Here is a 41,673-nt window from a genome sequence, read left to right on the forward strand (position 1 = left end):
CGACCGAAACCAGTTCCTCAACGATCAGAATCGCGAATTACTGCAGGAAAAAGCTGTCCTCCAGGGTCAGTTGAAACAACTACAAACAAGCCTGGCTAAATAGCCCGCTATTGTCTCGGCCTGATCATCCCTGAGAGTTGCGAGTGATGCCAATCGCGCAAGGAGTAGTTAGATGTCTACCGTGATCTTTGGCAGGCTGCGAGCTGCGGCAAAACGCATTCAGCATGATGCGCTGACGGTTATTTTGTGGCGCGAGACCCGAATACCCCCCATAGTCGTTCGGCTGCTCGCAATCGCAGCGTACGCCATGAGTCCAATTGATCTCATTCCGGACTTCATGCCGATCCTGGGCTATCTTGACGACATTATCTTGGTCCCGCTGGGCATCGTCCTTGTCATCAAGCTGACGCCATCGAATGTGATAGAAGCAAGTCGCTCGAAAGCAGCTAAAGTGGCAATCAAGCCGATCAGCCACGTTGCGGCCGCAGTCGTTATTGGCACATGGCTTTTATGTGCCACGGCTTTTGGCTACTGGGTGTGGGAATACAGCAGGTAACGCATCGTCTGCACGTGATGAAATAGTTAATTTAAGGCTTGTAAAACAGATGGTTAATGCGCTTTTTGGAGGATTTCGTCAGAATCGTTGCCGACCCTCAGCTACAGCAGCAGTTGGTCGAGCTCAAGCGTCAGGCGGACGACGACAAACGTAAAGCGGTCATGGAAGCACTGCGTCGTTTCCGCTACCACGTGTACACCCGCTACAACTGGGACCAGGGCAAGGGCTTTGCCGCTCAGGGGCTGGTGTCGGACGTGTATGACGATGGTCGGTTTACCTACATCCGCCTGCATCAACCCAACCGAGGTCTGATGTCGGTTGAAACCGAGGTGGGCGAGAAGACCGCCATCGTGCCCACTAAATACGACGATACCTATGGTATGTACGTGGTGTCGGGCATTTATCCGAGCTTCACGCTGCGAGTGGATGATGCCCGGATCAATATCGCGCGTGCAGACAGCACCACCCATGGCGAATTCTAGGAGGCGTCATGGCTGAAGAAGCGGCACCACGCATTGAGGAAAAACCGGCCATTTACAAAAAAAAGCTGCAGGTCTGGCTGATGGTTGCCTTTGGCTCGGTGATGGCCCTGTTACTGATCCTGACGCTGATCAACATCTTCTCAAAGCTCAATGGCAGCAAGCCTCGCCCTCCGGAGATCGCCAGAGAACAGCGCAGCGCGCCGACCATCGATCGCCAGGATCAGTTCGATCAGCTGGTCAGCAATCGTCGACCGCGGGTGACGCCGATGGAGGCGATCGAAGTTGAGGGGATGACTGCGGCGACAGCGCCCTCAGCGAACGGAAAAGGCACGAAGAGCGAGGAGGCTCCTGCGGCTCCGCAGCTTTCGCAGGAAGAAAAGGCGCTGGCTCAATGGCAAGCTCGCGAGCGGCTTCGCGCTTTGAATAGCGCCCAAGCCGGCTGGGAGCTAGAGGGTTCGTCAGGGTCTAAAAAAGAGCAACCTGCAGAAGGCCGTCCCACGGTCGCTGCCGCCAGCTCAAGCCGTCCAGCGCGCCCCGGCCCGAACGATATGATGAGTCAGCTCGATGCGTTGAATCGCCCGCTTTCAGAAACTGGCAGTCTGGAAGAGCGACGCGCCGAAGTGCGCAAGCGAATCGAAGAAGCCCAGCGGTTGCGCGGAACGTTGGCCACCCAGGGGGCCAGTGGCCTTCCCAATGCGGCAGGACGCACTGCCGCAACACCTGAGCAGCAAGAGCTCAAAACCATCAAGACCAGCTTTCATCAGGCCCCTGAGAACGTCGCAGGTTACAGCAAGGAAAACCGCTACAACGCTGACATCGCTGGCAAGATCAAGATGCCCCCTGGCACAGAAATTCCGACCACGCTGATGCGAAAGGCCATCTCCGATTATACCGGTGGTTCGCTGAAAGCCATCGTTAGTCACGATGTGTACGACGTCAGTCGCGAGTTCGTACTGATTCCAAAAGGAACCGAGGTCAATATCGGCATCGTCCGGACCCGAAACGTCAACGAGGCCATTTCCAGCCGGGTCGCGTTTATCGTCAAGGACGCCGTTCTACCGGATACTCGCGTTATCGACTTCTCTACCGCCTCGGCAGTCGATCGTGAAGGGGTGGGGGCTATTGAGGATCAGGTTGACCACCACTTCATGGCCCAATTTTTTGGGGTGGCGGCCTATGCCTTGGTCAGTAACGAGTCCAGCTACGCCGGCACCGGCCTGGAGCAGGGCAGCTATACCGGCGATGTCAGCGCCGGGCTTCGCAGTGAGCTGTCTCCGCTTGCTCAGAAATATCTCAACATCGTCCCGACCAGCACCATCCGTCCTGGCCAGAGCTTTCGCGTCATCGTGGAAGAAGAAATGTACATCGAACCCTGGAGTCACCTGTATGCGCAGTACATGGAATAGTGTGTTCTTCATCCTGTCTTGCGCCGCCTCGGGCGCCTGGGCTAGCGAACCCACTCGAATTGAGATCGATCCGCTGTCGCTATATGCGCGGACGGTATACCCGGAGAGCGTCACAACGATTGGCGGGGCTGCCCGCTATTTGCTTGAGCCCACCGGCTACACGCTAGCGATCGAGCATCCCGCGCCGGCGGATGCCCGGACCATCGGTAACCGCGCGATTCCGCCGATCGCCAAATTGCACCGGACCATGCCCATTATCGATGCGCTTCAGATTCTCATTGGCACTGAAAAATGGATCGTAGTCGACCGGCATAACAAACTCATTTCGTTCTCGGAAAAGAGGTCATGACCATGCACGCTACGCTGATTCTGCTGGCCTTAACCCTCGCCTTGAGCGGCTGTCAGTCCACCAAAGTCGTGGGTACCGGTGACTTCTTTACGCTGAGCAGCCGTAACGTGGTGTACCGCGATCTAACCCGTCCGGTGGGTGTGGACAACGAACCGGAAACCGCTCGCTATGCCGTTCTGCCTGCGCATTAACGCGGCGCTGCTGGCTCTGGCCTTTAGTGGTCCGGGCTGGTCAGTTGCGGTCACTGAAGCGCCGGATACCGAGTCGCTGTATGAGCACCTGTATCCGGATGCGTCGCTGACACCGGAGCGGACCCCTGCATCGAGCTCAAGCGGCCGTGACACCGCTCGCTGGCCAGGCTTTGCCGCAGAGCGCCGACGTACGCGTTGGTCGGACGAGCAGATCGAGGCGATGCGCCGCGCATTCAAGCCACCATCGGCGCGGCGAGACGCTGAGCCAGACGACTCGCATCTTTCCCTGGCGTCTCCAACCGTGCCGGGCCCGCCCGAGGCGGTGCCCTATGCCAGCTTGGTGGAGAAATATGCATCCCGGTACGGACTGGATCCGCTATTGATCCACCAGGTCATCCTGGCCGAGTCGCAGTATGATCCGTGGGCGATCAGTCCGAAGGGCGCGAAAGGGCTGATGCAGCTCATGGATGAGGTGTCCGAGACGTTCAACATCGACCCGTTTGATCCTGAATCGAACATTCAGGTGGGTACCCGTTACCTTGCACAGATGCTGGCTCGCTTTGAGTCGGTGGAGCTGGCACTGGCCGCCTATAACGCCGGGCCTGGAGCAGTAGAGAAATACCAGGGCATTCCCCCGTTTGCGGAGACGCAAAATTATATCAGCCGAATCCAGGGCGGTTTGGTGCAAAGGGAGGCAGGGTATCCATGAAACGTATGGCCCTGGTATCGCTGATCAGCCTTTGCTCAGCTGCGGCTGCAGACGAGTTCGATTTCGACTGGAACAACAAGAATGATATGCGCGGAGCCTGGCTGATGTGCGCAACCACAGGTTTCACCCAGGGCGAATGCCCCAAGGTGTTTGAACGTTGCTGGCAACCCCCAATGATCTACCGCAAACGCCATAAGATTCGCACCTACTGCACTGGCACGCCGCAGTTCAGCATGAATGAGGCGGACTCGGAGCGCGTACGGCAGGAAGCATTCAGACGGGCTCAAGACGAGGCAGGCGATCGGTAAACGAGCAGGCGAGGGCGGCATGCGTTTAGCATTTTTGAAACAACTATTTGAAGGTGGTCTTTTGGCGCAAGCAGAAATTAATACGGCGCCAGAGGACGGGCGCTGGCAGTTACGGGTGATCAAGCAGGGCGGAGAAGCTCTGGAGGTCACGTTGGCGGCTAAGATGGGCCAAGTGAAGAGCTATAACCGGCTCAATGCCGCCATGATGGATGCGTATCGTATTGGCTTTCGGGCAGTTACGGTGCGGCTGCCGCACGATTACCAGCGTAGCGACGGGCCGCGGGAAGGACCGGTGAGATAAACCGGTTTGGCAAAACGCTGAACATAAATTTGCTTTTTCATGTTCACATATATAGCCTGCAAAACGGTTCATTCTCAAATACGAGGGCGACATGTCCGTGGATCTTTCAGCAATGCGCAAGTTATTCGAGTTCGGAGCTCTGAAGGCGGCTATCGTCGCCCCGGCTCCGATGGAGGACGGTGCATGGATGATCATGGTGGAGCGTGCAGACGGTCAGCGCGATCCCATGACTATTGCCAGGTCCAGTCGCATCAAGGGCTACAAGTCTCTTGAAGCCGCTGCGGCTGACGCCCGTCGTGTTGGATTTGGAGAAGTGAGGGTGCAGTTAGCGTAAACGTATATGCCAGAAACTAGAAAGCCCGGCTGGTAACCGGGCTTTCTAGAAAATATAAACAGGCTTCTGATCTTGGCGGACGGGGCCTGTTCCAACACACAGTGAGTCGATTATGGCTGGCATTGCGGGTTTGTGCAACCCCAAGAAAGTCACCCAATCGTCTCGCTATTATCATGGCGCGACAGGATGGTGGCGGTTTCAATAACAAGAGCATATGTTCCGCGGGCGAATCAGGGCGGAAACTATTGCGGACACAACCCGGACTCCCCTCGGCTGGAGCTGGTTGCCCCGACGACGCTTAAAACGCGTCCGAAGATTCTGTCCCTGCTCCAAAAGCGGATTCAGCAGTACTACGGCTCACCGACGCGCCTACCGTCACTGCGCTCAGCTAACCGCAGCAAGCAAGGCCGACAGCAACGTAGCGAGCGCCGTGAAGCCTGCCTTCTACTTCTAACTGCCATTCTCGAATTCACCGATCTGTCTTCTCTACGCTGCGGCGTGCCGACCGCGGATGGTTTCGTATCGCTCACTTTGAATTACCTGGTGCAGTTCACCGGCCTGCATCCGAGGCGTGCCGAGCGCGCCCTGGCCGATCTCAAGCGGGCTAATCTGTTAACTGTTGCCCAGCCTCGGCAGTTGCTAGAGGACGGCAGTTGGCGAGGCCTCGCCGCGGTCAAGGCAGTTAATAAACTGCTGTTCACCGCGTTTGGTTTGGGTCGCCGGCTGCAGCACGAGCGAGATCGAGCGACCAAGCGCCTGGTCAGGAAGACCCGAACGCGGGGAACCCTCACCACCTGGGCGCGTAATGCCCTGGTATTGAATACCCTATTCACTCAGCCAGGCCGGAGCTATACCCGGCAGCAACGGGCCCATCCACAGATGGGAGAAGACCTGGCACGAAGGCGACTTGATATGCTCCTCGCGCTAAGACAGGAGTATCCCAGCTGGAGCGCCGAGCAAATCAACCAGGAAGTCGACCGACTCGTCACCAGCCAGGTGCAAGCCTAAGCTAGCTGCGTCTTCTTTTCTGGTTTTGTCCTTTTCTGCTGGCATCCGAAGCGGTTTCCTCGGCTATTAACCCATCAATCCGCTATTACCCTACCCAATAGCAGGCTGTGCCCAGCTTCAGACCATGAGAGAAAGGAACAGTATTAGTTAAGTGTCGGTAACCAAGAAAATAAGTGTCGGTCATTAATCAGTAGGTAAAACCATCAGAAGGGCTTTGCTGCTATGCAGCAGAAATGCCTCGCGCCGATTTCGCGCCTACGGCGCTGCGCGAGAACACACGAGTCAGCCAAACCAGTCAGCACAAAACAACCAACGCTGGCAGCCTTCCGGTCGATGCACGCCGAATAACTCATCTTTCCTCCTAAACGTTCTGCAACGGCGTTTCTCTCCCTCACGCTGCTCCCTTCGGGAACCCCTGTTAGTTAGGGAGGGGGTCGGTCCAACTCCCTGCAACCTGAACAGGATCACAAACAGGCTCACCGCGTTGCTTCTGATGTGAAGCATGCCCATAACGCTTGGGTACTGGCTGAGATAATGTATGGACCACGAGGGAAGAAATATGCACGGAATGCACTACGTGATGGTGTTAGCACCACTAATGCTGAGTTTGGCAGCAGCGCTGTATTATTTAGCGGTCAAACCTGATTAGCAGCGACTTTATAGTCGTGACCAGCCAAGCTGGGCTGTATGGTTGGGTGTCGCCGCGGCAAATTACCAGTACCTGCTTCTATTTGGCCCGAATTTCATTCGGGCGCTTAGATGGTCTGGCTGCTGGCGGTTGCAGCCCTTTTCGTATCTGTATACCTAAAAGCTCGTTTAGATCTCAACAAGTATGCAGTGTTCGCGGGTGTGATCGTCTTCAGGACTAGCTCTGGTTCAGCTTGAACATCCGCTCGTCATACCTAAAATTTTGTATATCTAGGACTTCGATACTCCCCACGGCTGGGTGAGCCGGGTTAATTACCACATTTCTCTCGAGCGGGAGCACTACTGATGGGACGATCAATCCCATTTGCTTACCATCTCGGAGCCATTGCGATCCAAAGTCTACGCTTGGCTTGTCGGAAGGCAGCGAGTCCCAACCTTCTGGAAGATCACCTGGTCTCGGTTCGAGGTATAATTCCGGATCGTCCGGCAGACTGAAGCGAGTTATCGTCATGGGAATCTGTGGGCGCCCCGCCTGGTGCACGAAGGTCTCCAGGCAGCAGATCGCTGCGCTCAGTCCCATGTACACTGCCGGCAACTCGGTCTCATTCCAGCGGCCGCCTTCCAACGCAGCTCCAATCCCAGATAAATCCTTAGCACGCCTGGCTTTGCTGATACGCCAAGCAATCAAGCCGCATTTCCCCATTCGATCGCATGCAGAACCCGGCGAACCTGCCTAGCGCCTAGATCCGTGTCGCAGAGAGCGAAAGGAGGCTCACCCCCCAGCGCATCGTTGGGGATCGCTAACCATTTGGCTGCAATTTTGTCGTCCTCAAACACATCACGCGCTAATAATGCCACCTGCAACAGTCGATCGACACGCTCTGAAGCCACCGGATCCAGCGGTTTCCCATCTTTAAACCGGCGTTCTGCAGTGGAGGGCGATAGATTCAGCATGGTGCCTATGGTGCTGCGGTTGACGGCGAGCGCCGTACCGACCAATGCGATCATCATTGCGGGAAGACCCGCTCGGATGATCTGGATCCGTTCAGCATCTTTCAAAGCTGAAATTTGCTCGGCTACGGTCCAAAAGCTGGCGTCAGATTGAGCCTCGGATTGACCTTTGAGTAGCTCGGGTAAATCTATCATGATCATTAACGTTAATCCTCAAATGAGGTTTTGCGGTACTTCAAATGATAGTCCTAATCTTGCAGCTAAACCATCTCCGTTTATCTAGACATGGACTGACGGTTTTGTACGCATTGGGACTCTGCGATCGACGCACCGAGTGGTACGCAGGTGTGGTTAACATCTGTTACCAATGCTCATTTTTCTGGGTACTCATAGAGACGTGCTCGTTCTTAACTTAATGAAGTCTTTGAATGGACTTAAGTCTCTGGCCATACATGAGATCGAAGGCATGAAGCCAGCTCAGCTGAGCGGGTATGCAAAAATGATCGGAGACGTACCTACGAACCTGGAACATGCTCAGTCATTGGTTCGTGAAGGCCAGAAATTTTTTGAGCCTAGCAATCTCAAACTGTTGGAGCACCTTGGAGTGGATCCAAGATCTTTATCTATTATGATCAAAGACTTGGAAATTACCTGATGACCTGAGTAGAGACAGGCCTATGGCTTCGTATAATGAGGCACGTCGTTATGTTAACTCGCGACTGAAAGGAGATTGCAGGGTCGGAAAATGGTTTTCGTCCCGGCCCTGCTATTTAGCATAACGTCGGATTATGCGATGCCTTTTCGCTTAATTAGTTGCTGTTTAGTGTTCAATTAGTTGTTATGATGGTCCCATCTTAACAGGAGTACAAGACATGGGCCGCATGACAAAAACCAGCAAGCAGAACCTGACCGTTGCCGACACCTGCGGTTTTTCAGCCGCTGCTCCCGGCGTGCTGGTTTGGGTTAGTCGTAATGGAAACCGTGCTTTTCTTCATGACTCTGAATCGCCGCTCGTATACCCGACAGAAGCTCTTGCTCGTCGGGCTATTCGTCGCGTTCGCCCTGACCTTCAACCATCTACTATCTAATCACAACAAAGCCTCTGACGGCCTTACAGCCACTCAGGGGCTTTTCGCGTTCTTATCCCTATCCAACACCGACTGTGAGCGGAGCGACCAACGATCCCAGCCCTGGCATCACCAACCCTTCACCGCCAGCAACCTATTAACGAAGCGCCTATGGCTTCGCATACATACATTATGTTAAATATTCTTATTCTAATAGTTTATCAAGCAGGTCAGATCATTCCTTATTTAAATAGGTGGACGTGTTAAACGATTCAACCGGTCCGACGAATCCGAAGCTAACTAGCCTTTGAAACACGCTGGGAAAGAATATCGATGATAGGGCATTCCGGCACGCTCTCTCCGCTACACTGACTTGCCATCGCCGCCAATGCTTGCTCTATGCGGCGAAGGTCGTCGATTTTGCGCTGAATATCATCAATATGACAGAGCGCGAGCTCCTGGACTTGAGCGCATGTGTAGTGCCCTCTCTCGACTAGCGACAATAGACTCTGCACTTCATCTAGCGTGAAACCTAGCCCACGGGCGCGACGAATGAAGTTGAGTCGAGTGACATGGCTTTCTTCATAGAGCCGATATCCGTTCTCGCTTCGTGGTGGGCTCGGCAAAAGGTTGATCCGCTCATAGTAACGAATGGTTTCGATATTACAGCTGGTCCGCTTGGCCAGTTCTCCTCGACGCAATGACATCGCTTAGCTCCCCCTCTTGACCCTGTAGTAAGTACAGGGACTAGTGTAACTGTTTCCTGAGCGAGAGATTCAAAATGGAAACCCACAAAGGCAAGACGGCTTATTTAGGCGAGCAAGCCAGAACAAATCGGATTTGGCACAAAGGCCTACTGGCAAGTGGCGGCCTGATTAGTGCGGTTCTCGCCTCCTCCTGTTGCATCCTACCGCTGGTGCTGCTTTCGCTGGGCATCGGCGGAGCCTGGATGAGCAATCTCACGGCGCTTGAGCCCTACCAGCCCTACTTCCTCCTCGCCGCTCTGGTGATGCTCGGTGCCAGTTTCTACAACGCTTACCGTAAACCCAACAGTGCCTGCGGCACGGATGGCTACTGCCGCACCCCCTTGGCAGAGCGGGTAATCAAGGTCGCGCTTTGGACCGCGACGGCACTCGTCGTGTTGGCGCTCGCTTGGCCGTATGCCGCCCCGCTCTTCCTGGGCTAAATCCATCTTGACTTGAGAGCCTGTTATGAAGATTTATACTTTGATCTGCATCTGTCTTTTGACCGTAGCGAGCATGGGCAAGGCTTTCGCCGCGCAGCAGACCGTGACCCTTGCCGTTGACAATATGACCTGTTCCACCTGCCCCTACACCGTTAAAAAGGCACTTAGCCAAGTGCCTGGCGTGGAGAAGGCCACGGCTTCTTTCGAGGATAAAACCGCTACGGTGACCTTCGATGACACCAAGGCCAGTGTTGCAGATTTGACTACCGCGACGAGGAATGCAGGGCACCCGTCGCGCCGGGTCTCTGAGAAGTTCGAGGAACTAGCCCAGTAAAAAGCCGTGGCGTTCTCCCCGCTGAAATCGTGGGTACGGTGATTGTTGCGTTGTGCTGTTTCACGCCCGTGCTGTGGTATTACTCGCGGTAGTAGGGCTATCGGCCTGGCTGGGATATCTCGACCCGGTGCTATTGCCAGCGTTAGCGACTTTTGTCGGGATTGTTTTCTACGCCTTGCACCGCCGTGGCGCGAGCCACAGCGATAAAAACCCCTGAGGTAAGACTATGCGAACGATTATCCATATTACTGGCATGACCTGCGAAAGCTGTGCCCGCGGAATTGAAACCGCACTCAAGACGCTGCCCGGTGTCGAGGCCGAGGTCTCCTATGAGAACGGGCGCGCGACAGTGACCCGCACGAGCGACGTAGGTACGGATCGCCTACTGGAGACTATCCGAGCCAAAGGCTTTAGCGCCGATCTTGAACAGGCTATAGAACGGGATGGCGGCGCGCAGGGCGTAGAGGAAGGTCTGCACATCGCGGTTATCGGCAGCGGTGGTGCCGCGATGGCAGCGGCGTTGAAAAGCGTCGAGCGGGGGGCGCGTGTCACCCTGGTTGAGCAGGGCACCATCGGTGGCACCTGCGTCAACATCGGCTGCGTGCCTTCAAAGATCATGATCCGCGCCGCGCACATTGCCCATCTGCGCCGGCAAAGCCCATTTGACTTGGGCATAACGGCGGCCGAACCGACGATCAACCGTCACGATCTGCTAGCCCAGCAACAGGGGCGCGTGGAGGAACTACGCCTCGGCAAATACGAAAGCATTCTGGACGGCAACCCAGCCATCACTGTCATTCACGGTAGGGCCCGTTTCCGTGATGCACACACCCTGGTCGTCAGCCAGGACGACGGCAGCGAGCGCGAAGTCGCCTTCGACCGCGCCTTTATCGGTACCGGGGCGCATCCCGCCACTGCGCCTGTGACTGGATTGGCAGACACGCCCTACTGGACTTCTACCGACGCGCTGGCCAGCGATACCATTCCCGAGCGCCTGGTGGTGATCGGGGCGTCCGTGGTCGCCGTGGAACTGGCCCAGGCTTTCGCCCGGCTGGGTAGCAAGGTGACGATATTGGCGCGCAGCCAGCTACTCTCCCGTGACGACCCGGCCATCGGTGAAGCCCTTGAAGCCGCCTTCCGAGCCGAGGGGATCGAGGTGCTACGCGGTGTCCAGGCCAGCCACGTCGCCCATAGCGGTGGTGAGTTCGTGCTCACCACGAACACGGGAGAGATCAAAGCCGACAAGCTGTTGGTGGCGATTGGCCGCACGCCTAATACTGAAACGCTTAATCTTGACACCATTGGCGTGGCAACGAACGGCGGAGCGGTTGTGGTCGACGACCGGCTCCAGACCAGCGTGCCCGGCATCTATGCGTCCGGTGATTGCACCGACCAGCCGCAGTTCGTCTATGTAGCCGCCGCTGGCGGAAGCCGGGCCGCAATCAATATGACCGGGGGTGAGGCGCGGCTGGACCTGAGCACCATGCCAGCGGTGGTTTTCACCGAGCCACAAATCGCCACCGCTGGGCTATCCGAGGCTGAAGCCCAGGCCCAGGGTTTCGCAACGGACAGCCGCACCCTGACTCTCGACAATGTACCTCGGGCGTTGGTCAACTTTGACACCAGCGGGTTCATCAAGCTCGTTGTCGAGCGTGACAGCGGGCGCTTACTTGGGGTTCAGGCTGTGACAGGTGAAGCTGGCGAGCTCATCCAGACAGCTGTTATGGCTCTGCGGGCGCGCATGACGGCACAGGACATCGCCGACGAGCTGTTTCCATACTTGACCATGGTCGAGGGACTCAAGCTCTGCGCACAGACTTTCACCAAAGATGTCTCGCAGCTTTCCTGCTGCGCCGGGTAGATGTTTAAGAGGGAGCGATCACGCTAGTCGCGAGGATGTACAACCAATCACACGGGTCTTACGGGCGCAGTGTTGAAGCTGTATGAAGTACAGGCCTATGCTGACTTTTCAACATAACGCGTCCGAGCGACCGCCTGGCGAATCTTATTTCGGCAGCGAGCGAGTACGCGGCTGATCATCGAGGCGAGATTTCGCTAACGTCAACCAATACCGCGGCCCACGTTTACAGGTCCCCGGTTCAGCTAAGGAGACAACAGCATGGCGAAACATTACGACCTTATTGCCATTGGTACTGGCACCGCCGCCAAGATGGTTACTATGCGCGCACTAGCCGCGAACTGGCGTATCGCGATTGTGGATTCCCGACCTTATGGCGGAACCTGCGCCCTGCGTGGTTGTGACCCGAAAAAAATGATGATTCAAGGTGCCAAGGCCCTGGATCATGTTCACCGGATGCAGGGAAAGGGCGTGGCAGGCGAGGTCAGTATCGACTGGGCTGATCTGGTCCGCTTCAAACGGGGGTTTACCGACCCCATACCACAGAAAAACGAGCACAGCTTCCAAAACAAAGGAATCGAAACTTATCATGGGCAAGCTCGCTTCACCGGCCCCAATAGCGTCGAAGTTGACGGACATATCCTGGAAGCGCGGCATGTGTTGATTGCCTCCGGAGCCGAGCCAGTCGAGCTGGGGATCCCCGGCGAGGAACACCTAATAGACAATGAAGGGTTTCTGGCACTGGAAAAACTACCCTCGCGAATTGTCCTGGTCGGCGGGGGATATATTGCCGCCGAGTTTTCCCATCTTGCCGCGCGCTCTGGCGCGCATGTGACCATTCTCCAGCGCGGTGGACGGATGCTGAAGCACTTCGACCCGGACCTGGTGGATTGGCTGATGGAGGCTTTCCGCAGTCAGGGCATCGACGTAAGGACCCAAACCAACGTGGAAGCCATTGAGAAAACGGCATTCGGTTACAACGTGCATGTATCCTCGAACGGCAAAACGGGTACCGTTGAAGCGGATCTGGTTGTTCATGCCTCTGGGAGAGTACCCGCACTCAAGGATCTTAATCTGGAAGCGGCCGGCGTAGAGACTGAGAAAGGCCGGCTATTACTGAACGAGCACCTGCAGAGTATATCGAATACGGCAGTCTATGCGGCCGGTGATGCCGCCCAGGTGGGGCCTCCCCTCACGCCCGTATCGAGTCACGACGCCAAGGTGGTAGCCGCCCATCTGATCGATGGCAAGTGTGCCAAACCGGACTACGCCGGTGTGCCGAGTGTCGCTTTTACGATCCCGCCCATTGCGTCGGCCGGGCTCAACGAAGCACAGGCTAGTGAACAGGGGCTACGGTTTCGCGTCTCAAGCCAGCGCGCTCCGGATTGGTTTACCGCGCGTCAAGCCGCCGAACCGGTCTATGGCTTCAAGATCCTGATAGAGGAAGAAACCGAGCGCGTGTTGGGAGCTCACCTCGTTGGGCCCAACGTTGATGAGGTTATCAACCTGTTCGCATTGGCTATTCGTCACGGGCTGACCACTATGGATCTCAAAACAACAATGTTTGCCTACCCAACGGGGGCTTCCGACATAGGATCGATGCTGTAACGGTAAGGTGCGAGTAATACGACAGAGTCGCAGAGCCAAAACTGGCGTCGTGAGCGATATTATTTGCGAGCAGGATAACGATAGGAGGCTGTGTAGCCTGCCGATGCATGAGGGTCACTCTGATAGGCTCCCGTCGCTCGGGGTTAGTCTCAATAAGGCGGCATTCAGCGTCGGCCGGGTGACTTCAAAGTGTTGGCAGATCTCGGCTTTAGTGATGACGGGGTCGGCCAACATCGCAGCCGCCTTTCGAGCGTCACCCAATGTCATCTTGAATTTACGGCCCCCCTTTCTTCCTCGAGCACGGGCGGCGGCCAACCCTGCTTTGGTTCGTTCTTGGATGAGCGAGCGTTCGAACTCGGCCAGCCCACCGAAGATGTGGAAAATAAGTTTTCCGCCGGCGCTAGTGGTGTCGATGCTTTCAGTAAGCGATTTGAACCCTACCTGCTGTGCTTCAAGCTCTGAAACGATGGTCACCAGGTCCTTTAAGCTCCGGCCCAGGCGATCCAGTCGCCAGACCGTCAGCGTGTCACCCGGGCGCAAAATGTGAAGGCATTTTTCAAGCTCTGGTCGTTCTCGGGATGCCCCGCTCCCCTTCTCTTCGTAAATCCGCTCACATCCGGCAGCCATCAGCGCGTCCAGCTGCAGCGACGTGTCTTGCTGAATTGTTGATACGCGCGCATATCCAATATTCACGATGCTTACCTAAAGAAAACGTACGTTTGGTTTCAATAGAATATTATATGCGTTTCTTTCGGTTTAAACGCAGCGCATCGCCAATTTTTTGGTCAAGGCAAATGATGTAAAGAAAACGGTGGTTTGATTTACAAAAATTTCTGCGCGCCTGTGGCTCAGCATATTGAAAGCCAAGTTCTGCATGTTAATTAGGGCTGAACGCCGATTCGAAGTCATGGTTGCTGCCGCTCGGCCATGCGTAACCTAACCTCCTCCGCCTCCTTTTTGGTGTGAATCCAGTCAACAAAAAACGACCTCGCCCAGGCGGTGCGTCTGTTACTGAAGTTCCATCCCACGTCTTTACATTACAAAATTGTAATAATCTTGCATTGCTGGAAAGTTCCAAGAGGAATACGATTAAAACGTTAGATTTAAAAAAGTCTCCCTAATAAGACGAAAATCAAATGAATAAAAAAATCAGCCTTTCATTAATTGCTTCATCCATACTCATCGCCGCTCACTCCGGGGCCATCTCAGCACAAGAGCAAGCTGCTTCTGGCTTCCTAGACGGAAGCACCCTGTCGGTACTGAACCGGAACTTCTATTTTAATCGAGACGACCGCAATGGTCAGTTCAGCCCGAAAGGAACGGGATATTCGGAAGCGTGGGCGCACGGCGTAATAGCTAACTTCGAGTCCGGATTTACCGCAGGAACCGTTGGCTTTGGCCTGGATGCTTTTGCAATGCTGGGCTTGAAGCTTGATACTGGCGATGGACGAAACGGTGCAGGCAGCACCTTTGACGTTCTTCCCACCGACAGCCAGGGCGAAGCTGTGGATGAGTACACAAAGTTCGGCGCGGCGGCAAAATTAAGCGCTTTTGACACAGTCGTTAAAGTCGGCGATGTGTTTCCGACGACCCCTGTAGTCCATTATGGCGATTCCCGGCTACTTCCTGAAAGCTTCCGAGGCGTTACGCTTGTCAATACCCATATTGACGGGCTGACTGTGCAAAGCGGTCGGCTAAGCGGCATGAGCCAACCAACCAGCAGCAGCATGGATGATGAGTTTGCGACATTTTACGCAGGTCCGGTTGATTCTCCCTGGGTCGCATATTTTGGGGGGGATTACACTCTAAACCCTGCGCTAGGGTTCAGCTTGTATACGAGTCGCCTTAAGGACGCGTGGGATCAAAGTTATTTTGGTGCTTCTAGTGAACTGCCCTTGTCTGAACAACTTTCGCTATTTGGCGGCGTAAATTATTACTCCGCCACCGACGAAGGAAAGAAACTACTCGGTGAATTTAACAACCAGATTTGGAGTGCTAGTGTAGGCATCGCGACCGAAACACACGGCGTCACATTGTCCCACCAGCGCAACCACGGAGACGATGATTTCGATTATCTTCGCCAGGCTGATTCAGTTTATCTGGATCACTCGTTACAATATAGCGACTTTAATTCGCCAAAAGAGCGGTCATGGATGATTCGTTATGATCTCGATATGACTGAGTACGGCGTGCCGGGACTGTCATTTATGACGCGCTACGCCACAGGAAGTGATGCAGATTACTCGGACGCTAACGCTGTGTATATGCGTGCAGATGCCAATGGAAACCCGCTAACTGATCAAAAGCGTTGGGAGAGAAATGTCGAGGCTCAATATATAGTGCAGACCGGAAGGCTTCAGGGTTTGTCTTTCAGGCTCCGCCAGGCTACGACACGAGCGACTGCTTTCGAGTCTGATCTTGATGAAGTCCGGGTTATCATCGCCTACCCGCTTGATATTATCTGATTGCGATTCAACATGGGCGCCTACACGGCGCCCTTTTTCAATGCCCAAATGTTTTCGCGTCGCCACATTCTCTCGATTGGGATTCGACATCCAAGGTCGTATGGCCGATGGAAAATTCGCTATTTAGTAGTTTTTTGACCTCGTCTTTAATCTTTTCACTTCGGTTCATTAGTTTATCTTCAATCACGAGATGGGCCTCAAGCGATGTCCGATGCTCATCTATAGGCCATATGTGTAGGTGATGAATGCCACAAACCCCTGGAATGGTTAATGATCTTGATATGATTTCTTGAGGGTCTATATCTTTTGGTGTGGCAGACATGAGTATGCGAATGGCGCCACCTATCTCTGAAAACGCTTGCCACAATATATACCCAGCTATCATTAGTGTTATCAGGGGATCTATAAATACCCAGTCATACAAAATTATCAAGGTCCCTGCAATGATGACAGCAATGGACCCCAATGCATCTGACACATTGTGTAAAAACGCCGCCCGAATGTTCATGCTGGACTTTGATAACGAATAGGTCAGCATGGCCGTTATCGTGTCAACCACTAAAGCGACAGCTGCGATAATCACCACCGTCCACCCTTGAACGGGCTGAGGTTCTATGAAGCGAAACACTGCTTCGTAAACCAGGTAAAGACCTATCACTATCAGAGTGGTGTAGTTTATTAGCGCGGCTATCAGCTCGGCTCGGACGTAACCAAATGTCCATTCTTCATTGGCTGGACGCCGAGCTATTCTCCTGGCGACGTAAGCGATGGCCATCGAGATGGCGTCGCTTAGGTTGTGGATTGCATCGGCAACCAGCGAGAGGCTCCCTGACAATATTCCCCCCGCTATCTGCACCACGGTCAGGACAAGATTGACGGCTACGGCCCACCAAACGCGTTTATCACCAGCCTGTTCATTGTGTAGGTGTTGATGTCCCACGTTGCCTCCTGTCGCTAGTGAAAACCTCAGTTCGTATCGGGTGCTGCGCATTTGTGGGTGCGCCCGCCCTGCTGTCTTGTCGTGGCGATCCCGAGGTTATGTTGTAGCCTCTTCAACTGCTTTGTGCTTTCGATCGTTTCGGTGGAGCATTGAGTACAAGATCGGCAGAACGAACAACGTCAGCAGTGTCGATGAAATGATCCCGCCGATCACGACCGTCGCTAGCGGTCTCTGGACCTCGGCACCGGTTCCCGTGTTGAGTGCCATTGGTACGAAACCTAGACTTGCTACCAACGCGGTCATCAAGACCGGTCGCAGACGAACCAGGGCACCCTCCACAACCGCCGTGACGAGATCCCCCTGTTCCCGCCACAGGTCGCGAATGAAGGCCACCATCACCAGACCGTTGAGGACCGCGACGCCGGATAGCGCGATAAAGCCCACGCCGGCCGAGATCGACAGTGGCATGTCCCGTAGCCACAGGGACAAGACCCCGCCAGTAAGGGCGAGCGGCACGCCGGTGAAGATAATTAGGGCGTCTTTTATCGAACCGAATGCCATGATCAGTAAACCAATGATAATCGCCAGCGTGATCGGTACCACAAGGGCGAGACGCGCGCTGGCCGATTGCAGTTGCTCAAAGGTGCCGCCGTAATCCAGCCAATAGCCATCCGGCAAATCCACCTCCTGTGCGATGCGCGCCTGTGCTTCCTCTACAAATCCGCCCAGGTCGCGGTCCCGTACGTTGGCGGTTACCACCACCCGCCGCTTGCCATTTTCACGGCTGATCTGGTTGGGCGCTGGTGCCAGCTCCAACTCGGCCACTTCCGACAGCGGCACATAGCTTCCGTCCGGCAAGGGAATGGGCAAAAAGGCCAAGCTGTCGATGTCACGCCTGACCGCTTCCGGCAGGCGTACCACCAACTCAAAGCGGCGGTCACCCTCGTAGATCAATCCGGCGTTTTCACCACCGATACCGGTTGCCACCAGTGCTTGCAAGTCTTCGACATTCAGGCCGTAGCGCGACAGCACCATGCGTTTGGGATGGACCGACAGCATGGGCAGCCCCGTGACCTGTTCGACCTGGATATCCGCCGCGCCCTCAACGGTTTCGAGCACTTCCTGAACTTCTAGTGCCGAGGCCAGCAATTGATCCATGTCATCGCCAAACACCTTAATCCCGAGATCGGCCCGTACTCCGGAGATCAACTCGTTGAAGCGCATCTCAATGGGTTGCGTGAACTCGTATTTGTTGCCAGGCAGTTGGGTCACGGCTTCCTCCATTTCCGCTACCAGATCGTCCTTGGTTTTGTCGGGATTCGGCCATTGGTCGCGCGATTTGAGGATGACAAAGTTGTCCGCCACGCTCGGGGGCATGGGATCGGTGGCCACTTCCGGCGTGCCGATTTTGGCGAACACCTTGTCCACCTCGGGGAAGGCCGTCAGTCGCTGTTCCAGCTGCGACTGCATCTCGATGGATTGCTCCAACCCGGTGCCCGGGATGCGCAGAGCGTGCAACGCGATATCTCCTTCATCCAGTTGTGGAATGAATTCCGAACCCAGGGTGGTGGCAAGCCAAATACAAACCAGAAGGAGTGCCGTTGCCGCCCCCAACACCAGCCAGCGAAGCTTCATGGCGACCAGCAAGGCAGGCTTGTACAGCGATTTGGCGCCGCTGATCACAGGGCTTTCTTTTTCGCTGATCTTGCCCCCCATAAATACCGCCACGGCGGCCGGTACCACGGTCAGCGACAGCACCATGGCAGCCAGCAGCGCCATCACCACGGTCGCCGCCATGGGGTGGAACATCTTACCCTCGACGCCGGTAAGGGCAAAAATTGGCAGATACACCACGGTAATGATCGCGACACCGAACAGGCTCGGACGGATGACTTCGTTGGTGGCTTCGAACACCAGCTGGAGCCGTTCTCGCAACGGCAGCTTGCCATTGTGCTGGGCATGGGACAGGCGCCGGATGCAGTTCTCTACGATAATCACTGCGCCATCGACGATCAAGCCGAAGTCCAATGCCCCCAGGCTCATCAAGTTGGCCGACACGCCCGTTTGCACCATGCCGGTGATGGTAGCGAGCATGGACAAGGGGATCACCGCTGCGGTAATCAAGGCGGCGCGCAGATTGCCCAGTAACAGAAACAGCACTACGATCACCAGCAGCGCCCCTTCGAGCAGGTTCTTTTCCACCGTGGCAATGGCCTTGTCCACCAGGGTTGTGCGATCGTACACCGCCTCTACTTTGACCCCGTCGGGCAGCGAGGGCTGAATGGTCTCCAGCTTTTCGGCCACTGCCTGTGCGACGGTGCGGGAGTTTTCCCCCACCAGCATCATGGCCGTGCCCATCACCGTTTCCTTGCCGTCGCGGGTGGCGGCCCCGGTGCGCAATTCCTTGCCAATGCCCACCTCGGCTACATCACTGACTTTTACCGGCGCACCATGGCGGTTGGCAATGACCACCTGCTCAATTTCGACGATGGAGGCCAGTTGTCCCGGCGAGCGCACCAACAGTTGCTGTCCGTTGCGTTCGATATAGCCCGCGCCGCGATTAACGTTATTGGCTCGTAGCGCCTCCACCAGTTCATCCATGGTGATGCCAAATTGCAGCAACTGCTGTGGCGAGGGCGTGACGTGGTACTGCTTGTCGTAGCCGCCGATGGTGTTGATCTCGATCACCCCAGGCACCTGCGCCAGTTGGGGTTTAATGATCCAGTCCTGAATTTCTCGCAGTGCCGTGGCGTCCAGGGGGCTACCATCCGCCTGGGTTACGCCGGGCAGCGCCTCCACGGTGTACATCAAGATCTCGCCAAGGCCGGTGGCGATGGGGCCCATTTCTGGTTCCAGGCCTGGCGGCAGGGCATTCTTGATGGAGCCAAGGCGCTCATTGATCAGGTTACGGGCAAAGTAAAGGTCAGTGCCCTCCTCGAATACCACAGTCACCTGGGACAAGCCATAGCGGGATATTGAACGGGTATAGGACAGATCGGGCAATCCGTACAAGGCCGTTTCCACCGGGAAGGTGATGCGCTGCTCCGCCTCCAAGGGCGAATACCCCGGCGCTTCGGTATTGATCTGCACCTGGACGTTGGTGATGTCCGGCACCGCATCGATGGGCAGGCGCTGAAAGCTCCACAGGCCCACACCGATCAGCACCAGAATAAGGGATAAGGTTAAAAACCGCCGCTCTACCGAGAAGCGTAAGATGGCATTGATCATCATAGCCTCGAGGGTTAGTGGTCGTGGGATGCGCCGGATTTTTCAATATCGGCCTTGATTAGATAACTGTTATCCACCACATAGCGATCGCCCGCCTGCAGCCCGTCAAGCACCTCGGTCAGGGTGCCGTCGCTGTGGCCCAGCTCTAGCGGACGGATCTCGTAGGTATCGTCCACCTGGACAAACACCACGGTCCAGTCGCGGAATGACTGCAGTGCGCGGTTGTTCACTGCCAGCGGCACCTCCAGGCTTTCTACCACGATATCTCCTGCTATCAGCAGGCCGGGGCTCAGCGCGCCCTCCGGGTTCTCCACTTTTACGCGGGCCAGGGTATAGGGGGCATTGTCTGGGGAAGGCAGCAGGTAGTTGACGGTAGCTTGCTGATCGACTCCCTCGGCCTTCACGTAGACTTTCTGGTCGACCGCCACCTCAGAGCGCTGGCCCGGAAATACCTGAAGCTCCGCCCACAAGGTCGTTAAATCGGCGATGGCAAACAGAGGCTGCTCGCCGGCGATTTCGCCAACACTGATCTCCCGCTCGATCACCACGCCGTCAATAGGTGAGCGCAAGTCATAGGTTTTGAGGCTTTCGTTGGATTCCACTTGTGCCAGCCGATCGCCTTTGGCAACACGGTCACCCAGACGAACGTTGACCTTGGTGATGACGCCGGGAAAGCGGGCGCGCACCCGCGCGATCTGCTCCGGCGCGGTGGTCAGTCGCCCATAAGCTGTCAGCGTTCGCTCGATCGAGCCCGGACCGGCCTCGGCTGTTCGGATTCCAGCTTGTTCAGCAATGTCGGCTTCAATGCGGGTACGACCTTCGTGGGACTCCCACTGCCACTGGTATTGTTTACCGTTCAGGGCAAGCGTTACTTCCACATCAAAGGAATGGGGCTCAGTCACCACGCCATTGCCCAGCCAGTAGTCTCCCTGGAAGGCAAAGTCAAAGGCATCCTCTTGCCCGCCCAGGCGGGTAAGTTGGACATTGAGGTCAACATCATCAGTAACGGGTGTTCCGTCCTTTGTCACCCAAGCGCGGTATTCCGGGGGGACTCCCTGCTCGAAAATCTGCAATTCCACGGTGGCGCCATCTTGCTGTAGCAACAGGCCGCCATGGGGGCCTTTGGTTTCGGGCGCTTCGTGCTGCGCCTCTTTGTGATCATCTTGGTCATCGTGCTGGTCTTCCGCAGCATGTAGAGGGCTGATGGCCAGACAAGTAGCCACTAGTATCCAGTAGAGTGGTTTTATCAATTGCATGGTTCAATAATCCTGTATTTGTTGATTAGCGCCTGGGCACGGCCCGAAAGTAGTCGGCGCTCTCAACGCAGCTATAGCGGCCCGCGCTCCTAGGCTCGCCGGGTAAGGTCGAGTGTTTTGGTCAAATAAGGCAGCTTCTCAATGAAGTAGATGTTTCGTTTTGAAGCTTGCAATGGTCCTGCAATGAACCATAAAACTTATAAAAAACGGGTTAATGGCCTGTTGCTCGTCATAAACGTAGTCCTATCAAAGTTTTTGTATAAGTTGATCATTGGGCTTCTAGCGGCTGACCTGTAAGTTGTTCGATCAGTGCCTGGTTCAACAATATCGATGACGCCGTCTCGATGAGCGAGTGGCGGGCAGAAAGGAGGTCAGCCTGAGCGGCGTTCCATTCCAGATAACTGTACCGACCCCTTTCATAGCCTTCTCGTGTTAAACGTAGGGCCTCAGTTAAATCAGGAATTATCTGTTTATTCATGGCCCGAAATGCTTCCAGATACTGTTGTCGTGTTTGATAAGCTTCAAATAGCCGCGCGCGCAGTCTGAGCAATGCATTGTCTTTTCGATACAGCACTTCTTCCTGCGCGGCTAAAGCCGACCGTAGTTGCCCACGGTTTCGCTTACCTGAAAAGAGTGGAATCGATGCACTGGCGACCACGGCAAAATCATTTGTTGCCTCCGGACGACGGGCGCCGATTGCCCAGCGAATATCGCTATCCGCCAGGCTTTCTGCCAGTTGGACCTCGGCCTCTCGTACGCGTTGTTCGTTGGCGAACACCTCGATATTTGGGTTGTTGGCTATGCGTTCGAATAAATTATCGAAGCTAGCGGTGGCTTCGAATCGAAACAAGTCACCGTGGAGGCGCGAATAATTTGCCGACATCTCTCCCCAGTTTGCTGCTAGGTTCGCTTTTTGAACCTGGTAATTCGTGGTGAGATTTGCCAGCTCAATCCGAGCTTCCGCAAGCGCAGCTTTCGCTCTAAGAACGTCCGCTTCAGGCGCTGCGCCTTGCTGTGCGCGGCGCTTGACGGTCTCGTAGGCGGTCTCGGCTATGTCAACTGCTTCTGCTGCGACGCGAATCTTTTCCTGAATAGCCAACGTGGAAATAAACGTCTGAGTGACTCTACCGAGCAGATCCAATATGTCGGCCCGACGTTCAGCCTCAACCAAATCATACTCGGCGTCGACTATGCCGATGCGGGCTTGGCGCTTCCCTCCCATCTCCAGAATGGATGATAGCGAGAGAGTGTATTCGGCAGTGTCGACCCCTTGGTCTCCGCTCCCTGCAATCCCTTCCGTTTCCAGGCCCAACTCGTAAGCGGGTAGCTGACTGGCGGTCATACGTCGTCCATCCAATGCTCTGATGCGAAGGTCGAAGATCGGCAGATCCGGATTTCGGGCTATGGCGTGCGATATCGCTTCGCCCAATGACAATTGATCGTCAGTCTGCGCATGCGCCGATGAGGTCACTAGCCACACAAGTACGACAGCGGAACACAATAACCAACTCTGTTTCGGTCTCTTTTGTTGGGCATCACCTGGTTCACCAAACATACTTACTCTCCAAACTAGGTTGTCTCAATTAGGGCTGATTGTTTTGTTCCGTACTGGAGCTTCGGAACCACAATTGAAATGTCGTAGGGCCCGCCGGATCCGTTTGTACAGTGACGCTGCCTTGATGGATCTGCATGGTCGAACGGACGATCGAAAGACCAAGTCCAGTCCCTCCTTCGTCACGTGAGCGCCCGCTATCCACGCGATAAAATCGTTTGAATATCGCTTCGGTGTGCTCTTCGGGTATACCGGGGCCATCGTTTGTCACAGACAACACGATAGATTGACCTTGCCTCTCGATGAGTATCGGAATGTTGCTGTGGTGAGACGCGTGTCTGATGGCGTTGGACAGTAGGTTCGATATGGCTCGCTGCACCATTAGCCTGTCGCCCACGATAACGCCGTCTCCCTGGACGGTCAGCATGATGTTCTTGTCTTCTGCCATAATGCTGAACAGGTTTACTACCCGTTTTGCTTCTTGGCTTAGATGTATTCGGTCTGACAAATTTGCAGTCTCTGATTGCAGAGTCTGTGCAAGGTAAAGCATGTCTGAAACGATACGGGATATTCTGCCGAGCTCTTCGACGCAGGATTCGAGGGTCTCTTTGTATTGTAAAGAGGTTCTATCACGTGATAGCGCAACCTGAGCCTTACCCATCAGGTTGGTAATGGGTGAGCGTAATTCGTGAGCCAGGTCATCGGAAAAGTCGGAGAGATGTTGCACTCCGTTTTCAAGCCGGCCTAGCATGACATTGATATTGTCTGCTAGCTCTTTAAGCTCAACGGGTAGTCCGGAAGATGGGACCCGCCTATTTAAATCGTATGTCGTTATGACTGATGCCAGATTGCGAAAATTGTTTAACGGCGCTAACCCGCGCTGCGCAATCCACCAAGCACCAAAACCAATAATCATCAAAAACAGCGGTATTGCCACCATGGTGGAATTTCGGTACGCGTTCAGTAATTCCTCGTCGTCGGAGCGATTACTAATAATAATTAGCTTCAAGCTCTCATCGCTCGAAGCAATGAGAAGCGTGCTTGATATCATCATCGCGTTAATACCGAGATCGCTAAACCGCTTCTCGTGAAAGTTCAAGTTTTCTAGGCAAAGGCTATCGGTTATTACTTGACTAGAAATCGTGCCGATAGTGAAAAGTAGGTCTTGAGGAGGGCCTGCATTACATGCGGCCAGCGTTAAATCCGGATGCCCAGTTATTAGGTCGACTAGAACGTGGGATCTAAGACTTGACGCAGAGGAGGGTTTGGATTCTGTTATGCTGTGTTCGATTTGCCTTAGCTTTTGCTCAAGTTTTGATTCCGCGATGATTTCAAGTTGGCTACGCAGCGTTAACCATGACTGGCTAAATATTAAGAGAATAAGAGCGGATCCCAAGATGCTGACCGATAAACCAATCCTCAGCGACAAACTCAGCGGCTTGATCATCCACGGTCCTCAAGTACATAGCCCACTCCGCGGAGGGTGTAAATCAGTTTTTTTTCGAAGGGCTCGTCGATTTTTGCCCGCAACCGTCTGATGGATACGTCAACAACGTTGGTGTCACAATCAAAATTAATGTCCCAAATCAACGAGATTATTTGAGTTCGGGTCATGACCAGTCCAACGTTCCGCATCAATAGTTGTAGAAGTGAAAACTCCTTGGTTGTCAGATCGATGCGATGTCCCGCTTTGTGCACACGATGTCTCGCGGGGTCAATTTCCAGGTCGGCGACCTTTAAAATTTCAGGTTCGGTAATTTTTTCACTTCTTCGCAAGAGAGACCGTACTCTAGCGACGAGCTCTGGAAACTCAAACGGTTTAACTAAATAATCATCCGCTCCTAAATCAAGCCCTTTCACCTTGTTAGACAGCCGGCCGCTTGCGGTCAGCATCATGATTCGCGCGTCACTGGTTCGACGAATTTCTTTCAGAACGGCCCAGCCGTCTTTCTCTGGCAAATTTACATCAAGTAACACTAAGGCATAGCTTTGCGTTTGGAAGAGATGTATTCCATCTGTTCCGGTCAACGCATAGTCAACTATGTAACCGCATTCGCTGAGACCTTGCTGCAAATATTCGGCAGTCTTGATCTCGTCTTCGATGATTAGAACTCGCATCGTTTGCCTTTTTGTATGGTCACAATCTGAACGACTGTGATGCGCGGGCTGATCAAAAAAAAGGCGCCGGTAGGCGCCCAAAACATCTCTTGTTGAAGGAGTACAAGTACTGCAAGAGATGAAACCGCGCACTAGCTGTTGTCAGGATCTTTCTTTTCGTTTCGTTCTATCCTTTCCAGAAACAGCTCGTCGTTATTCATAATAAGCTTCTTACGCTCTCCAGCTTCGTTATTAGCCGTAGACTCGTCCGCGTTCACACCGAATCCGTGGCGGTCGGCCAGCATTGTTCTCAGTCGCAGGCTGCCATCTTCGGCCATTATTGCCGTGCTGACTCCGGACAAGGCGACAGCCATGCTCAATACAGTCATCATTTTGCGATATGTCATAGCGCCCTCTTCTTTGGCATTGGGGTTGAATCCATGCCGTCATTATCCGGGCTGAGCCTAACAAGAGGGTTAGCCGTACATGACAATTCTGTCATGTACGGCTTTTAGCTACGTTTTTTTGCTGCATCCCATGCTTGGACGGGTAACGTCCTGTAGGAGGTTATTGATGGACGTTTTCTGGTTTTGGATGCGAGGGCGCAGAATCTACCATTTGTATATGAAAAGGATCAGCGAGACAGTATTGCAGCGAACCTCTTCGTAGCGCTCCGCGAGCACCTCGGAGGGCATAAAAGAATTGTGAACGCCCATCAGCCAGGCTCCGCGAGAAATACACCAAACCACTGATTGCTATCGGTCCATACCTGATAGCGGGCAAAGCCCGCTTCCTTGAGCATCTGACCGAAACCATCAATTGTGTACTTGTGGGAGTATTCGGTGAGAACGTGTTCGCCTGCGTTGAACTGTCTACTGATATCGCCAGCGAAGTCCACGGTCTGGTCGCACTCCGCCACCAACTGCATCTCGATGCGCTGGTGGGCTTCATCGAACAATGCGCGATGGCGAAATAGCTCGGTGTTGAAATCACTGTTGAGCTCACGGTTGACCACCTCAAGCACATGCAGGTTGAAGGCTGCCGTAACGCCCTGAGCATCATCATAGGCGGCCTCCAAAATGTCTCGGTTCTTGACCAGGTCGACGCCAATCAGCAGCCTGCCTTCGGCAGGGCAATGGCGACGAATGCTTTGTAGGAAACGCAGCGCATGCGGTCGATCGAAGTTGCCAATGGACGATCCGGGATAGAAGAACACCGGCGCGGCCCCGGGACGCTCGCTAAGCAGGCTACGAATATCCATCGCCTGGGTAAAATCGCTGACGACGCCCACACAGTCAATTGCTGGATAGCGGGCGGCTACCGCAGTGAGAGAGCTCTGCAGGAAGTCCCCGGCGATGTCCACCCCGACCAGCCGGGTCGGAACCATATGTTCGAGCCATTGCGTCGATTTCGCGCAGTCACCGCAGCCCAGGTCGATCCACTGCGATACCTCCGGCAATGCCGCACCGATATCGTCGCGGTACTTGTCGAAAATGGCCGCTTCGGTTCGCGTGGGATAGTACTCGTCCAGCTTGCAGATTTGCGTGAAAAGCTCGCAACCCAGGTCGTCGTAAAAGTACTTCGGGTCGATCTTCGCCTGCGGCGACAACAGGCCGGACAGCAATTGGGTGCGCTCGATAGAATGATTGGATGCGATAGTATTTTCGATGCGTGGCAGGGGAATAGCTATGTTCACGGCGACCTCTTTATACGGGTTTATGAATCAAGCTAGCATTGGGTCATGTCGAAGCTACTGAAGCTTTCGCATAGACGTTTGGTAATGCTTCTCACCGATCTGGCCGGCTTCAAGCAGAAGCAAGCCAGTCTCATCTCAGTAATGAATAGATCCTAATCCACGGTGCCAAGGGTGCTTAGATGACAAGTAGGAGGAGCTTCACGGCTTCGCCCTACTCTGCTCTGCTTTGCATTCGTACCAGCCGAGATAGCCGATATTCAAACCTTGCTCGAGAGAGAAATGTAGCTCGGCTGTAACGAGCTCTCCTGGTTTCGCTGACGCGGGCTGTCCTTCTCCATCCGAAACCACTCTCATCTCCAAGCCTTCTGCCGTGAAAACGAGGCCTTCCTTCAAGTTTTCGTAACCAGGTTTCTGATCTGATGACAGCTCCACTAACCGACCATGAATCTTGGTTACGGCACGATAACCTTCGCTTTGAGCGGCGTTGCTTATCGCAAGTATCGGAGGGCTTTCTGCGGTGTACAGGTAGGTGCAGTACGAAACGTCCCCCAACACTTTTTCAATCTCAGCTTGTTCCATTGTCTGGGGATCGATTGCTGGGATATCAGGCGAGTTGACAGCCTCTTGCGCACCGACCACTTCAGGAGAAGGCCCTTGCATCATTGGTGTTTTCATACCTTCCCCAGGGGCGGGATCGCCACACCCTGCGAGGAATGCGGTGCCCAACGTTACAGCCGAGAGGAGAAAAATCTGCCGAGTGCAATACCATGAAGGAATAAACATCAGTCTGCCCTCTCCAAGTCGCGTATGAGATATTTCATTTCCGCAATTTCGCGACGCTGCGCCTCAATAATATCGTCTGCCAGCTTACGGACACGTGGGTCCGTAATTTGTGCGCGCTCGCTGGTCATGATCGCGATTGAATGGTGAGGAATCATTGCCTTCATGTACTCGGCATCGCCAACGGTAGCCTGGCTGCGGACAAGCCATAATGCCGCAACGAAAAGCAGCGCACTGCCCCCATAAATTGCGATGTTCATCATTTTTTTCTGATACATGTTGAGCATAAAACTCAGCATTACCACAGCCATCACAGGGCCCATGACAAGGGCCATCCATGCTCTGGTCTCGCTCCAAAACACATGTTCAAAGGCATACGTATTGAGGTACATCACGCCAAACATGATGATCGTAGACGTAGCGACCATCGCGCCGAAACGCCAATAAGACATGTTCATAGTGTTTTCCTTTATTGCCCGTCATCTGCTGAATTGCCCGTGTCAAAGCTAGCGTACTCAGTCGCTGTCATGCCGGGGAGGCGCATGACAAACGCAGTTATTTCCCAAAGCTCATCATCGCTGTGAGTAGGCCCGAATGCAGGCATACCACTCATACGCACACCGTGCTTTGCCAGCCAGAACACTTCATTGGGCTTCCATTCTGAGACGACGTCGGGAAGATGCGGGGGCTGTGGCAACATGCCCCGAGCCCACTCACTCTTTTTGACCCCTGGACCGCCGTGGCAGTGCTGACACATTGCCTTGTAGCGGGTTGCTCCGGCCGACACCATCGCATCGCGCAGTACAGGAGTCTGGACGGCTTCCGCTCTGTCAGAAACCGAGTTTTTCATCGTTGTGTCAAGTGTCCAGCGCACGATGGGCTGATGGTCCTGAGTAGCAGCGACGTTGTAGGCGCCTGAATAAGCGACAGAAACGACGACAACGAGTGAGATCAGAATTACTGCTACAAGCCCGACGGCTGCCCCTTTAGCTAGTTGCCTAGTCTTCGGCTGCATTGCGTCACCTCACGTTTCGCTAGATGGGAAGCGAGTATTCGCCTCCTGTCACTGGACCTGCTGTGAGGAGTGAGGTTTCATTCAACATGCCAAGCTTACAGAAATGTAATCTTCTGTTTTGCTGAGCTTGTCTGGCTTACCACTATCTTGAAGGAGGGACCCGTGATGGGTCGTATTGTCCTGGAAAACCAAAAACGATGCGCCAATGGGTCTTAAAGACAGAGAAGATCAGCGTCAAACAACGAAGTCTAGTGAAGGCGGACATCAATTATTGAGACTGGACTATCGCCGGAGGAGGCGCAAAAGAATTACCACACTATCCTTGAGCAACAAACCTAATGCGCCGAAGAAGAGCTCAAGTGACCGCTTTGTTGGAGCGCGACGTGTGGTCGTGGAAGGAGGTGTATGGTTGGCCTGCCTTCTCGACGTTAGCCGGACAAAACGGGAAAAGATGACATTTCAAGGGGGGGCGGAGCGTTGCCCCCACTGCTAGTGTTGGTTGTCCCAGCACACTTTTATCCTTCCAGCGTGCTCAACTCGTCAGGTATCAAGGATAGTTCGCTATGACCTTTTCTCCTTCTGTGCTTACACCGATCACCTTGTACGGGTGGACAACCCCTGGAACTTCCATGCCAGGCGATCCCGCCGGCATTCCAGGTACTGCAATGCCTTGCAAGTCGGCGCGTTTTGACAATTCAATAACCTGCGCAGCCGGTACATGACCTTCAATGAACTTGCCATTCAGAGTGGCTGTGTGGCACGAAGCGAGGTGGCGAGGGACGCCCAGTTTGCGCTTGACCGCCGTCATGTCCTGCTCGACGTGATCAATGACCTGAAAGCCTTGCTCTTCCATATAGGAGACCCAGCTTTTACAGCAACCGCAGTTGGCGTCTCTGTGGACTTCTATGGTTGGTAGTGGCGCTGCTGCGTGGGCCGTTGCCGTCGCGAAGAGTAACGTTGCGATCGCTAGTCGAACTTTGCTGAATTTAATGTTCATGTACATGCTCCTTGCCGTCGGCATGGATATGTTGAGTAGACTTAGCCGCGGAAGACTGGTCGGATTCGGCAGCACCATCGTGATCGCTGGCGTGGCCAGTCTCGGCGTCGCCGTCGTTATGGTGCCCGCCCCCACCACGCTGAGAGGTTTCACCCCCGCCATGCTGATGGCCGCCGCTTGATGCGACCAGGGTTTGATACTGGCTAGTATCCAGGGTCGGAAGCTGCTGTATAAAAGCAACCATCCCCCATATGTACTGGTCCTCCATGCTTTTGCCCCAGGCGGGCATACCAGTCGCTTTGATTCCATGCTTGATGATCCAGAACGTTTTAGCTGGATTACCTGCGAGTCCTGCGGTGGCCAGATTCGGTGGCGCCGGATATAACCCATTACTGAGTTCGGTTGGTGCGGCTCCAGGGGACAAATGGCATGCAACACACATAGAATCATAATTACCCGCACCAGCGCGAATCTGCTGCTGGTCGGTGAGATCAGGGACCTTTATATCCTGAGCACGCATTTCGATTGAGCGGTCCCGTGCTGTATCAAGGAAAGCATGAACCGGTGCGGAATGCGGATCGTCTGCACCAACATTAATCAACCCAAAGTACACTACGCCAGCCACACCAAGCACAGCAACGACGCCCGTTACGACCAAAGTTCCAATTATTCTTTTCATGTGCTTTCCCTAGAACCACATCCGAACGCCAGCGACGAAGCGAGCCTCGTCAATATCTTCCCCTTCATCGCGAGCGAAGTCGGCGGTGTCGCCATACGAACGACCCCAGCTAACCCCAATATAAGGGGCGAACTCACGCACAATCTCATAGCGCAGGCGCAATCCAAGTTCTGTATCGGCCAAGCCTGAGCCCGCGCCGCGCGCTGAATCGTTTTTGCCGTAGAAGTTCATCTCAGCGGTGGGCTGAAGTATCAGGCGGTTGGTCAGGAGAATGTCATACTCCCCTTCCAGGCGGGCAGCGGTCTGCCCGCCCTCGCCAATAAAGGCGGTGGCTTCCGCTTCGAACCCGTAAAGCGCCAGGCCCTGTATGCCCAATGCACCCCAGGTCTGGGGCGAGCCCGGCTTGAAATCCTGCCGTACACCGGCGACCACGTCCCACCAGGGACCGATGGAATGCCCCCAGAGCGCCTGGATCTCAGCGTCCTCAGTCACGCCGTTGGTACGCTCGCCCTCCGAGCGCAGCCACAAGCGATTAACGTCCCCGCCCCACCATCCCAACAGTTCCCAGCTGAGGGCACTGCCCTCATCGGCACGCTGGTATTCCAATTGGTCGAAAAGCAGAAAGGCGAAGGGCATTTTGTCATGCACCGTATGCCCCTGGATTGCCGGGAACGCCGCTTCGCGGTCAGCATTGGTAAGCGCGGGTATGAGCGGCGGGCCGGCTATGCCGTCGACGTTATGCACGGAGCCGTGGTTCATCCGTCCATGATCCATGGAACCGTGATCCATGGAATTGGAACCGTGATCCATTGAGTCATGGTCCATCGGTTTCATCTGGCCGTGATCCATGGATGAATGATCCATCTGGCCATGGCTGGTTTCGCTCTGCCCGGAAGAATCAGATGCACGCGCTTGCTCGGCTGCCGGTGCGTGCATCGAATGGTCCATCGCTTGGGCATTCGCCACGCTTGTGGTCATTACTGCGCCGAGCGAGACGGCCAACGCCAGCAAAGGGGGACGCGCAAGCCTACTGGTGATGATCTGCATTCCCGTCGGCCTCGTTGTCTTTATGCTGAGAGTCCATTTTGCTGTGATCCATGCCTTCATGTTTCATCGAGCCATGATCCATAGAGCCATGATCCATCTCCTGCCCGCCAGAGCCTTGCTGGCTTTGCTGGCCAGGGTTGCCGGTGGCATGTGAGGGGGCAGAAGATGATTGTTCGGGCATATCGTGCCCCTCACCGGCTGTGGCTACCGATATCTGAAAAATGCCCAGCAAGCCCAGCGTCAGAGCACTGGCGGTTAGTGTCTTACGATTCAATGCGTTCATAGCGTCTCCTTTATTCATCTACTCGTACCTCACGGAACATGCCCATTTCCATGTGAAACAGCAGGTGGCAATGGTAGGCCCAGCGGCCGAGCGCATCGGCTGTAACACGGTAACTACGCTTCGAGCCAGGCGGCATGTCAATGGTGTGCTTACGCACCATGAAGTTACCGTGCTCATCTTCAAGATCGCTCCACATGCCATGGAGGTGAATGGGGTGCGTCATCATGGTGTCATTGACCAACGTGATTCGAACCCTTTCACCGTATTTGAGGCGCAGCGGTTCGGCGTCAGAAAATTCGATGCCGTCGAACGACCAGGAAAATTTTTCCATGTGTCCTGTGAGGTGCAGTTCGATTGTTCTACCCGGCTCGCGGCCGTCCGGGTCGGGGAAGGTGCTTTTCAGGTCGGCATAGGTCAGGGTTCGGCGTCCGTTGTCGCGTAGCCCGATACCCGGATCGTCCAACTTGTGCGTCGGCGTCATGGTCTGCATATCGACCAGCGGATTGTCCTCTTCAGAGGCTGGGTGCGATTGCATTGCTCCCATCCCAGCCATTTCTCCGTGATCCATACCAGCCATCTGCCCATGGTCCATGCCGGCCATCTTGCTGTGATCCATTCCACCCATGTCGCCTTGCATCTGCCCATGATCCATGCCCGACATATTGCTATGGTCCATTGTGGCCATCTCGCCCTGCATGCCGCCATGGTCCATTCCGGCCATGCCTCCCATGCTGCCGTGGTCCATACCCATATCGGCCATGCTGATCTCGGGGCGTGGATCAGTCTCGGGTACCGGGGCGCTCAGGCCATCCCGAACGGCCAAGGTACCGCGGGCAAAACCTGTACGGTCCATGGACTGGGCGAAGATGGTGTACGCCTCCTCGGCGATGGGCTCGACGATCACGTCATAGGTCTCCGCCACCGCTATACGAAACTCATCAACACTGACCGGGTCCACGTACAGGCCGTCTGCGGCGACTACGGTCATTTTCAACCCTGGAATACGCACGTCGAAATAGCTCATCGCCGAGCCGTTGATAAAGCGCAGCCGCAGCTTCTCGCCCGGCTTGAACAAGCCGGTCCAGTTGCCATTGGGCGCCTGGCCATTCATAAGGTAGGTATAGGTATAGCCGCTGATATCTGCGAGATCAGTCGGGCTCATTTTCATCTGCGCCCACATCTTGCGGTCAGCAACCGTAGCGCCCCAGCCCTTCTCCTTTACATCACTGATGAAATCGCCAACGGTTCGTTTGTTGAAATTGTAGTAATCCGACTGTTTCTTCAGCTTGGCCATGACTTCGTCCGACGTCTCATCGGTCCAGTCAGTCAGCATTACGACATAGTCGCGGTCGTACTCGAATGGCTCCGGCTCCCGGGCATCAATTACCAAGGGCCCATAAACGCCTGCCTGTTCCTGAAAGCCAGAATGGCTGTGGTACCAGTAGGTACCGTTTTGATTGACCTGAAACTTGTACTCGTACATGCCATCCGGTGCGATACCGTGAAAACTCAAGCCGGGAACGCCATCCATATTCGCCGGCAGGATAATGCCGTGCCAGTGAATGGAAGTGTCTTCGCTAAGCCGATTCGCAACGCGCAGGGTGACAGTGTCGCCCTCACGCCAGCGCAACAGCGGGCCGGGAATAGTGCCGTTGATAGTCATCGCCGTGCGGGGCGCACCCGTAATGTTTACTGGCGTTTCACCAATGACCAAATCAAATTCGGTGCCGGTCAGCACGCTGGGTTGCCCAGGACTGTTCACCGCCCAGACCGGCGAGCGCCATAAGCCGAGCCCTCCAAACAGGCTGGTAGCGACCAGCCCTTTGACGAAGGTCCGTCTTGAAGTTTTGTATGGCATGCGAATGTATCCCGTCGTCAAAAAAGGTGCTAGAAAATCAGTGTCGGTTCGCCAGGTTGTTCTCGGCACATCCACCCTGTTTCCAATGTGCCATATTTCGATACGAGCCGTGATTACATTTATGTAAGGTTCAATGAACCCAAAAAAAAGGCGCCCTAAGGCGCCTAAAGCATCTCTTTGAAGGAGCGGAACGCCAAGAGAGCAAGGTTCAACACACAAGGCAGAACAACACGCCTCACAAATAATCATACACGGGACAAGTTAACTGGAGGCTGAAGCGAACATTACAATTCTGTCAGGTTCATGAGTCTAGAAAAACTTTTCCACGATATGCCAGTCGACTAAACGGAGCGTTCAACTGATAAACGCTGGTCATTTACACAGCCAGTTAAGTGACCCAGCGCAGCAACTAGCCAGTTGGCCATAAGTGCCCGTTTCCGACCCGCAGGAAAACGCAGATGACCGATAATTCCAGATTGACTCCGCGCGCAGCCATGACCCGCCGTGATTTTCTCATAAAGACGGGCTCTTTGACGCTTGTCGGTTACTTGGCTTTGGGCCGACCCGCCTGGGCTAATGGTCCCGGTTTGCCGAGTGCAGGTGAGTTTGGTGAGCTGGTCGCTACCGATACTGGCGGCATCGACCTGTATCTGGAAGAACGCGATTTGTTGGTCGGGGGTCAACCCGGTCGCGCTATCACAATCAATGGTTCCTTCCCAGGCCCCACGATCCACATGCGAGAAGGCGCCGAAGCAGTAATTCGAGTCCATAATCGCTTGGCGGAATCAACATCAATCCATTGGCATGGGGTTTTGCTGCCCTTTGATATGGATGGAGTGCCCGGCATCAGCTTCGCTGGTATTCCAGCGGGCGATACCTTCACCTACCGTTTCCCTGTCCGCCAGAATGGGACCTACTGGTATCACAGCCATTCGGCCTTCCAAGAACAACGCGGCCATTACGGTCAGCTAATCATAGAGCCGGCCAAACCCGACCACATCGATTACGACGTCGAGTACTCCGTTGTCTTGTCGGACTGGACGTTTACAGCCCCCCACACGGTTTTTCGTAAGCTCAAGACAATTGAGGGTTACTTCAACTTCCAGAGGCCGACACTAGCGAACATCGATAACCAGATGCAGGCAACGGGCATGACGCTGGAGGAAGTAATTGCCAAGCGGCTGGCGTGGCAACGTATGCGCATGGACCCCACCGACATCGCCGATGTTACCGGCGCGACTTATAGTTTTCTAATGAATGGAAAGACAACGGAAGAGAATCCGACTTTTATCGCCAAACCTGGTCAGCGCGTTCGTCTGCGGATCGTGAACGCTTCGGCGCAAACCTATTATGACGTCCGCATTCCCGGCCTGCCGATGACGGTGGTTCAAGCCGACGGACAAAATATCAAGCCTGTCGAAACCGATGAGTTTCGCATCGCTGTCGCCGAGACCTACGATGTAATCGTAACGATGCCTGACGACCAAGCTTACACGTTATTCGCCGAAGCCATGGACCGTAGCGGCGCGACTCGAGGGACGCTCGCTCCACAGCTCGGGATGTCAGCGGCCATACCGGAGCTGCGACGCAGGCCTATGTTAACCATGGCCGATATGGGCATGATGGGAGGGGGGATGAAAAGCATGGAAGGGGGAAATCAAAATAAACATGCAAGCAAGGATTCGCAAACCTCACCCCGCAGCGGAAATGAGTTGCCCACCGAAAACCTGGTGGAGCGCATCAAGCACGGCCCGGACGAGCACGGCTCTGCCAGCATCACCATGGCCCAAACTGCCTACCGCCGCCTGGATTATCCGGGAGCCGGCCTCGGAGACGATGATTGGCGGGTGCTTACCTATAGCCAGCTTCGAGCACTGGAACGTCCGGCCCTTCGGCGGCCACCAACACGAGAATTCGATCTGCACCTGACCGGCAACATGCACAAGTTTATCTGGGGTTTTGACGGCAAAAAGTGGTCAGAGTCAGACATGATCCGTTTTCAGCATGGCGAGCGGCTGCGGATCAACATGATCAATGACACCATGATGAGCCACCCAATTCATTTGCACGGGATGTGGATGGATCTGTACGCCGGTGGTGACCTCGACACCAATCCCCGCAAGCACACAGTCAACGTACAGCCAGCTGAATTGCTGACTGTAGACATTACCGCCGACGCGCCGGGACAGTGGGCCTTTCATTGCCATCTTCTTTATCATATGGAGGCAGGAATGTTCCGCACGGTTGCTGTCGTCCGTTCGCTGGATGGAGGGTCTATCGATGCTGACGCCTAATCTCCGCCTCTTAGCGATGATCGCCATGACCGTTGTGTTGGTACCCAGCGCGGCACATGCTCAGAACAAGCATGACATGTCAGACATGCCGTCCACAGCAAACCGTCCTGATCACCAGCATTCCGCCCAGCAGCACGAAGGGACACCACCCCCTGACCTCGAAATTCCGCCACTGCCCGCAGGCATGACGCTGGAGGAGGTATTTGACTATAGCAACAGCGAACCACCCTCCGATTTTCCCGATCCAGTGCCCGACGATCAGCTTTTTGCTTTCGCGCTCTTTGACCAGCTTGAATACCGCGTGCCAGATGATGATGACGCGCGGGACCGCCTAGGTTGGGAGGCCGAAGGCTGGATCGGAGGCGACATCAACAAGTTTTGGTGGAAAAGCGAAGGGGAGGCGATTTTCGAAGGAACGGACGAAGGCGAAAGCGAAAATGACTTTCTTTATTCTCGGTTGATCACACCATTTTGGAATGTGCAAACCGGCGTTCAATATGCCAATGAGTGGATCACCAATGATGACTATAATGACCGCTGGTCTTATGTGCTGGGTTTGCAGGGCATGGCGCCCTATCAGTTCGAATTGGATAATTCGCTATATGTCTCGGAAGATGGCGATGTGACATTTGAGACTGAGGGCGAGTATGACGTTCGAATCACCCAGCGGTTGGTCCTACAGCCCCGCGTCGGGTTGACCTTTTCTGCACAAACCATTTCTGAACGCAATCTCGGGTCTGGACTGACCGAGGCCGACTTCGATCTGCGCTTGCGTTATGAGATCAAACGAGAGCTTGCGCCCTATGTCGGCCTCCGTTATCACTCTCTCGTCGGCGAAACCGAAAACATCGCCGAAGCCGCTGGAGAGCGGACTGAGCAATGGCTATTCCTCGCCGGCCTGCGCTTGGCCTTTTAGTTGAACGGCCTCGTTTAACTTGAAGACGCTTAACCTGAACTCATCATTACAATTCTGTCAGTTTGTACTTGTTCAGAAACTTATCAACGGGTCTGTCAGTCGACTAAATGGAGTGTCTCGCCCTGGCTCGCTGGGACAAGACGCATTCAAATCGCTAACTGTGGAGATAAACACATGCATTCCAAATATGAATCCTGCATCCAAGCCTGTAGTAACTGTGCAATCGCCTGCCAAACCTGTGCAGCTGCCTGTCTCAACGAAGACGACGTAAAAATGATGGCGCAATGTATCAAGCTGGACATGGATTGTGCGGAGATCTGTCAGATGGCCGCTGCTTTCATGGCAAGAGGCAGCGAATATGCCGGAGAGATATGCCGTATCTGTGCCAAGATTTGCCGCGCCTGTGGTGAAGAGTGCAAGAAGCATGAAGCTGACCATTGTCAGCGCTGCGCCGAAGCCTGCATGGCCTGTGCCGAAGAATGTGAGCGGATGGCTGGTTAATCGCCTGGCGCGTTCGGGTCAATCCCCGACGCGCCAACCCCGTCGAAGCGTTAACATCAACAATGCGTTAGACCCAGCCGATTACCTTTCTGAAAGGGAATAGCATCTCCGCGCTGAGAATTGCACAATGAGCTATCGCTTAGGAGCTTGATTGTGAAAATCTTAGTTGCAGAAGATGAGCCGAAGACAGGCGTTTATTTGAAACAGGGTTTGACTGAAGCCGGGTTCGTGGTCGACTTGGTAATAAACGGCATCGATGCGGTCCAACAGGCCCTTGATGAAGAATATGATTTGCTGGTTCTAGATGTGATGATGCCGGGACTGGATGGCTGGCAGGTGCTTGAGCGGGTGCGTGCAGCTGGTAGTGAAACGCCTGCGCTGTTTCTGACTGCTCGAGATCGGGTGGAAGATAGAGTCAAAGGCCTGGAGCTCGGGGCAGACGATTATCTGATTAAACCCTTCGCGTTCTCTGAGTTGCTGGCTCGAGTGAGATCGCTTCTACGCCGGGGGAACGGTGCCACCGTCCAAACGACCTTGACCCTCGAAGATCTTCAGGTGGATCTACTCAAGCGAAGAGTCGAACGTGGTGGAAAGCGCATCGACCTGACTGCCAAGGAATTCATGTTGCTGGAACTCCTGCTTCGTCGTCGGGGTGAAGTGTTATCTAAGTCGATTATCGCATCGAAGGTATGGGATATGAATTTCGACAGCGACACCAATGTCATTGAGGTCGCTATCCGGCGGCTGCGCGCGAAAATCGATGATGACTTTCCGATCAAACTGATCCACACCGCGCGCGGCATGGGGTATTTTATCGACGGTGCGGAACCTGGCTAGGCTCAATATGTCACTGGAAATGGTAAGCTTGCGGCCGATATCGACCTTTGCGTCTGCCTCGTGCTGCTTCATGGAGCCAATGATCTGCTTGTGTTCGGTGTATCGCGTCTTCTTCATATTGCGATTTCCGTGGTGCTAGGTTAGCTGGAAATCTCATCAAGTTCATGGTGAAAAATTTGGGAGAAAAGTCAGCCCAGGAAAGGTCATCTCAATACGCAATGAGCAGTTTGCGGCTTTATTACGATAATGTAATTTTGACTTCACTTTTATGACAGGTTCCTGGGCTTATATTGTCATCATTACCTTAAGGAGTGATGAGATATGAATAGCATGAGAACTATTGCCGCACTTTCCGTTATGGCCGTTTCTTCTTTTGCCATGGCAGATGGTACTACTGACCGCGTTTATGGCCGCATGATTCAAGCCAACGAAAAGGCCATGCAAGAGTATGCAATTGCTAATGGAAAGAACCCACCAGAGGTCGTACATTACCGTTATGGCATGAAGCTTGATATTGAAAAAGTTGTACACAGGACCTCTACTGATGGCAGCTGCGATGTGATGCCCGCCCAAATGACATACGAAGATTCCAACGGTAATTTGACTACTCTTGAGTACCTGGCAGCCGGGACAAGTTGTCCAAGTAAGAGCTAACAGGTTACATCGCGTTGACTGAAATGTAATTTTCAAGCTACTTGAATGTTTTGGCAGGTGGAATTATGGCGCAAGCGCGCACGGTTAAGGCCAGCGCGCTTCGCATAGGCGCCGGACAATGATAAGCTGCCAATAACATGGGGACCACGCCGTCCAGGGTGCCCGCCAGTTGTTCCAGCTTTTGGCATTGCCGCCTGGATCTGCTCCAACTCCTCCTTGGCGTGTTTGTGGATTTTCGAAATCCGCCGGATGAACCTCTCGGCGAAGTGATCCCGAGTTCGCGCCGCATCCAATAGATTAAGATTAGCGTGCAGCGTGCGGATTTTTCAGCTCGGCGACGTCCCGACGCAGATGCTTGGGCAGAGAAGCGGCGGATCTTGGCTGGTTGTGCCAGTCGACACACAGGGTAACGGTATTGCTTCCGTAGGACCGTCATCGACAATCGCGATGCATCTGGTCGTAGATTGCCTCTCTCGTTAATCATTCTCGAACTGTCGGTAACTTTACCGTAAAAGTAGTAACGCCTTCTGCCGAGTGACAACCGATCGACCCCTTGTGCGCCTCCACGATCGAGCGAGTGATCGCCATCCCTAAGCCCGCATTCAAGGTGCTGCCCTCTCGTCTGGCTGTATCGATGCGGTAGAAACGATCAAACAGCTTGTCAATATGTTCGGGCGGGATCGTCGGGCCCTGATTGCTCACATTCAGTTGCACCCACTGGCCAGCTTGCGAGATATTGATGTCGATCGTAGTGCCCGCCTCCCCATAGCGAACCGCGTTCGACATCACGTTTGAGACTGCGCGGCGCAACATAAGGTTGTCTCCGCTCACCTGCGTCGCACCGTTGCGGTGCATCGCGAGTCTTATTCCTTTCTCATCGGCAGCATACTCATAGTAGTCCAGCACGCTCGAAGCGATTGCAGCCAGGTCGTGATCCTCAAAATCGGGGGTGATCATGCCGTTGTCGGCTTTGGCGAGAAAAAGCATGTCGTCCACCATACGCGCCATCCGACGGAGCTCTTCAAGGGTCGAAAAGAGTATCTCCTTGTAGTCGGCATTTTCGCGATCCTTCATCAGCGCCACTTCAGTTTGCGTCAGCATGCTGTTGAGCGGGGTCCGCAGTTCATGCGCGATGTCAGCGGAAAAGCCCGATAGGCGTAGAAAGGACTGGTCCAGTCGTTCAAGCATTGCGTTGAAGTTATCAACGAGCTCGTGTAGCTCGGTTGGCACGGACTCGGTTGAGATGCGCGTGTCCAGACAGTTGGCAGTGATCGTGGAAGACGTCCTGGACAGCCTAGATATTGGTTTGAGCCCGCCGCGAATGAGGACGAAGCCAAGCGCACCACTGAGAATTGCGCTGACGACTAGCGTGTAGATGAACCATTGCCGGATCATTTCGAAGAAATGGGTGCGGTGCGTGACATTCAATGCTAGATGGATCGTCCTTCCTTCCTCGCCGCCCCATCCTTTGATCCGCTCGGTAATACCGCTGTAACGGTTGGGTCCAACTTGAATCAGCCACTGGTCGTCTTGCCTGGGGCTTAGCGACAACGCCAGTTCTTCGGATAGGTTGTGATGTGAAGAGACGACCCGGTCCCCGACCATGATCGTGGCAGCGAAGCCAAACGAGGTATCGATCAGTCGATGTATGTCCGAGATCATATCGGGGTCAAGACTATTCCCGCGCGCCAGGATCATCTCCAGCGCAGAGACTTTGCCTTCAAGAACCTGTGCATCTTGTCGCTCGAAATGGAGGCGACAAAAATAGTCGAAGCTGATGGCGGCCAGGGTCAGTACTGCTGTCACCACTATTACGAAAAGAAGCGCCATTCTGCCGCGTAGTGACAACCTGCTCATCCTGCCTCTCTTGTGTCTAAAATGCACGCGAACGCGCATGTGGGTGACATGCTCCGCCCTTATTCAAACTTGGCCAGGCAGGTACGTCAAAAAGCTCTAGAGTTCTATGAAGCATTTGCTGTCGGAACACGTGTCATCTGCCGCCAAGCACCTGACGTCGCACGAACCATATTTGTAGTAAAGGCAGAACAACCCACTGGGCCAGTGGCGACAAACCGATACCAGTAAGGGGCAGCAAAGGCATCGCTTCGCTGTAAGTCCAGCGTTGCAGCGGGCCTGTTGCTAACACCTCGAAAACTACCGTAATCAAAAGCCCTGCGGCAATAAAGACGCCGACCGCAATGGGCTGCTTCTTCAAAAACCAGTATCGGGAACGTGCCACTATACTAGCCGTCCAGAATGCCACTAGCGATATCACAATATCGCCGGCGGTGGCTTTGGTACAGTGCAAGATTACAGTGAAGTAATGAACCTCATCGAAGCCTGCAAACAGGGGTAGCTGCAGCAGCTCCCAAACAAAATGCAGAAGGAAAGCGAAAATCGCGATGTGAAGCTCGGGTGTGTTCAGCGCGGCATTCTTGGTGATAAAAGTCTCTCCGACCGTGAACGAAGACATGCCTGTAGCTACCTGACTGAGCGTAGCCAAGCCGTTGTCTTTATCATAGCCGAAAAAAGGAGGGGGCTCGGCGTGGAGCCCTCACTTCTTTCGAGGTGCCGTCGGTATTACTCGGTGGTTTGCTGCTTCTGCATGGCATCCATCATCTCACGGCAATCCTTCATCATCTGGCGCATTTCGGACATCATGTTTTCATCCATCATCATGCCTTCATCCATCATCATGCCGCCCATCATATGCTGCTTGTTTCCTTTTTCAGTCTCCTCCGTTGCGGCCGAGACGGCGACACTGGCGCCGCTTGTTACTAGGGCGGCCAACAGAATGCTATAGGTCGTTTTACGCATCATTTTCTTTACCTCATTCAGGGTTTTGTACGTTAGATGATTCGACAACAGGCGCGGCCTGCTGTTCGCCTTTCTTGCCCTTTCCAGGTTTCATGCAGACGGCCAACATCAACAAACAGGGCAAAAACAGCAGGAGGCTAGGCAAGGAGCTTATGAATAGCTCCTTGTTTAGGTTCAGCAGGACGAAGCTGACACCTGCCACCATTATCCCCGTCGTCAACGGACGCCGGATCAGTAAATCGCGCCCTTTCACATACAAGTTCATCTCTGACTCCCACTATTACCAATGGGCGTTCAGCCCGTTGCTTGGTGTGACTAGGCGCAGTGCTCACTCTTGGTTTGCTTCCCGACTAACTTGCGGGCTTTGCTGCAGTGACTCCTGCAACATTTTAGGTGCCTGGGCACGAGGTACGTTGGTCAGTGCATAATCACTACCGTCTTCTGCCATCGCTACCGAAGAGGCGA

45 protein-coding genes and 2 pseudogenes are annotated in these 41,673 nt (G+C 54.4%); 22 read left to right on the forward strand and 25 right to left on the reverse strand.

Annotated elements, in window-relative coordinates; translation table 11 throughout:
• Window positions 1-172 precede the first annotated feature (172 nt).
• The 10 genes from ENI00_RS04975 to ENI00_RS05020 all read left to right on the forward strand — a co-directional run bounded on the left by ENI00_RS04975 (window position 173) and on the right by ENI00_RS05020 (window position 5,644).
• Entirely contained in the window at window positions 173-556 is a 384-nt protein-coding gene (locus ENI00_RS04975; protein WP_023007037.1) for a YkvA family protein, read from the forward strand.
• Window positions 557-612: 56 nt separating this feature from the next.
• Entirely contained in the window at window positions 613-1,038 is a 426-nt protein-coding gene (locus tag ENI00_RS04980; protein WP_304099752.1) for a TrbG/VirB9 family P-type conjugative transfer protein, read from the forward strand.
• An 8-nt stretch (window positions 1,039-1,046) separates the two neighbouring features.
• Entirely contained in the window at window positions 1,047-2,444 is a 1,398-nt protein-coding gene (locus tag ENI00_RS04985; protein WP_304099754.1) for a TrbI/VirB10 family protein, read from the forward strand.
• Window positions 2,425-2,793, forward strand: coding sequence for a hypothetical protein (locus ENI00_RS04990; protein ID WP_304099756.1), 369 nt, complete (start codon window positions 2,425-2,427; stop codon window positions 2,791-2,793). Before ENI00_RS04985 ends, ENI00_RS04990 begins: the two co-directional genes overlap by 20 nt.
• Window positions 2,790-2,984, forward strand: a complete 195-nt coding sequence (locus ENI00_RS04995) for a hypothetical protein (protein WP_304099759.1) — start codon at window positions 2,790-2,792, stop codon at window positions 2,982-2,984. Before ENI00_RS04990 ends, ENI00_RS04995 begins: the two co-directional genes overlap by 4 nt.
• Window positions 2,962-3,693, forward strand: coding sequence for a lytic transglycosylase domain-containing protein (locus ENI00_RS05000; RefSeq protein WP_304099762.1), 732 nt, complete (start codon window positions 2,962-2,964; stop codon window positions 3,691-3,693). The genes ENI00_RS04995 and ENI00_RS05000 overlap by 23 nt, the downstream gene beginning before the upstream one ends.
• Window positions 3,690-4,001 carry a hypothetical protein gene (locus ENI00_RS05005; RefSeq protein WP_304099764.1) on the forward strand — a complete coding sequence of 104 codons (312 nt, stop codon included), beginning with the start codon at window positions 3,690-3,692 and terminating at the stop codon, window positions 3,999-4,001. The genes ENI00_RS05000 and ENI00_RS05005 overlap by 4 nt, the downstream gene beginning before the upstream one ends.
• Window positions 4,002-4,020: 19 nt before the next feature.
• Window positions 4,021-4,302, forward strand: coding sequence for a hypothetical protein (locus ENI00_RS05010; protein ID WP_304099767.1), 282 nt, complete (start codon window positions 4,021-4,023; stop codon window positions 4,300-4,302).
• A 91-nt stretch (window positions 4,303-4,393) separates the two neighbouring features.
• Entirely contained in the window at window positions 4,394-4,636 is a 243-nt protein-coding gene (locus ENI00_RS05015; protein ID WP_304099768.1) for a plasmid replication protein RepB, read from the forward strand.
• 186 nt (window positions 4,637-4,822) lie between these two features.
• Complete coding sequence (locus tag ENI00_RS05020; RefSeq protein WP_304099771.1) at window positions 4,823-5,644, forward strand: hypothetical protein; 822 nt, start codon at window positions 4,823-4,825, stop codon at window positions 5,642-5,644.
• 865 nt (window positions 5,645-6,509) lie between these two features.
• On the opposite strand, the gene ENI00_RS05025 is transcribed toward ENI00_RS05020, so the two are convergent.
• Entirely contained in the window at window positions 6,510-6,995 is a 486-nt protein-coding gene (locus tag ENI00_RS05025; RefSeq protein ID WP_304099774.1) for an RES family NAD+ phosphorylase, read from the reverse strand.
• Window positions 6,977-7,444 (reverse strand): type II toxin-antitoxin system Xre/ParS family antitoxin, encoded by a 468-nt coding sequence (gene parS, locus ENI00_RS05030; protein ID WP_304099777.1) that lies wholly within the window; start codon window positions 7,442-7,444, stop codon window positions 6,977-6,979. The genes ENI00_RS05025 and parS overlap by 19 nt, the downstream gene beginning before the upstream one ends.
• A 671-nt stretch (window positions 7,445-8,115) precedes the next feature.
• On the opposite strand from parS, the gene ENI00_RS05035 reads away from it, so the two are divergent.
• Window positions 8,116-8,331: a hypothetical protein gene (locus tag ENI00_RS05035; protein WP_304099780.1), complete on the forward strand. Its 216-nt coding sequence runs from the start codon at window positions 8,116-8,118 to the stop codon at window positions 8,329-8,331.
• A 275-nt stretch (window positions 8,332-8,606) separates the two neighbouring features.
• Here ENI00_RS05035 and ENI00_RS05040 read toward each other — a convergent pair whose 3' ends face one another.
• Window positions 8,607-9,017, reverse strand: coding sequence for a MerR family transcriptional regulator (locus ENI00_RS05040; protein ID WP_304099783.1), 411 nt, complete (start codon window positions 9,015-9,017; stop codon window positions 8,607-8,609).
• A gap of 74 nt (window positions 9,018-9,091) precedes the next feature.
• Here ENI00_RS05040 and ENI00_RS05045 point away from each other — a divergent pair, with 74 nt between their 5' ends.
• The 5 genes and pseudogenes from ENI00_RS05045 to ENI00_RS05065 all read left to right on the forward strand — a co-directional run bounded on the left by ENI00_RS05045 (window position 9,092) and on the right by ENI00_RS05065 (window position 13,296).
• Window positions 9,092-9,496 carry a mercuric transporter MerT family protein gene (locus ENI00_RS05045; protein ID WP_304099786.1) on the forward strand — a complete coding sequence of 135 codons (405 nt, stop codon included), beginning with the start codon at window positions 9,092-9,094 and terminating at the stop codon, window positions 9,494-9,496.
• Between the two features lie 25 nt (window positions 9,497-9,521).
• On the forward strand, window positions 9,522-9,830 hold the full coding sequence (merP, locus tag ENI00_RS05050) for a mercury resistance system periplasmic binding protein MerP (RefSeq protein WP_304099789.1): 309 nt from the start codon (window positions 9,522-9,524) through the stop codon (window positions 9,828-9,830).
• 26 nt (window positions 9,831-9,856) lie between these two features.
• A pseudogene (gene merF, locus ENI00_RS18615) lies at window positions 9,857-10,047 on the forward strand (mercury resistance system transport protein MerF).
• Window positions 10,048-10,083: 36 nt separating this feature from the next.
• Window positions 10,084-11,691, forward strand: a complete 1,608-nt coding sequence (merA, locus tag ENI00_RS05060; RefSeq protein WP_414674212.1) for a mercury(II) reductase — start codon at window positions 10,084-10,086, stop codon at window positions 11,689-11,691.
• A gap of 258 nt (window positions 11,692-11,949) precedes the next feature.
• Window positions 11,950-13,296 (forward strand): dihydrolipoyl dehydrogenase family protein, encoded by a 1,347-nt coding sequence (locus tag ENI00_RS05065; protein ID WP_304099795.1) that lies wholly within the window; start codon window positions 11,950-11,952, stop codon window positions 13,294-13,296.
• 114 nt (window positions 13,297-13,410) lie between these two features.
• On the opposite strand, the gene ENI00_RS05070 is transcribed toward ENI00_RS05065, so the two are convergent.
• Window positions 13,411-13,989 carry a recombinase family protein gene (locus ENI00_RS05070; protein ID WP_304099798.1) on the reverse strand — a complete coding sequence of 193 codons (579 nt, stop codon included), beginning with the start codon at window positions 13,987-13,989 and terminating at the stop codon, window positions 13,411-13,413.
• A 443-nt stretch (window positions 13,990-14,432) separates the two neighbouring features.
• On the opposite strand from ENI00_RS05070, the gene ENI00_RS05075 reads away from it, so the two are divergent.
• Entirely contained in the window at window positions 14,433-15,761 is a 1,329-nt protein-coding gene (locus ENI00_RS05075; protein ID WP_304099800.1) for an OprD family porin, read from the forward strand.
• A gap of 37 nt (window positions 15,762-15,798) precedes the next feature.
• Here the strand turns inward: ENI00_RS05075 and ENI00_RS05080 are convergent, their stop codons facing one another.
• From ENI00_RS05080 to ENI00_RS05155, 16 genes are all read right to left on the reverse strand, one after another.
• On the reverse strand, window positions 15,799-16,701 hold the full coding sequence (locus ENI00_RS05080) for a cation diffusion facilitator family transporter (protein WP_304099802.1): 903 nt from the start codon (window positions 16,699-16,701) through the stop codon (window positions 15,799-15,801).
• A 96-nt stretch (window positions 16,702-16,797) separates the two neighbouring features.
• On the reverse strand, window positions 16,798-19,929 hold the full coding sequence (locus ENI00_RS05085; protein WP_304099863.1) for an efflux RND transporter permease subunit: 3,132 nt from the start codon (window positions 19,927-19,929) through the stop codon (window positions 16,798-16,800).
• Between the two features lie 14 nt (window positions 19,930-19,943).
• Window positions 19,944-21,185: an efflux RND transporter periplasmic adaptor subunit gene (locus ENI00_RS05090; RefSeq protein ID WP_304099805.1), complete on the reverse strand. Its 1,242-nt coding sequence runs from the start codon at window positions 21,183-21,185 to the stop codon at window positions 19,944-19,946.
• Window positions 21,186-21,453: 268 nt separating this feature from the next.
• On the reverse strand, window positions 21,454-22,740 hold the full coding sequence (locus ENI00_RS05095) for a TolC family protein (protein WP_304099808.1): 1,287 nt from the start codon (window positions 22,738-22,740) through the stop codon (window positions 21,454-21,456).
• A gap of 28 nt (window positions 22,741-22,768) precedes the next feature.
• Complete coding sequence (locus tag ENI00_RS05100; protein ID WP_304099810.1) at window positions 22,769-24,184, reverse strand: heavy metal sensor histidine kinase; 1,416 nt, start codon at window positions 24,182-24,184, stop codon at window positions 22,769-22,771.
• Complete coding sequence (locus ENI00_RS05105; protein WP_304099866.1) at window positions 24,181-24,855, reverse strand: heavy metal response regulator transcription factor; 675 nt, start codon at window positions 24,853-24,855, stop codon at window positions 24,181-24,183. The genes ENI00_RS05100 and ENI00_RS05105 overlap by 4 nt, the downstream gene beginning before the upstream one ends.
• Before the next feature lie 131 nt (window positions 24,856-24,986).
• Window positions 24,987-25,241, reverse strand: a complete 255-nt coding sequence (locus ENI00_RS05110) for a hypothetical protein (RefSeq protein WP_304099813.1) — start codon at window positions 25,239-25,241, stop codon at window positions 24,987-24,989.
• Window positions 25,242-25,549: 308 nt separating this feature from the next.
• Complete coding sequence (egtD, locus tag ENI00_RS05115; RefSeq protein WP_304099815.1) at window positions 25,550-26,530, reverse strand: L-histidine N(alpha)-methyltransferase; 981 nt, start codon at window positions 26,528-26,530, stop codon at window positions 25,550-25,552.
• Between the two features lie 198 nt (window positions 26,531-26,728).
• On the reverse strand, window positions 26,729-27,205 hold the full coding sequence (locus ENI00_RS05120; protein ID WP_304099817.1) for a hypothetical protein: 477 nt from the start codon (window positions 27,203-27,205) through the stop codon (window positions 26,729-26,731).
• A gap of 107 nt (window positions 27,206-27,312) precedes the next feature.
• The gene (locus ENI00_RS05125; protein ID WP_304099819.1) at window positions 27,313-27,768 is read right to left on the reverse strand and encodes a DUF305 domain-containing protein; all 456 of its coding nucleotides are present in this window, start codon (window positions 27,766-27,768) and stop codon (window positions 27,313-27,315) included.
• A gap of 11 nt (window positions 27,769-27,779) precedes the next feature.
• The gene (locus ENI00_RS05130) at window positions 27,780-28,325 is read right to left on the reverse strand and encodes a c-type cytochrome (protein ID WP_304099822.1); all 546 of its coding nucleotides are present in this window, start codon (window positions 28,323-28,325) and stop codon (window positions 27,780-27,782) included.
• Window positions 28,326-28,872: 547 nt separating this feature from the next.
• On the reverse strand, window positions 28,873-29,328 hold the full coding sequence (locus ENI00_RS05135) for a DUF411 domain-containing protein (RefSeq protein WP_414674211.1): 456 nt from the start codon (window positions 29,326-29,328) through the stop codon (window positions 28,873-28,875).
• Window positions 29,312-30,001, reverse strand: a complete 690-nt coding sequence (locus tag ENI00_RS05140; RefSeq protein WP_304099826.1) for a c-type cytochrome — start codon at window positions 29,999-30,001, stop codon at window positions 29,312-29,314. The genes ENI00_RS05135 and ENI00_RS05140 overlap by 17 nt, the downstream gene beginning before the upstream one ends.
• Window positions 30,002-30,010: 9 nt before the next feature.
• Window positions 30,011-31,039 (reverse strand): copper resistance protein B, encoded by a 1,029-nt coding sequence (locus tag ENI00_RS05145; RefSeq protein ID WP_304099868.1) that lies wholly within the window; start codon window positions 31,037-31,039, stop codon window positions 30,011-30,013.
• Window positions 31,029-31,331: a hypothetical protein gene (locus ENI00_RS05150; protein WP_304099829.1), complete on the reverse strand. Its 303-nt coding sequence runs from the start codon at window positions 31,329-31,331 to the stop codon at window positions 31,029-31,031. The genes ENI00_RS05145 and ENI00_RS05150 overlap by 11 nt, the downstream gene beginning before the upstream one ends.
• 10 nt (window positions 31,332-31,341) lie before the next feature.
• Window positions 31,342-33,189, reverse strand: coding sequence for a copper resistance system multicopper oxidase (locus tag ENI00_RS05155; protein ID WP_304099832.1), 1,848 nt, complete (start codon window positions 33,187-33,189; stop codon window positions 31,342-31,344).
• Between the two features lie 458 nt (window positions 33,190-33,647).
• Here ENI00_RS05155 and ENI00_RS05160 point away from each other — a divergent pair, with 458 nt between their 5' ends.
• The 5 genes from ENI00_RS05160 to ENI00_RS05180 all read left to right on the forward strand — a co-directional run bounded on the left by ENI00_RS05160 (window position 33,648) and on the right by ENI00_RS05180 (window position 38,391).
• Entirely contained in the window at window positions 33,648-35,483 is a 1,836-nt protein-coding gene (locus tag ENI00_RS05160; protein ID WP_304099835.1) for a copper resistance system multicopper oxidase, read from the forward strand.
• Window positions 35,470-36,399: a copper resistance protein B gene (locus tag ENI00_RS05165; RefSeq protein WP_304099837.1), complete on the forward strand. Its 930-nt coding sequence runs from the start codon at window positions 35,470-35,472 to the stop codon at window positions 36,397-36,399. The genes ENI00_RS05160 and ENI00_RS05165 overlap by 14 nt, the downstream gene beginning before the upstream one ends.
• A gap of 174 nt (window positions 36,400-36,573) precedes the next feature.
• Window positions 36,574-36,900 carry a four-helix bundle copper-binding protein gene (locus tag ENI00_RS05170; RefSeq protein WP_304099839.1) on the forward strand — a complete coding sequence of 109 codons (327 nt, stop codon included), beginning with the start codon at window positions 36,574-36,576 and terminating at the stop codon, window positions 36,898-36,900.
• Window positions 36,901-37,053: 153 nt separating this feature from the next.
• A complete protein-coding gene (locus ENI00_RS05175) occupies window positions 37,054-37,737 on the forward strand; it encodes a heavy metal response regulator transcription factor (protein ID WP_304099842.1) in 684 nt (227 codons plus the stop codon).
• Window positions 37,738-38,058: 321 nt separating this feature from the next.
• On the forward strand, window positions 38,059-38,391 hold the full coding sequence (locus ENI00_RS05180; RefSeq protein WP_304099845.1) for a DUF2790 domain-containing protein: 333 nt from the start codon (window positions 38,059-38,061) through the stop codon (window positions 38,389-38,391).
• 130 nt (window positions 38,392-38,521) lie between these two features.
• Here the strand turns inward: ENI00_RS05180 and ENI00_RS18715 are convergent.
• From ENI00_RS18715 to ENI00_RS05200, 5 genes and pseudogenes are all read right to left on the reverse strand, one after another.
• Window positions 38,522-38,770 (reverse strand): annotated as a pseudogene (locus ENI00_RS18715) (hypothetical protein); the annotation flags it as partial.
• 101 nt (window positions 38,771-38,871) lie between these two features.
• Entirely contained in the window at window positions 38,872-40,248 is a 1,377-nt protein-coding gene (locus ENI00_RS05185) for a heavy metal sensor histidine kinase (protein WP_304099849.1), read from the reverse strand.
• Between the two features lie 133 nt (window positions 40,249-40,381).
• Complete coding sequence (locus ENI00_RS05190; protein ID WP_304099852.1) at window positions 40,382-40,864, reverse strand: hypothetical protein; 483 nt, start codon at window positions 40,862-40,864, stop codon at window positions 40,382-40,384.
• 107 nt (window positions 40,865-40,971) lie between these two features.
• Window positions 40,972-41,211 (reverse strand): hypothetical protein, encoded by a 240-nt coding sequence (locus ENI00_RS05195; RefSeq protein ID WP_304099855.1) that lies wholly within the window; start codon window positions 41,209-41,211, stop codon window positions 40,972-40,974.
• Window positions 41,212-41,221: 10 nt separating this feature from the next.
• A complete protein-coding gene (locus ENI00_RS05200) occupies window positions 41,222-41,473 on the reverse strand; it encodes a hypothetical protein (protein ID WP_304099858.1) in 252 nt (83 codons plus the stop codon).
• Window positions 41,474-41,673 lie beyond the last annotated feature (200 nt).

The organism is Marinobacter antarcticus, assembly GCF_011049865.1.
GTDB classification, from domain to species: domain Bacteria; phylum Pseudomonadota; class Gammaproteobacteria; order Pseudomonadales; family Oleiphilaceae; genus Marinobacter; species Marinobacter antarcticus_A.

Coding starts and splice junctions, on each gene's coding strand:
- ENI00_RS05010 (WP_304099767.1), top strand. CDS start 4,021: ATGCGTTTAGCATTTTTGAAACAACTATTTGAAGGTGGTCTTTTGGCG.
- ENI00_RS05120 (WP_304099817.1), bottom strand. CDS start 27,205: ATGAAAACACCAATGATGCAAGGGCCTTCTCCTGAAGTGGTCGGTGCG.
- merP (WP_304099789.1), top strand. CDS start 9,522: ATGAAGATTTATACTTTGATCTGCATCTGTCTTTTGACCGTAGCGAGC.
- ENI00_RS05075 (WP_304099800.1), top strand. CDS start 14,433: ATGAATAAAAAAATCAGCCTTTCATTAATTGCTTCATCCATACTCATC.
- ENI00_RS05015 (WP_304099768.1), top strand. CDS start 4,394: ATGTCCGTGGATCTTTCAGCAATGCGCAAGTTATTCGAGTTCGGAGCT.
- ENI00_RS05065 (WP_304099795.1), top strand. CDS start 11,950: ATGGCGAAACATTACGACCTTATTGCCATTGGTACTGGCACCGCCGCC.
- ENI00_RS05005 (WP_304099764.1), top strand. CDS start 3,690: ATGAAACGTATGGCCCTGGTATCGCTGATCAGCCTTTGCTCAGCTGCG.
- ENI00_RS05160 (WP_304099835.1), top strand. CDS start 33,648: ATGACCGATAATTCCAGATTGACTCCGCGCGCAGCCATGACCCGCCGT.
- ENI00_RS05085 (WP_304099863.1), bottom strand. CDS start 19,929: ATGATCAATGCCATCTTACGCTTCTCGGTAGAGCGGCGGTTTTTAACC.
- ENI00_RS05025 (WP_304099774.1), bottom strand. CDS start 6,995: ATGGGGAAATGCGGCTTGATTGCTTGGCGTATCAGCAAAGCCAGGCGT.
- ENI00_RS05200 (WP_304099858.1), bottom strand. CDS start 41,473: ATGAACTTGTATGTGAAAGGGCGCGATTTACTGATCCGGCGTCCGTTG.
- ENI00_RS05130 (WP_304099822.1), bottom strand. CDS start 28,325: ATGCAGCCGAAGACTAGGCAACTAGCTAAAGGGGCAGCCGTCGGGCTT.
- ENI00_RS05170 (WP_304099839.1), top strand. CDS start 36,574: ATGCATTCCAAATATGAATCCTGCATCCAAGCCTGTAGTAACTGTGCA.
- ENI00_RS05100 (WP_304099810.1), bottom strand. CDS start 24,184: ATGATCAAGCCGCTGAGTTTGTCGCTGAGGATTGGTTTATCGGTCAGC.
- ENI00_RS05035 (WP_304099780.1), top strand. CDS start 8,116: ATGGGCCGCATGACAAAAACCAGCAAGCAGAACCTGACCGTTGCCGAC.
- ENI00_RS05190 (WP_304099852.1), bottom strand. CDS start 40,864: ATGTCTTCGTTCACGGTCGGAGAGACTTTTATCACCAAGAATGCCGCG.
- ENI00_RS05185 (WP_304099849.1), bottom strand. CDS start 40,248: ATGAGCAGGTTGTCACTACGCGGCAGAATGGCGCTTCTTTTCGTAATA.
- ENI00_RS04980 (WP_304099752.1), top strand. CDS start 613: ATGCGCTTTTTGGAGGATTTCGTCAGAATCGTTGCCGACCCTCAGCTA.
- ENI00_RS04975 (WP_023007037.1), top strand. CDS start 173: ATGTCTACCGTGATCTTTGGCAGGCTGCGAGCTGCGGCAAAACGCATT.
- ENI00_RS05040 (WP_304099783.1), bottom strand. CDS start 9,017: ATGTCATTGCGTCGAGGAGAACTGGCCAAGCGGACCAGCTGTAATATC.
- ENI00_RS05000 (WP_304099762.1), top strand. CDS start 2,962: ATGCCGTTCTGCCTGCGCATTAACGCGGCGCTGCTGGCTCTGGCCTTT.
- ENI00_RS04985 (WP_304099754.1), top strand. CDS start 1,047: ATGGCTGAAGAAGCGGCACCACGCATTGAGGAAAAACCGGCCATTTAC.
- ENI00_RS05155 (WP_304099832.1), bottom strand. CDS start 33,189: ATGCCATACAAAACTTCAAGACGGACCTTCGTCAAAGGGCTGGTCGCT.
- merA (WP_414674212.1), top strand. CDS start 10,084: ATGACCTGCGAAAGCTGTGCCCGCGGAATTGAAACCGCACTCAAGACG.
- ENI00_RS05150 (WP_304099829.1), bottom strand. CDS start 31,331: ATGAACGCATTGAATCGTAAGACACTAACCGCCAGTGCTCTGACGCTG.
- parS (WP_304099777.1), bottom strand. CDS start 7,444: ATGATCATGATAGATTTACCCGAGCTACTCAAAGGTCAATCCGAGGCT.
- ENI00_RS05020 (WP_304099771.1), top strand. CDS start 4,823: ATGGTGGCGGTTTCAATAACAAGAGCATATGTTCCGCGGGCGAATCAG.
- ENI00_RS05125 (WP_304099819.1), bottom strand. CDS start 27,768: ATGAACATGTCTTATTGGCGTTTCGGCGCGATGGTCGCTACGTCTACG.
- ENI00_RS05195 (WP_304099855.1), bottom strand. CDS start 41,211: ATGATGCGTAAAACGACCTATAGCATTCTGTTGGCCGCCCTAGTAACA.
- ENI00_RS05135 (WP_414674211.1), bottom strand. CDS start 29,328: ATGTACATGAACATTAAATTCAGCAAAGTTCGACTAGCGATCGCAACG.
- ENI00_RS05095 (WP_304099808.1), bottom strand. CDS start 22,740: ATGTTTGGTGAACCAGGTGATGCCCAACAAAAGAGACCGAAACAGAGT.
- ENI00_RS05165 (WP_304099837.1), top strand. CDS start 35,470: ATGCTGACGCCTAATCTCCGCCTCTTAGCGATGATCGCCATGACCGTT.
- ENI00_RS05180 (WP_304099845.1), top strand. CDS start 38,059: ATGAATAGCATGAGAACTATTGCCGCACTTTCCGTTATGGCCGTTTCT.
- ENI00_RS05045 (WP_304099786.1), top strand. CDS start 9,092: ATGGAAACCCACAAAGGCAAGACGGCTTATTTAGGCGAGCAAGCCAGA.
- ENI00_RS05105 (WP_304099866.1), bottom strand. CDS start 24,855: ATGCGAGTTCTAATCATCGAAGACGAGATCAAGACTGCCGAATATTTG.
- ENI00_RS04990 (WP_304099756.1), top strand. CDS start 2,425: ATGCGCAGTACATGGAATAGTGTGTTCTTCATCCTGTCTTGCGCCGCC.
- ENI00_RS05140 (WP_304099826.1), bottom strand. CDS start 30,001: ATGAAAAGAATAATTGGAACTTTGGTCGTAACGGGCGTCGTTGCTGTG.
- ENI00_RS04995 (WP_304099759.1), top strand. CDS start 2,790: ATGACCATGCACGCTACGCTGATTCTGCTGGCCTTAACCCTCGCCTTG.
- ENI00_RS05090 (WP_304099805.1), bottom strand. CDS start 21,185: ATGCAATTGATAAAACCACTCTACTGGATACTAGTGGCTACTTGTCTG.
- ENI00_RS05110 (WP_304099813.1), bottom strand. CDS start 25,241: ATGACATATCGCAAAATGATGACTGTATTGAGCATGGCTGTCGCCTTG.